Below are 57671 nucleotides of genomic sequence, written 5' to 3'. Positions count from 1 at the left end.
GATCTCTCCATCAATGCAAGGGCAGTCGCTTGTGACTCTAACAATTACATCAACTAAGTTTTCTTTTGCTGCAAAATAGTATCTTGATAATACATCTTCTTCCGAGCCTCTAAAGAACTTAACCTTCTCCTTTTGAGCTATTTTTACTATTTCGTCATCCTCCACCTTATTAGTTGTTGCAATTATAATCTCATTTAAGTATTTTGACTCTTTCATTCTTCTTATATCTTGCTCAAGCACAGTGATATTAGATTTATATGGTAAATGCATTAATACTTTACTTGGCAGTCTAGTAGAACTTGTTCTAGCCTGAGTTATCATTGCTATTTTCATAGATATTCCTCCGACCTTTTATATAAATTCTTTTAATATATTCTCCAATTTCGTACCATTGACCCTTCTAGATAAATAATTTATAAACAATTCTTTTTCTTTATCATTAGTTATAGAAGTATAATATTGTCTTAGCTTTTCTATCTCACTACACTCAATACATAGCTCTATCTGAACATAGTTATCTATAACGCCAATATCAAATAAAAGTTCCTCATAGGCTTGTTCGTTACTTATAGGTTTTGTCTTATTTAAAGAAAATTTCAATATTTCTTCCACTGCTGATTTTATTTTAGGTTCTATAACTACATTTTTCACCAATGCTTTTACATTCTTAGCTTGATCCTCAATTATTTCCAACAGATTATCCTCTTCAGTTGCGACTATAGCTAATTTTTTATCAAACACCATCTTAAATTTTGTTCTATAATACTCATCTCCATAAAGAATAATAGAAGGTACTCCAAATGACATAGCCTCATAGGTTGTAGATGATCCTAAATTTATATTCATGTCCATGAAGTTAAGCAGTCCTAAAAGAGGTAATTCTGTTGAATACTTATATTCAAGGTTCGAATTCTTTAGAGACCCTAATAATCTAATATCTCTATTTTTGTCACTGTTAGGCGTCATTGGGTGAAATCTTATAAACCAGTTCCAATTACTTGGAGACCTTTCGATAGTATCTAATATCCTGTTTGGAATTACTCCTGGAGAGGTATGGGCAAATAAAATATTTACACAATTAGGCTTATTTAAAATACATCCAAGCTTTTCTTCAACGTATTTATTTATATTTTCCAATAACCTTTTATCATCTTTCAAACACATCTCAATCCAAGGATCTCCCCCATCAACTGCACCATATATTTCAGGCTTATTTTGAGTCCACTTTTTAATTGCTGATGCTTCCACATTATCAAAGCTCCAAAAGTAATTAGGCAAAAGTTCGTATCCCCACTTAGGAAGCTTGTTCCATTCTAAATAAATAGAATTCTCCCCTCCTGGTCCATGTGATATATCAACTGAAGTTACTCCACATTCCTTGCATGCTAAACAAAATGCATATCCAATATAGTTTTGAAATACTGAAACAAACCCTAACTTTGGTTTAACTCTATAAAATATTGCCTTAAAATAATCAGCCATTCTTCTAATTCTTATATAATCAATAGCTATAGATTTTATTGAAAAATCAAATATATTTAATTTGGTTTTCTCCCTAAGTCTATTTAGCTTATACAAAAATGCATTAAATCCTTCTAATCTATATTCAAGATTAATATCTTGATCTTCCTTAGCTACTACATAGTTAAGATGTTGTTGAATATGCACAGCAGGTCTATATTCAGGATATCTATATATATTGTCAAGCATTAGATAGTCTAATGACAATGTCTTTAATCCCATATTTTCAAGTTCATCTGCAATAGGATCACAAAATCTACTGTACCAAACACCATCTACTTCACTTCTGAAGCCAGCTCTACTTAAAAACACTGCATCAACTTTTTTCTCTAACCATGATGAATCCTTTTTAACTTTTATTTGATGAATATAATCTTCTTTTTTATCAGTTGAATCAGTATTACGTTTATTGGCATTATCTACTGCTATTCCATATAAAGTATTTCTAATTAAAGACCATATATGAACATCCCCCATTACCCATTCTTCTACTGGATAGTGAGCCTCTATATCTTTAATTATTTTCATAAGCTCTTTGTTCAAGTATTCTTCATTAGTTACCTTTCTTTTAATTTCTTCTTCCTCTTCACATTTTTTGATTATTGATGCTTCATGCTCATCCAATAATTTCTCTATTCTTTTTACTAATTTATCATTAACTTCTTTATCGCTATTTAAAATACTAGCCTTTTTATAAAATTCAATTGCTTCTCCGTATTCATTTAGTTGCTCATAGGTATAGGCTGTATTGTATAACAAATCAAACTGATTTGAATCTATCCCTAATCCAATATGAAGTATATCCAATGCTTCATAGTATCTTTTTTCATATATAAGGAGTGTAGATCTTATTGAATAGCTCTCAATATGATTCTGTGGTATCTTCTTATATTTCTCAAAAAGTTCTTTTTCTAATTCTTCCATGCCTTTTCCTAAAAGAATACCTTTCGCATCATTTATATTCATTTGACATCTCCTTATTAATTGCTTATTTCTCGATCAATTATCTTCTTTATCCCATCTAAAAAAGAATACTTAGGATACCAATTTAACTCTCTATTAGCTTTTGTTATATCAGCTACAACATCATTCATTTCATTTTTTCTTTGACTATCCTCACTAATCACTTTCTTCTCAATATTTAATATTCCTAGGACAACTTCAATTACTTGCTGTACACTAATTGAATAACCGCTCCCAATATTATATACGGAATAATTTTTGTTATTATTTATAGTTAAAAGTATTGCATCAACTACATCTTCTAAATAGATATAATCTCTTTTAGGAGATAAATCTTTAATTTTTATTTCATTGCTATATAGAGCTTGATCGATTATATGAGGAATTAGAAATTTTTTATTTTGCCCTATTCCATATATATTAAAAGGACGTATAATACTTACATTTACATTAAACTCTCTTGAATAAAACTCACACATTTGCTCTGCTATATACTTAGAATGCGCATAAGGATTATTCGGACATATATCCGAAGATTCTGAAATAGGCATGGTTTTAGGTTGTCCATAGATATATGAACTAATAAATGTTAAATCAATATTGTATTCCTTACATATCTCCAATATATTCAAAGTTCCAAAGGTGTTAACTTTATAGAACTCTTCTGGTTGCATCCAACTCTCTGGAACAAACGTTTTTGCTGCCAAATGAAAAATATGACCTATCTTTTCAAGATTAAACGTTCTTAAAGTTTCTATACTTGTAACGTCTCCATTTGAAGAATTCAATTCCAAAACCTCATATTTTAACTCTATCAATTTTTCTTTTAACCTTCTTCCAATAAACCCATTTGATCCAGTTAGCAATACTTGTTTCAAATTACTCACCTCTTTTCTATGCTTATTGAATAGAATCTTTACCTATTTTCATAAACATCTCAATTGCCTTCTCATAATCATCTGGTCTTCCAATATCTAACCAATATCCATCAAATTCAAAGCTATATATTCTATCACGATTTTGAATCATATCTAATACCAAAGAATCGAGCCCATATGGAATTCCTTTTTTTACATACTCTAATACTTCAGGTTCAAACACGTAAATCCCCATACTTACGTCATAGTTATATTCTGGCTTTTCTATAAAACTTGTAATAAGTCTATCGCCATTAAAGTTTAGAACTCCAAAATCAATCTTAGAGAATCTTTTATTTGTTGCTATCGTAGCTTTTGCTCTTTTTTTCTTGTGAAATTCTATTAATTTATTAAAATCTATATCCGTAAGTATGTCTCCATTCATTACAATAAAGGTTTCGTTTAAATCTTCTATAAATGCTAATGGTCCAATTGTACTTAATGGTTTTTCTTCATAAATAAAATCTATAGGTATTCCAAACCTCGAGCCATTACCGACATAAGCCTCAATAAGATTCCCAAGATACCCTAATGTTATAGTTACTCTATCGAAACCTGCCTTCTTTAATTTCAAAATTACAAATTCTAATATTGCTATATCTCCAATTGGCATAAGTGGTTTGGGAATTACAGTTGTATATGGTTTAAGTCTTTCGCCTCTTCCCCCTGCCATTATTATTGCTCTCATGAGTTCACCTCTTTATATATAATAAATATTCGTTTTATAGTACTTCATATTCTCTACACGCTTCTAAACTATTTGTAGAGCCTTATTCCTTATAAATGTTTCCCCATGTATCTATTGCTTTTTCCCAAGAAGTCATATTCCAAATTTTATCCCTGTTTTCTCCACAATTAACTATTAACTTTTCTAAATTCTCAATGGCATATATTACTTTCTCTCCCACATCTTCAACCCTATCTACTTCTAATAAATAAATATCTTTATTTTTAAATATTCCATAAGGTAACCAGCTACCTGCTATTACTACATTCCTTGCATAAAGATACTCTTGCATGGAACCACTTAACTGATCAGTTGTTTGTACATGGATCATAATATCCGAGATTATTCTAAGCTTTGCTATATCTTCATCACTTAGAAATTCATCTATAATCATATACTTTAATCCTGATTCACTAAGTTTCTCACTTACCTCGTTAACTACAGCCCCATCCCCATATGTCATAGGAAATAGAAAATAACACCTATCTGGTATTTTGTCTTTTATTCTTATTAATGACTCAATTAACAAAATATGATTTTGCGCAGGTGAGGCATTATGCCCGCAAGTTACTATTATAGAGTTTTGTGGACATTGTAGTTCATTCTTAATCTTGTCCTTACCTTCTTTCATAAATCGTTTAATGTAATCTAATTGTATAAGTCCAAATCTACATACAGAAAGTTTTTGACTATATCTGTTATTATAAAAGTTATCAAATTCTTTTAATGTATCTCCATTTCCAAAATTAATATTGTCTGCTACTTCTATTATCTTTTCTTGATACTTTTTGTCCTCGTTTATTGTTCTATAAAAATCACTTCCCCAAACTGTTGCAACTAATTTAGTACATTTTTGCCTAATTTCATTAAATACTTGTCCATAAAATGGTGCTAAAAAATGGATATGAATAATATCATACACTTCAATGTTTCTAAGTATAGCTATCATTTCATCTAGACTTTTATAGATAAAAACTTGATTTAAACTTTCACTTATCCTATCATTCCTATAATTCTCGTCCATAGTTAATAAATCAAATTCAATATCAAAACCAGCCTTTAAATTTATTAAAAAATTTTTAGTATACACAGAAAAAAAATGACAAATTACTAAACATTTTTTTTTATTGTTCTCATGTATTATACTTTTAGAGTTTTCCATTATTTCTTCTCCTATAGTCTCAGAGCATTATGATTTAATATATTATATTTATCTAGAAATGAATTGTGCTTATTTTACTTATCTTTAAAATAAGAGAACCCTACTCAAAAGTATTTTTTAAGCAGGATTCTTTTAAATTTAAAGTATTATTTTTAATGTTCCGTAGCAGCTACATTAGTCTCGGAATAGTGTTTATAACCTGAATTCCATTTTGCATACCTTATATCACTCCGATGATCTACTAAGCTATAATTTTCTTTTAAGAATTCCCCAAAATTCATTGTTACTTTATTAGCACCCCAAACGTTTAGATGTCCTGCATTATTCATATCTGTTTTAAAGTTAAAACCTATTTGATCAAACTTATCACAGTAATTTATAAATGTTATATTATTATCTTTTGCTATCTCAGACACTTTATTAAACATTTTAGCTGGCTCCCTATTCCAATTGTCACTCCCTGATGTACTTGCATAATCATAAGGAGCATTAGTAAATATAAGTTTGAAGCCTTCTTTTTTAGATAAATCTATAATTTTATATAAATACCTTTCTGCCTTTGGTGGAATAGTCCCTATTTCTTTAGTAGTTATATCCCCTTTTCTATCTTCACCATACATTTCATTACCTGCTGAAAATCCTTTTTGATAATACGAACTTCCAATGTCAAAGCTAAAATCTTGTTCCGTTAATTCCTTCCATCTATTGTGGTACTTAATCATCGGGAAAAGAAAGCTAGCCCACTGATCTTTAGGCGTGGTATTAATGATTGCTTCAACTTTATTTTTTGACAATCTCATATTATCTAGGACATATCTAACATATCCTTCACTTCCAAATTCATCAGTCAATCCTAAATAATACAAATCAACTACAATAATAGGATTTTTATGTTTCTTTAATACTTCTTTTAATAAATAATATGTAACATCTATTGGCTGACCTCCAGTTCCATAATTGAAGCTGCTTATTCCATATTTACTCCACAATATATTAGGATCAATTCCCCCGTTCATGTGGCTTGAACCTAATAAAACAACATCATATTGATCATCTATATTTTCATACAATCCTTGAATCAACTTGCTCCTATGATTTATCTTAATAACAAATATGGAATTTAGAATAGAAATAACAATTGTTAATAATATACAAAAAATTGAACCCTTTAGAATTGCTTTTCTAATCATTAATATCCCTCCTAAAACTGGGAATAGATAAATTGTTGTGGATTATATCCTTCTCCATATACTCCAAAAACTAATATAAAAATAATACAGCTAAAGTATACAGACCATCTAAATACTGTATTTTGTTCTGCCAGTTTACTTCTCAAGCTCCCTTTTGCTTGCATTACATTTATAGTTAATACAATTGCTATACCAAGTATTGATATCAAGAAATCCTTTGAGTCCATACCCAACTTACTGACAGAGTCAACTGATAGAGGCAATGGATTAAAAAAAGTCATATTTCTAATCATAATTTTTGCTGTATTGAATGAGTCTGCTCTGAAAAATATCCATGCAAAATTCACTAACACAAATGTTACTAATACTTGAAGTAGTTTGTAGCTAAATACCTCTGTTCGTACCTTGAATATGCTAGTAAGCTTCATTTTCATTGGCTTAAATATATCTCCTAATACTTGATAAGTTCCGTGCAGTATACCCCAAATTATAAAATTTATTGCAGCACCATGCCACAATCCACTTAATAAAAAAACTATCATTACATTTGTATAGGTTCTTAACTTACCACACCTATTTCCCCCTAATGGTATATATAAATAATCCTTAAACCATGCACTTAATGAGATATGCCATCTCCTCCAAAAATCTTTTATAGATCTCGAAAAATATGGTTGTTTGAAGTTATATTTTAATCTAAAACCCATAACTTCTGCTGCTCCAATAGCTATATCTGAGTAAGATGAAAAGTCACAGTATATCTGAAATGTGAAAAATACCGTAGCTATAATTGTTTGGAAGCCTTTATAATTCCCAGGATCATTGTATACAGTATTTACCAGAACAGCTAACCTGTCTGCTACAAATAACTTTTGAAAGAATCCCCATAGCATTAAAAGTAATCCATTTTTTACTCTATCATAATCAAAATAATGTTTTTCATTAAACTGATGTAATAAATTTTTAGACTTCTCTATTGGTCCTGCAACTAATTGAGGAAAAAAAGATACAAATAAGGCGTATTTACCTAAATTTTTTTCAACTTTTACGTCCCCTCTGTAAACATCCATGGTATAACTTAGTGCCTTAAAAGTATAAAAGGATATGCCTACTGGCAATAAAAAATCAAAAGTTGGTGTTGCTATTGTTATATTAAACAGAGAAAATACTCTTTTTATATTGAAGTTAAAAAAGTTATAGTATTTAAATAAAAATAACACTCCTAAATTAATCATAAAGCTCATGAAAACCCATATCTTCTTTATCATTATGGACTTTTTTTCATCACTTATCTTATCTGCATTTTCTATTAATACTCCACTTAAATACGTAACTATAGTTGAAAACCCTAATACTAATGCATATTTAGGACTCCAACACATATAGAAATAATAACTAGTTCCTAATAACCATACCCATCTAATCTTAAAAGGTATTAGGAAATAAATAATGGTTACAACAGGAAAAAATATTAAAAAACTAATTGAATTAAATATCAAAGTGATATTCCTCCTTAAGTATACAATTACTTTTCATATGTAATATTCCTAATTTGGTAATTTTTATACTAATATATACCTCACAAATCTTAAATATTTTACATATTATATGGGAAGAAGGTTTTCCAAAATCTTATATTTTAATGGGGGATGTGATTGAAGTGGAAGACTGTAAAAATTATAAAAACTCAATTATTTTGCCTAATCCAATAACACAGGTTGCTAGTATGGCTAACCCTTTATTTTTGTCACTTCAAGGCAAATACTTTGTAGGATATGCTGATAATATGGAATTTGAAAGTGGAAACATTGCCTGGGCTGGATTAATTAATCCACCTAACTCTGGAGTAAATCTTTTTGCTTTTGTTTGGACAGTTACAAATATTGGAGAAGCTCCACTAATTGCTAGGGTATGGGTTAATGCTACCCCTCCTAGTACCCCAACAAAATCTGAATTCGTTACTCCTGCTAATACCGCTATTCATCCATTGCCTGTACCAAAAGTATTACTACTCCAAGGAAATAATGCATTGAGTGAACCTGAAGATGGAACTAATGTATATGTACGAGAGGTTAATCCTGAGGTTACAATTGCTAGCGATGAAAATGGTAGATTGATATTTCCTCCTGGAGGCTCATTAATTGTTACTATATCTTATCCCAAAGGAACAATAGGAACTGGGATGGGACGTGTTGCCTTTGGATGGAGTGAAGAAAAAACTAATGAAAATAGGAGGTGCCTATAGAATGGACTTCTGTAATAAATTCCAAAGCTCTATAAACTTGCCCAATCCAATAACTCAAGTAGCCAGTATGTCCTATGATTTATATCAGTCTATTCAAGGGAATTTTTTCTTAGGATCTACAGATGAATTAATCTTTGGAAATGGAACAAGAGCATGGGCTGGTTTATTTAATCCGTTTAACTCAAATGTTAATTTCTTCGTTTATTCTTGGGAAGTAGCAAACACTGGAGATTCTCCAATAAGGGCCCAAATATGGTTTAATAGTTATCCAACAGGCCAACCAATGCGCGTATTGACTGTTGCTCCTGGCAACACAGCTCTATGTCCTCTACCAAAACCAAAGGTAAAATTTCTTCAAGCCACTAATGTAACTAGCGAGCCTGAGGATGGCGTCAAAGCTTTTGTTAGAAGAGCTCAAGCCAACACTACAGTTGGAGATGTAGAGTTTGGGAAATTCATATTTGCTCCCGGCGGCTCTTTTTTAATTGATTTATCCAATCCAGAAGCACCTAATGAACCTGCCAAAGCAATTGTTTCCTACACCTGGTTTGAAGAAAAAATTAACTGTTGATTTAAATGAAAATGGAAGGATGCTCACTCATTGTTATAAATGAGAAGCACCCTTTTTTTACTATATTTTCTTTTAGCAGTGATGTTCCCTACTTTGACATCTTTTATCCCAAAATAGTAAAATTATTTAATAACACTTTCTCTGTGGTTTTCTATATATAAAAGCGTATAATCTTGATATTTCCAAATATCAGTATTTTCTTATCCTAATTAATATTTAATTATTTTCTAATAATATTTTAATCTTTATGTTGGATAATAATTGAGAAGAACTGATTTATCTATATTTAAAGTGCATAATTAAGGATGTGATACTTTGCACACTGTATTAGAGTTAATTAATCAATATGGATATATGATTCTATTTTTTGCATTAATTTTAGAATTAATTGCCTTCCCTCTACCTGGAGAACTTATAATGACCTATTGTGGGTTTCTTGTATATGACTCTAAAATGAGTTGGCTTTTAAGCATATTGGTAGCATCTTCAGGTGCAGCCTTAGGAATAACAATTTCTTATTTTGCAGGAACTAAACTGGGATTAAACTTTTTTAAAAGACACGGTTCATATATTCACCTTGGACAAGAAAGACTAGAAAAAACCTCATCATGGTTCAATTCCTATGGAAATAGATTGTTGATTTTTGCTTACTTTATCCCTGGCGTTAGACATATAACTGGTTACTTTTCAGGAATAACACAAATATCTTATAAAAAGTTTTCTACTAATGCATATCTTGGAGCACTAATATGGGCATCTACTTTTATTTCCTTAGGTAAATTTCTAGGTCCCAATTGGGAAAAGTTCCATGGTTATATATCAAAATATCTACTTATAGGAAGCTTAGTTATTCTAATTATTTTGGTTATTATTTATTCTTATAAGAATCATAAAGATGAAATAATAAAATTTGCCTATAAGTATATGGCGAAAGCTCTCACTACATTTCATTCCATGGGGAGGATAAAGGTTACTATTGCTTTTATTTCTGTTGCTTTTTTAGGTTTTTTCGCTCTTGTAATTGGATTAATTCAAGACTACTTAGCCAATGAACTTCAACAATTTGATAAGATTACTACTTACTTAGTAAGCGTGGTTTTTGATGAAAATTGGGATTTTTTAATAAGCTTTCTAAGTTATTTGACTTCTATTAAAATACTAATTCCATTAATAATTCTTATGATTATATATATTTCTAGAAAAGGCATTGATAAGCTTCTTGAAATGCGATTTTTGCTTATTACAATTGTTGGTGGAGAGGTCTATCTATCAATCCTAAGATACATTTTTAAACGTATAAGTCCATCATCAAATATATTAGAAAATATTCAATATAGCTTTCCTAGCAAGGAATCGTTAATAGCGATAATTACGTACTCTTTTATTACCTTTATACTAATACGCCACACTAAGAAAACTTGGGTTAATACTGCACTAGTTTTAATAACCATATTAGTTTGTATTTTATCTGGTCTTAATCCACTATATTTTCAAACTGAATATCCAAGTGATGTATATGCAGGATATATTTTCGGTGGTGTATGGGTCACCTTAAATATTATTCTACTTGAAATATATAGAATAATACCTAAAGTACAATCTTAAAAAGGTAATATAAAAGCAATCTAGAATTACTCATTCTAGATTGCTTTTATACTTTAATAAAGTATTATTTCTTTTTCTCATTCAAAATCTTTCTTAGTTCATCCTTTGTAATCTTCTCATCATAATAATCTAACTTTAAGTCTACTAAATTAAGAAGTTCATTATACTTCTTTAACTGTTCCTCTATTACATTTTTTTGATCAAGTATTATCTTACGTCTTTCTGATATAGTATCTTCACCCATAGCACAAAGATCAACATATTTTTTTATATATGCAATAGACATTCCTGTTGCTCTCATGCAATCAATAATCTGAATCCATCCTAAATCATCCTCTGTATATAATCTTCTACCACTCTCATTACGCTTAATTGATGGAATTAACCCTTCCTTTTCGTAGTACCTTAAGGTATAAGATGATATATTAAACTTTTGGGCCACTTCTTTTATTGAGTAACTCATACACTCACCCCTTTAAGAATAATCTTGTTTTAACTAAAATATAGTACTCATTATAAATGTTGTAATAATTAAAAATCAACTTCTATAAAATCCCCATTGACTTAGAGTGCACTCTAAGAAATATACTTATATCATCATGAAAAATTTGATTTATAGAAAGGATGAATACTATGGATAAAACCATTCAAACACCAATAAACTCAGAATATAACTTTTATACAACTGCAAAAGAAGTTATTAAAGGAATAACCTTACAAGGTAAAGTTGCAATTGTTACAGGAGGGTACTCCGGAATTGGGTTAGAAACAGCTAAGATATTGGCAGAAGCTGGGGCTAAAGTGATAGTTCCTGCAAGAAGCATTGAAAAAGCTAAAGAAGCAGTGAAAGGAATTGAAAAAATTGAATTAGAAACCCTAGATCTTATGGATCCTAATTCTATTGATGCCTTTGCTGAAAGATTTTTAGCCTCTGGAGAACAACTAGATATTTTAATAAATAGTGCAGGAATAATGGCACCTCCTCTAATGAGAGATAAAAGAGGGTATGAGTCTCAATTTGCTACCAATCATCTTGGACACTTTCATTTAACTGCTAAGCTTTGGCCAGCCTTGAAGAAACCAGGAGAGGCAAGAGTTATTGCTGTGTCTTCTAGAGCCCAACGTTTAGGAGGTGTTAATTTCGAAGATCCAAACTTTCAAAATACCGAATATGATAAATGGAAAGCTTATGCTCAGTCTAAATCAGCAAATGTGCTTTTTGCCGTAGAGCTTGATAGACTGGGTAAAGAGTATGGAGTAAGAGCATTTGCAGTGCATCCTGGATTAATTCCAACAACTGATTTAGGAAGATTTTCTGAAGACGGGAAAGTCGCTCCAAAGCAAATAGAAAGTAACAACAAAAAGCTTAATGAAAATAAAAATGCTGATGCGTTTAAAAATATTGAGCAAGGAGCAGCTACAAGCGTTTGGTGTGCAACCAATCCTAAGCTTGAAGGAATGGGGGGAGTTTACTGTGAAGACTGTAATATAGCTGAAGCTGTTCCATCAGATAGCTTGAAAGGAAATGGGGTACGTCCATGGGCTATAGATTCTGAACTCGCTAAAAGGTTATGGCAGCTTAGTGAAAATCTTACTGGTGTTAAATTTAACATATAACCTAATATAGATTTAAAGAAAAAGAAGAATCTAAAATAAACAGATTCTTCTTTTTACCTCATATAAACATTAATAAATCCTGAAAGCTATCAATAACATAATCATATTCTTCAACGTCCCCAAAACCATATCTTGCATAAACAAAAGGTATTCCTGCAACTTTTGTTGCTTTTAAGTCTCCTTCGGTATCTCCTACATACACAGAAGCCTTTAAATTATTTCTTTCTATTATTAATTTAATGTTTTCCCCTTTATTTAACCCAGTATTACCTGAACTCTCATGATCTTTAAAGTACTTCTCAAGTCCATGATACTTATAAAACGCTTCTATATATCCACACTGACAGTTACTTACAATGAATAAATTGTACTTCTTTGATAACTTTTCCAATGTTTCTTCAACTTTATCATATAAGATTGCTCCACTCTGTTCCAAGTGTTCACATTCTCTCTTGCAACAATCTTCCATTATTTCAGCCTTCTTAGCATCATCAAGGTATGGAAATAGCTTTTTCCCAACCTCTTCTTGTGTTAATCCCATTATACCTTTCATATCATCAATGGTTAATTTATTATTTACCTCATCATATTTATCTAAAGTTTTATTCCAGCAATCTATAATGCTGCTTGTTGAATCCCATATGGTTCCATCCAAATCGAAAATAATACTATCTAATTTCATATTTCCTCCTATCTATCAAGACCCTATAAATTTATTACTCTATAATATTTTCAATTATAGCATAACTCATTCGAATATATTCATACGCGTAATTAGTCCACTTAATTATGATTATCATTATTGGGAGACATACCAATTATAGATAATACTCCTTTGATTGAACGAAATTCTTTTAAAGGATATTCAGTGTAATTTAATTCAGGATATTCTAATTTAACTTGTAAATATTCTTTAAGATCCATTTGGTTTGTTGAATTCTTTAGTCTCAAGTATATCTCCTGCGCTTCAATATCCAATGGATTATTTATTCTAGAAACCCTTTCACTTAAAGCTAGGTTTAAATCACTTGGTAACTCCAAATCATCCATCTTTTTCTCACCATTATATGACATTATTGCATTACAATATATATGTTCCATAGATTTTATTACTTAATATTTTAAGAATGAAATCTTAATGCTTTTCTGATAAATTTAGATATAGCACTTCGATATTTTTAATCAGTTACTTTTATACAATTAAAGTGTAATGGATAAATCTCTGCAATATAACCTGAAATATATAATTTTGGCTATACCACTAATAAAATTTACATAGATAAATTATGTTAAATATTTCTATAAAGTTTTATTAGAGCACAGTCTAAATAAACAAATTTTAAATTTAATAAATTGTTTTTATAAGTATCAATTTTAAATAAACAAAATGGTATAATAAGGTGAATTTATAAGTAAAGTAAGTATAAATTATGAAAGTTGGATATATAAGAATCTCAACCATTGAACAAAATACAGCAAGACAATATGAAATGATGAAAGAAAAAGGAATAGAAAAATATTTTGAAAATAAATGTAGTGGTAAAAATATAAATAGAAAAGCATTAAATGAATTAATGGAGTTTATAAGAGAAGGAGATGTTGTATATATTGAAAGCTTCAGTAGACTTGCAAGAAGTACAAAAGATTTACTAGATCTTGTAGAATATTTCACTGATAAAAAAGTAAATTTAATAAGTTTAAAAGAAAATTTAGATAGTACAACAGCTACTGGAAAACTTATGCTTACTATGATTGGATCTATAGCAACATTTGAAAGAGATTGTATGTTAGAAAGACAATCTGAAGGAATTGCAATTGCCAAACAAAATGAAAAGTATAAAGGAAGAAAGAAAATTAAATTTCCTACAAACTGGGTAGAAATTTATAAACGATATAAGCATAGAGAAATAACTGGAACTAAGGCAATGGAAATATTAAATTTAAGAAGAAATACATTTTATAGTTTGATAAAAGAATATGAGAATACAAATAAATTCCTAGTATGTAATTTTTAATAATTTAAATTTAATTATCTATAAAATTTTAGGATATGTTTTATGCTTTTTCCACTGCTACACAAACCAAATAACATCAAAACTATCTAAGGCACTCCTATTTACCTGATTCATTAAAGCAATTACTTCCCGCCCAGCTTGAATCACTAATACTTATCACACCAATATGAAGCTAATCACATTGAACTTCATATTTAGTTCTACTATAAACTGTAATTCCATTATTAAGGATGGTTTAGTTTTGAACAGGACATCATCTTATACACATAGTTATTTGGGAATTAAAGAATTTAAATTAAAATATAGAATACCTATGCAGGCAGCATCGGTGGCTAAAAATGTAAGAGCTATAATAATATAAATCTAAAGAGTATAATAACTACACATGTACTATGTATTATATTTTTTTATAGCTATTTAGATATTAATACATTTCGGTTTAGAAAATACGAAGGAGGACGAAGGTTAACATCTTCATTAGATCAATGAGAAATAAAATTGTAAAAATGCCTAACGATAGGATCAAACCATCAAATTATCATAATGTACTAAAACTCAATGGATTAACTGTAATGGAAACTTGTAGTTTGACTCAAAGTAGTCGTCAAGGAAGAATTTATCTTGAGGATCATCTGTTATTATTTGTTTTAAGTGGTATATATACCATAAATCTAGGCAAACAACAAATAACTGTGAAGAAAAATCAAATGGTACTTATAAAAAAAGGTGTGGTTATAGAATATAATAAGATAGGTGATTTAGATTATAATAATACTTTAGATTACTGGATGTTTTTTCTGAAGGATGATTTATTGAAACATTTTGCAAAGATGATAAATATTAAACCAGGAGAGTACAAGCAACTAGTTACAATTAATGTTCAACCCATGAATGAGCGTTTGTTAAAATATTTAGAATCTATAAAGTCCTATTTCAATGAAAATGAATCTATTGACAACAATTTAATAAAACTAAAACTTTTAGAACTTTTATATGATCTAGCTGCCATCGATAATAATTTCATACAACAATTACTTCAATTTAAACCTCCGTCGAGCACAAATATCACTAAAGTCCTGGAAGAAAATATAATGAACCCAGTTTCACTCAAGGATTTGGCATATTTATCTGGAAGAAGCTTATCAAGCTTTAAAAGAGATTTTTATGCAATTTATCAAGTTCCGCCAGCCCAGTGGATCCGAGAACGCAAAATCACTAAAGCCAAAGAACTATTGGCTAGTACATCGCTCTCTATTACAGATATTTGCTTCATGACAGGTTTTGAAAATCTGGCGCATTTTTCCCGTATATTTAAAAAAATTACTGGTTCTTCTCCCACTTTCTATAGAAAAAAAACAAATTATGAACTCTAGTATTTGAACCAAATAATCAAATACTTTGAATCATTTAGAAAAGAACATTATCCTCTTAAATGTTATACTAACATCAAGATCTGGGAAAAATAAGATCAGTAATAAAAATTATACTTTCTCTTAATGTAAATTATGTTGCAAAAGAAATAGTTGCTGGATAGTACACATTTAAGAGATAGATACGGAGGGATGGATATGAATAAAACTGTTTTAATAACAGGCGCTTCATCTGGTTTAGGCAAAGCAACAGCTAAGATGTTCGCAAAACAAGGATGGAATGTCATAGCTACTATGCGATCACCAGAAAAAGAAAAGGAGTTAACATCATTTCAAAATGTTCTTGTAACACGTTTGAATGTTTTGGATAATCAGAGTATTTTGAATGCAGTTGAAGAAGGTATCAAATGCTTTGGAAAAATTGATGTATTGGTGAATAATGCTGGCTATGGTCAGTACGGTCTTTTCGAGGCAGTATCTCAGGAAGATATCCGTAAGCAGTTTGAAACCAATGTTTTTGGGTTAATGGAAGTTACTCGTATATTAATTCCACATTTTAAAGGAAAAAATGGAGGCATAATAATTAACATAAGTTCTTGCGGAGGATTAATTGGATTACCTGCAATATCTATCTACAATAGTAGCAAGTTTGCTGTTGAAGGATTTTCGGAATCTTTGTCCTATGAATTAGCTTCTCAAGGTATTGTTGTAAAAGTTGTAGAACCTGGCGGATTCTCCAGCAATTTTCATACGATAGCTGCTGAAAAAAGACCAGAATTAGCCGAATTAAGTTCTTACGCCAAATATTTGAAAGATGCAGATGATTTCTATTCAATGCTTGTGGGACACCGTGATAGTGCAGAAGATATAGCGAATGTAGTGTATAAAGCTGCCACTGATGAAAGAAATCAATTTCGATACATTATTGCAAGTAATGTGCAGAATTTGGTGGATGCTAGAATTGATATGGACTATCAAGAATTTACTGATTTTATGCGAACTAAACTGAATCAAAAATAGTAAGCGATTCAGTTCTTACTTTTTTAATATTATTTGCCAATTATAATGAAATAAGAATAGATTACATTGTGGAGATTAATTGTGTAATGTAGCTATTTCCATGTATGTCGGCTGCATTTGAAAGGGGTTCTAGGCCCTTAAAACCCTGTGTCTTTTGAAAATGGTAGATATTTAAAGCACTAAATTTACAATTAGGGCAGAATGAGCAAATTCACGTATTATGGCCGTATCATTATAACATCTTTACAAATATTAACTTTTACTTTACACAAATAGCAGCTTCGCTGGAACTACCCCACATATACATGGGTCTGGATTAAAACCTTTTAATATTGGATTTACAATTTTCATATAAACCTCTATAAATGATTTATTTCATATGTATTAAAAATATATATAAATTAAACAGACTAAATATGCTGCTTAATTATTAGTCTGCTTAATATCATAATCATTTATTTTTTAATAGCAGCTACTGCTCCACCAGTTATGCCTAAGAAAGTTAAACCAATATTATATATATTGGTTTAACTTTTTTACGAAGAAGTGCAAAAGTTACTAATACTGCACTAAGGGGTATCGTCAACAATTTTCTAAATAACACCAACTACTTTCCTAGTATATGGAATTTAAAAATAAACACTAGAATGGGTTCTAAGCCATAGCTGTCAACCTAAGAAGCGTAATTAGTCCGCTTAATTATGATTAATTTGAGCCTATACGATTAGAAAATTAATTGGTATAATGTACCAAAGGTTGTAGTTAGGAGATTTTTTATGATTAATACTGTTTTAGGAAAGATAAAGCCCTCTCAATTAGGCATTACCTTAATGCATGAACATATAATATGGGATTGGAGTGGCGCAGAAAATACTAGAGAAAATCTATATTCTCTTGAGGAAGTTGTTACTACCATGGAACCTTATCTACTTGAATTAAAGAAACTAGGGTGTCAAACATTAGTAGAGGCTACTGCGTGTGGATCTGGAAGAGACGTTGAGGTTTTAAAGGCTTGTGCTGAAAAAACAGGCCTAAATATAATAACAAATTGCGGAGCATGGGATGGTGGAAAACATAGAGGTAAATTTATACCTGATGAGATTAGAAATAGCACTATAGATGAAATTTCAGCAGCTTGGATTAATGAATTTGTAAACGGAATAGACGGTACAAGTATTTATCCTGGCTTTATTAAACTGGCTTTAGGTGATGAAGGTTTTATATCAGAACTACAGGAAAAGCTCTTGAGATCTGCAGCTAGGACAAGTCTTGCTACAGGTTTACCAATTGAATGTCATATAGGTTCTTCCAAAAGTGCAATTAAGGCAGTAGAAATTATCGAAGAAGAGAACCTTCCTTATGATAAGTTTATATGGTTACATGTAGATTGGTCCAATGACTATACAACAGTATATAAACTAGTTAAGAAAGGTATATGGGTAGAAATTGATGCCATTAGCGCCTTCCCTGAACCTTATGAAATACAAATAAATCTTTTAGAAAAACTTATTTGTGATAACTTAATTGATCGGTTATTAATATCACAAGATGCAGGCTGTTATGAAATTGGAGTCGTTAAGGATAGTAAACTAAGATCCTATAACAATATATTTACTAAATTCATTCCTATCTGTAAATCAAAGGGGATTTCAGAAACAGTTTTTAATAAAATTCTTATAAAAAACCCTGCTAAAATATTAAACATTGAGTAAACAATCTATTAAATATATTTTAGAAGGCTTAGTTATATAAACTCTAATTCATACTACTAAGCCTTTTATTTCAGTTATTGATATAATTCCCTAGGAAATTATATCAATACTAATTATTTGCATTTATTATTTCTTTTAAAGTAACATTTTGATTAATAAATCTTGCTGTACCCTTTTCCTTTTTAAGTCTTATGGCTCTTTGCGGACAATTATGTGCACAAGCTAAGCACTGCTGACAATTATTATTGTATACAGGCTTTGCTTCTACTTTTATGTTATTCACTGGACATACCTTTTCACAGGTTTTACACCCATTACAACTATCTTCAACTATAAAATTCTTTTGAAATTCATTGTCGTAAGTTAATTTTTTATTTAATCTTCTAATACCTTCAGCAATAATAGTATGTTTCTTTATATATTTTTTCTCTTCACTAATTTCTTTGATTATTCTATTTATATTTTCTTCAATATTCTTCTTAGGTTCACTTTTCTTTTGTTTTTCCATATCAAATCCTGGAAGATAATTGTCAACCATTAGCAGTTCATCTATATATGAAAATTCTATTCCATTTCTTTTACCAATCTCAAATAAATGTCTTGATGCTGATGCTGCAAACATTCCATAAGTAGCTACTCCAAATATATAATTACTTTTTAATTTAGCTTTACTTAAAAACTTTTCTACTATTTCAGGTACTCCACCATTATAAACGGGAAATACTATTCCTATTTTTTCGTCTTCAAAGTCATATTTTCCTTCCTTTATTAGTTTTGGAATTGAATAATACTCATCCCCTATTCTCTTAGCAACATATAAATTGTTTCCTGACGCTGTAAAATATAATATTTTCATAATATCCTCCTAATTTACTGTTACATTTGTAACACTACTTTTTGTATAGTATAATGTAGCTATAAAAACATTTCAATAGTACAAGTACGAAACGTTACAAAAGAGAGGATATTGTTATGGCTAATAAAAAAAGTAACATGCAAAATAAGTTAACTAAGGAAAGTATTTTTACTGCTCTTATGATTCTAATGGAAAACAAGCCTTTTAATGAGATTTCTATTACTGAAATAACAAAAAAGGCTGGTGTGTCAAGAATGGCCTTTTATAGAAATTATACTGTTAAAGAAGACATTATTAATACTTATATAGAAGAACTATTTCAAGAGTACTTTAGCGAGATAAAACCACATGAAGATAAATTTAACTATGAAAATGTTCGATTATATTTTTCCTACTTTAGAAAACATGATAAGTTGATTTCCAACTTGATTAAATCAAATTTATCCAATATGCTCCTTGAAAAATGTATAGAGGCTTTTTATGTTTTATCTCAAGATATTTCATGTAATAGATCCTATCCTCCTGAAAAACAGAAGCTATGGATTGCACTTTTAGTAGGTGGACTATATAATGTTTTAATTGAATGGGCAAAAGATGGAATGAAACAAAGTGATGAGTATATGGCTCAAACAGTATGTGAATTTATGAACGAGTAATTAAAAAAAGCAATCAGTATAATGTTGAATTATGCTGATTGCTTTCTATATTAACGTATGAAATTAGTGCCTTGTCTTGGTTCTCTTTCTGGTAACTTAACTCCATTTTCTTTTCCTGCTTGTATGCACTTTAAAAGCCATGCCATATTTCTACCTAATGTTCTCATTGTCTGCATACCTTCTAAATCTTGAACCACTTCCTCTGGTGTATTTCCATGAACCATATTCCAATATTGAGAAGATACCACTGGCATATTAGATATAGTAAAATATTTATTTAATTGATCAAAAGCTGCAGTTGATCCTCCACGACGGCAACTTACAATCGCAGCTCCTGGCTTGTTTTCAAAGCAGTTTCCTGCATAAAATACTCTGTCTAAGAAAGATGTAATTAATCCTGACGGAGCTGCATAATGAACAGGTGATCCAAATATAAGTCCATCAGCTTCCTTAATCTTCTCTATCGCAATATTTACAGTGTCATCATTAAACACACATTTTCCATCACCATTTCTACCACATCCGCCACATGCCATACAGCCACGTATAGGTTGACTTCCTACATGGAAAATTTCTGTTTCTATATTTTCTTTTTCTAGTTCCTTTGCCACTTCACTTAACGCAGTATAAGTACAGCCTTTAGCTTTTGGACTTCCATTAATAAGTAATACCTTCATTTTATTCACCTCATATAATATAAATATAATCTATCCTTATTATAAATATGATTACTAGCTTAAAGAAAGTATGCACTTTTCTGTAACATAGTAACTAAATAGAAAGTAATAGAATATTCTTATACCTCTTTGACATCTTTAGGTATTATAGCTGTTAAAACTAATGATAATACACTTATTGCTATAAATATAACAAATAAAACATGTAGTGAACTACTTAAAGAAAGCTTTACTTGCTCCATAGTTACTGCACCATTAGTAGAAACTAATTTATATAAGTTGCTTGGATCCACTCCACTGATTCCACGATTAGTAAAGTACTTGACTATGTACAAGTTAAATATGCTTCCAAATACACTTACACCTATTGTTTGTCCTATTGTTCTAAGCAATGAATTTGCAGCAGTCGCCGCACCTCTTTTATTATATTCCACTGATTCTTGTATAACTATAGTAAGTATAGTAAACGCTCCACCGAAGCCGAAACCCATTATAGTTGCATATATTATTACCAATAATAATGATGAATTAATGCCTAGAGTAGGTAATAATATAGTACTAATTAATAATATTACATTAGATATAAATATTACTGCTTTTGCCCCATATTTTATTATTAATTTTCCTAGTACTACTGAAGCTATGAGCCAAGATACTGACATTGGTGCTAGTGCCAAACCTGATATTTTAGCATCAAATCCTAATATATTTTGAATATATATAGGCATATAAACATTTGCTCCTATAAGTACTGCTGAGGCTAGAAAACTAACTAAATTCACTAATGTAGTTGTCTTTGTAAATATATCAAAAGGAATGATTGGTTCCTTTGCTTTTCTCTCAACCTTATAAAATATCACTAAGAATACAGCTGTTAAAATTATAGATATACTAATAAATATATTGTAATTAATTCTTACCTTTTCACCTGATAAGAAGATATTTAAAAATATAACCATTGCTAATGATAATGTAATAATTCCTGCAAAATCTATATTATGTTTTTTCTTTTCAAAGTTTTCTTTTAAATTCCTTTGAAGAAGTATTATTGATAATATACCAAACGGCAAGTTTATAAAGAATATCCAATGCCAAGATAGAGTGTCTATTAATACCCCTCCTAGAAATGGACCCAAAAGACTTGCAATCCCCCATACTGTTCCTATACTTCCTTGAACCTTAGGTCTTTCTTCTAATGTAAACACATCACCAACAATTGTATATGTAACTGTAAATATAGCTCCAGCTCCTAAACCTTGAATTGCACGAAATGCTATTAGCATATACATACTCTGAGATAACCCACATAATGAACTTCCAACTAAAAATATTATTATTCCAATTGTAAGCATATTTTTTCTTCCATATAAATCTGATAACTTACCGTATATCGGTGTAGAAATTGCAGATGTTAGTAAATATACTGAAAAAACCAAACTAATAATTTCAAATCCTTGTAAGTCTTTTACTATAGTTGGAATAGCTGTGGTGACAACTGTTCCTTCTACTGCACCTAAAAACATTGCTACCATTAATGCTATTATTATACTTCTCTTTTTCGAATTCATTTCTTAAATTCCTTCCTTATTATAATCCTTAGCTTTAAGTATAAATTATACCCTATAATTTACTACATAACAATTAACTCAGCTTTCACCTAAATAAATTAAAATGAGAAAACTGAGTTTCTTATTAATTGAACTTAAAACCCTTATTATTAAAATATTATAATATTACTTTACCAGTTTTATTTGGTCCTAATATAACATTTGCCTCATTAAATTTAATTTCATAAAAATCTAGAATATGTCCTGAATTTGAGATTAGTGCTTCTTGCTCAGGGAATCTTTTTATAATTATCGACTTTATTTTATCAATATCCCCCTCACACTTACTTACTATAGCGTCTGCAACCCTTATTACCTCGCTTGTCCCATCTGGAATTGTAGTAAATGAAACTTTATTGTTTTCTTCTAACTCAAAGGTCTTTTGAGTCCCTTTAAATGTTAAAAAGTAAACAACTCCTTTATCCTGAGCATCATAACTATACGATAAAATTCTAACATTAGGTAAATTGTCTTTTGAAGTTGCTAGTGCAATATTTTTACTTTCTTCCATTAGTCTATTAAATTCTTTTAAAAAATCCATATTCATTCTCCTTTTGTATATAAATTTTCTACTCACTTATACTAACACATGAAACCCTGACAACTATATGTCATGGTTATGTGCTATAATTAAAAAAAATTTATTTTAGGGTGATGTAATTGAAAATAGACAGATTAATATCCATTGTTATGATTCTACTTGAACGCAAAAAAATTAGCGCCACAAAGCTAGCCGAAATGTTCGAAGTTACTCCAAGAACAATATATAGAGATATTGAAACGATAAATATGGCAGGTATCCCAATTGTCACTTATCCTGGAGTTAATGGTGGTATAGGAATTATGGAGCAGTATAAAATAGAAAAAAAGCTCTTTACCCTTTCTGATATCCAAACCTTATTGTTAGGGCTTGGAATTATAAATTCTACAATTAAAAGTGAAGAAATTCTAAATGCAATTGCCAAAGTCAAAGGTTTAATTCCTGAGGAACAAATAAGAGATATTGAATTAAGATCAAATCAAATTAGTATTGACCATACACCTTGGTTTGGAAACAAAAAAGTTTCCTTAAATGTAGAAGAAATAAAAACAGCACTTAGTGAGAATAAGTATGTATCTTTTGATTACTCAGATCAAGAAGGGAATAAGAGTCAAAGGAAAGTTGAACCTTATAGGCTGATTTTAAAAAATTCAAACTGGTACTTACAATGTTACTGCATCACTAGAGAAGATTTTCGTATATTTAGACTATCTCGTGTTTCATCACTACAAGTTCTTAATGAAACCTTTATACCAAGGGAATTTGATTATAAACCTTTAGAGGTATCAAAAGATGTAGAAAAAATGTACATAACTATAAAGCTTCTTATTGATAAATCACTACGACACCTAATGATAGACTTTGCTGGTGAAGAAAACATCAAACCCTATAAGGATAATAAGTTCATAGTTTACTTGAAATTTATCGAAGACGATTATTGGTATAACATGCTGCTTAGAATGGGGGATAAATGCGAATGTTTAGAGCCAGATCACGTACGTTTAGAGGTTATTAGAAGAATAAAAAATATGCTGAGGATTTATAAAACAAGTTGATACATGGATTTCTTAAGCACATAAAAACCTTGGGGCATATGTAGTACTCCAAGGTTTTTAATTATATATTTATAATAATTTGTACAATAATATTTTATTTAATTTTCATTGGATTTCTTCCTTCGCAAGGAACTCCAGTTTGACACAAGCCACATCCAGATCCAAACTTTGGATTTCCACCATAAGATTCTGCTAGCTTACTTGATTCTTTTCCATATACATGCATGTAGCATTTTATCTTATCATGCCCATCTTTAGTAATTGCACCAACAGGACATCTTTTAATACATGCTCCACATATACCTTTACTACATAAGAGGCAATTCTCAGTATGGCTCTTAGCCACTCTATCGTCCGGAGTTAGTTTTAATTCTGTCACCACCGAAATTAACTTCACAGCTATTCCTTTTTCTGTGATAAATGCATCATTTATAGAAAATGTTCCCAACCCAGCAGCGTATGCAATATGCCTTTCAGACCAATTTGAGGTTGGTCCTGAACTATCCTTCTGGATTTTAAACCACTCTGACTTGTGAGGTGATATAGTTCTATATCCCATTTCACTCAAATAATTTTCTAAATACTTAGCAAACCCATTAATAAAAACTTCATCTCCAAATGTACGCGTTAATGCCCACTCCTTTGAACCAAATTCTTTTTGTGCTCTATTACTTTTCCTAGTTTTCTCATTTATCGGAAGTACAATACTTATAACAGTTCCCCCTTTATAACTACCTTCTCCAAATGCTAATTCGAAAGCTTCCTTTGGTGTAAAATGATGCTCTCCTATTATTTTTTTGTACTCAGTAAATAAAGGGTCATCGCCATTGGCGAATTTTATAATTGGTTCCTCATAATAAGTATCATTAATTACTTCAAACCAATTTTCTTTGCTTTCTCTAATGTATCTTTTAATTTCATTTTTAATTAGATTCTCCATATTAACCCCTCCATTATTTAATTGCTTTTAAATATTCAATAACTACCTAATAGCTAATACCTGTCATTTTAGTGTATGTACACTATATGTATTAAAAAAATTAAGGCACTAATGCCTCAATTTTAGAAAGCAGTGTTGTAAAAATATCTAAGTTATCTTTTCCTAAATATTCTTCTAAGAAATTCTGCGCTTTTTTCCAATGCTCTTCAGCACTTTTATAAGTCTCAATTCCTTTTGAGGTTAGCTTAAGCTGCCTATTTCTAGACCCTTTTTTAGATATATCTTCAATAAGTCCACTTTGTTCTAAAGGTTTTAAATTTCTAACAAGCGTAGTCCGATCTAACCTAATTAATAATGCTAAATCACTAACACTTATTGGTCCTGATTGATTTATATGTTTAAGTAATGAATATTGCCCTATTTTTAAATTACTTGGAGCAAGGAATTCATCATAAACTTCAGTAACTGCTTGGGAAGCTCTCCTAATATTTAAGCAATTACAAGATGCTGAGGTTTTTTCATAAATATTTCTATCCATATTATCACCTTTTCTTTTCGTGTATTTACACTATTAAATGGTACATCCATTCTGTCCTTTTGTCAATATATAAAAACAGGCTAGTAAATAACCTGTTTTTATATTAAATGAATTATTTTACTTATAATGTCTTAAAATGAAATATCCGATTGCTATAAGGAAAGCCATTCCCAAAAGAAGCTTTATCAAGCTTGTAGGCGCATCTCCTTGTACTTCTCCAGTCTGTCCATTTATAATATACCTATACACCTTATTTTTATATGTATAGGAAGAAATCCAAACTGGAACTAGAATATGCTTAAACTTTATATCATTATAGCTTGTTGATATATTAATATCTCCTATCTTTTCGCCTTTATTATTCTCTTTTATGTATGACATTATATCTTCATCAACACCTCTTTTTGCATTTTCCCATCCTTCTTTTAGTCCAATACTATACTTCTCAGCTGCAAAACCTGAAAGAAATTTAGGGTCATATGCAACAAGCTCCTTTAAGTGGAAAGGTTCTAGTTCCTTCATGAGCTTCTCATCTATTTGTTTAGATGCGTTTATTAGGATATCATCATAATACTTAGAATATTTGCCATTGTTAGTTTTCCATATCATCTTTTTTACTGTTCTTTTTTTAGTATTGCCATCAACCACATAATTCTCAGTAATATGATGATTATTGCCTACTTCAATGGAGTAATCTGAAATAGTATCAACGTCATATGTCCAAAAAGGAATATATATTCCCGTCATCTTATCATTCTTATAGCTGGTTCTTAAGGCTTCAGGAGCGTATGGTCTTTTCTTTATCCAATCAGAAAACATTTCATTAGCCTTTTTTTCTGAAATCTTAAAAGGAATTAGTGACTCAGGAGCTATTCCTATAGTTGCTTCATTTTTAACCGTATATGCTGAACCACAAAAAGAACATTTAGTTGCAACCTCTAGACTATTAAACACAACTTCACTGCCGCAGCTTGTACATTGAACTACTTTGGTTTCACTTCCCCAATCTTTTGATGCCATATCTTCTGCTGTTTTGAAATCATATTCTTTAATATGCTTATCTTGGGATAATACCTCTTGACTATTATTACAATATTCACACTTTAATGTTTGAGATTCTGGATCAAATTTCATGTTTGCTCCGCATCCCTGACAAACATAATTTTGAACTTCACTAATATTTTGACGTGAGTTATTTTCCATATCATTTCCTCCTAATTAATCTTCTCTCCACATTCGGAACAAAATTTAACTCCTAAAGGCATTTTTTTGCCGCACTTACCACATATTGTTTCTCTCATCTGTGGAGTACCACATATTGGACAGAACTTCATACTTTCTTCTATTTCTGCATTACATTTCAAACATTTAACTTTTGGAGGCATTATAGAACTTCCACATTCCGGACAGAATTTTGAATCTGTTGAAATCTTATGACCACAAGTAGGACATTGCATTCCATTAACATTTAATTGTGTAGTATTTATTGCTTCTGGTTCTTTTTTTAATGATTCAGTCATAATTGCACCAAAGGCTGCCCCAGCACCTAATCCCATTCCCATGTTTATGCCTCCTTGGCCTGGATTCTGAGCAGCATCTTTAATTGCCTCAGCTGTCTGAAATTTAGTATATTTATTTAAGTCACCATAAATTCCCATGGTTGACTTCTTATCGATTGCCTTTTCCACCTCTTCTGGAACTGATATATTTTCAACATAAAAAGAGCTCAGCTGAAGCCCCATAGCATTGAATGTAGTCTGCAATTTTTCAAGCGTTATTTTTCCTAACTCGTCATAGTTAGATGAAATGTCTAAGATTGATATTTTAGCTTCCCCTAAAATATCTGAAAAACCGGAAACAATAGAACGCCTCAATTGTCCTATTATACTATCCGTTTCAAAAACTCCATTTGTCCCGAATATTTCCTTAAGAAAGGTCAATGCATCATTAACTCTAAATGTAAATGCCCCAAACGCTCTTATTCTAACAACTCCGAATTCAGAATCTCTAACAATTACAGGATTCGTTGTCCCCCACTTTTGATCAATAAATTGCTTTGTATTAATAAAATAAACTTCTGCCTTAAAAGGTGAATCAAATCCATATTTCCAAGATTTTAATAAAGTAAGCACAGGCAAATTTTGAGTCGTAAGTGTGTACCTTCCTGGTGCAAATACATCTGCTACTTTACCTTCATTTACAAAAATAGCTACTTGAGATTCTCTTACCGTAAGCTGTGCCCCCATCTTTATTTCATTGTTGGCAACTGGAAAACGATAAACCATCATATCACTACTATCATCAGTCCACTCAATGACTTCAATAAATTGATTCGTAAAAAGATCAAGTAATCCCATAAAACATTCTCCTTTAGTAGTATTTATATAATCCTATTGGTAATCTTATTTTATTTTACCAAAAATTTCTCATGAAATATATGGTTTTAGTTATATACTATTGTAATTATCTAAATTCTATTTTGAGAACAAATTATATTTGATTCTAAGTGATATATTGATCAAAAAAACCCTTGATATTCAATCAAGGGTTTTTACTAAATATTAAAGATAATCTCTATCAAACAAATTTATTAAATCTTCTCTAGATAATGTTTCAATCAAACTACTATTTTTAAGCTCTCCTGTAAGAATACTATTAATAAGTTCTTTTTTATCTTCCTGAAGATGAATTATTTTTTCTTCTATAGTCCCTCTTGCAACCAGTTTAATTACCTCTACTGTATGAGTTTGACCTATTCTATGAGCTCTATCTGTAGCTTGATCTTGAACAGCTGGATTCCACCATGGGTCAAGGTGAATAACTAAGTTTGCAGCAGTCAAATTCAAACCAGTTCCTCCAGCCTTCAATGAGATTAAAAATACATTTTCATCCTCATTTTTGTTAAAATCTTGCACCATTATTATTCTATCCTTTGGCTTTGTTTTCCCATCTAGGCGAAGATATTCTATTTTTTCTTTGCTTAGCTTCTCTTGAATTTTATCTAATGCAGAGGTAAACTGTGAAAACAGAAGAACTTTCCCACCTAACGCACTATGCTCTTTAATTAGTTTCATTGCAATATCTAACTTCCCACTTCCCCCACAGTAATCCTCTGATACAAGAGATGGATCTAAGCATATTTGTCTTAGTTTAGTTAAGTATGAAAGTATATGAAACCTATCATCACTACCATTTTTTATTTTTGATTTTATTGTTTTTATATAATTTCCATATATAGATTTTTGAGGAGCTGTCATTTCAACTAAAAACTTCTTCTCTATCTTATCTGGTAGCTCACTAACCACCTCTTTTTTAGTCCTTCTTAAGATAAATGGTTTAATTAACAACTTAAGCCACTCTATATTTTCATCTCCACTTTGAACAAATTTTTTTTCAAACGTTTCTTTAGCATATAGATACCCTGGCAATATAAAATCAAATATAGACCAAAGCTCAGTTAAATTATTTTCAATAGGTGTTCCTGTTAATGCAAACTTTGTTTTAGCATTTATTTTTTTTATAGCCACAGTATTTTGAGTTAAAGCATTCTTTATGTTTTGTCCTTCATCTATGACGCAATAATCAAAAGTAATATCTTTATAATAACCTATATCTCTTTTTAAAACTCCATAAGTTGTTAATATTACATCATATTCATTTATGCCTTCTATTCTTTCAAGTCTTTCTGCTCCATGTAATATTAGCACCTTTAAACTTGGAGCAAACTTATCAAGCTCATCTTTCCAATTATAAAGTAATGATGTTGGGCATATAATTAAGGTACTTTTTCCTCTTTCAGATAACATGAACGCTATAGTTTGAACTGTTTTACCAAGTCCCATTTCATCTGCAAGTATTCCCCCAAACCCTATCTCGCTCAACATTTTAAGCCATTTAAAACCCTTAACTTGATATTCTCTAAGGGTTCCAATAAAACTATCAGGCACCTTTATATCTAACTTATTAAAATTAGTTAACTTATTTCCTATTTCATTTAACTCTATCGATTCTCTAATGTTTCCTAATCCATTGTTTTTTATATTTTCATATAAATATAATGCTTTGCTTTTCTCTATCTTTACATTTCCTTCTCCAATATTCTCACTTATATCTAATATTTCAAAAAGATTAAAAAAGTGCTTTATTCCCTCATCTTCAAAATCTAAAAACTCATTGCTCTTTGTTTTATAAAATTTAAGGTTTCCTTTATATGCTTCAAATACATCGTATAATTCATCTTTTCCAATATCCCCTATGCTATAGGAAAAATCATAATACCCATCAGTTTCATATAAATCTGAAATAATAGAAGTTGAATTATATAGTTTCATCTTCTTAAGCCCATCTCCTAAAATTACCTTTCCTAAAGAATGTAGGCTATTTTCTTTTCTTCTTAATATATTAAATAGTTCTTCATCTCCTCCAATAAACATAAATCTATTGGAATGTTTTATAAAACTATTTTTCTCGATCTTCATTAAGAGTTTATCTTCTTTGTTATAATCTCTTATAAACGCATCCTCATTCTTGCTTTCATTTAGAATATTTATTTTTTTGTTACCATAAATTAAAAACACATCGCAATATATTTTATTGTTTTCCAGATAAACATTAAATTCTGGACTAGCTACATTCGTTGCGAAATTTCTTAAACCTTCTGATATATTCATTTCTTTTGAAATTCTACTTAGTATGAAAATTAGCTTATTATAGTTATCTATATCTTTCTTATAAGTAACCTTTCCATATAGCTTAAGTTTTTCATGAATAATTGAATAACTCTCGATTTGATTTTTAGAAGGCAAGTAAAGCTCATTTTTAAAATAATAGACATCATTTTTTGAGTTTAGAGAAATAGGAAGTTGTTTGTGCGTTGTTAGTATAATATGATTATTATCCTCTTTTAAGTTGAAGGTTATAGGTAAATCTTTATGGAAAATTGGAACTAAAAATTCTATATAATCATACTTAAATTTAATTTTTTTATTTTCTATCCCCTCTAAGAATGCTCTTAGTTCATTGGGCTTAAGTCTAATTCTCTCACTGCTTGATGATTTTTGTCCTTGATAATATATGGAATCTTTTTCTACTATTCTAGTGAGTCTTGCCGTGCTTACTTTTTCTGACTTTTTAACTTTCTTTGCTTCTATCTCTTTATTATTTTGACTTTCTACCTTCTTATCCTTTAATATCAGGTTTAAAAATTTATAACTTGTGGCGGTTAAATGACTACACATAAATGTATATCCACTTGAAGCAAATTCTTTGAACTCATCACAAGAGCATACAACTCCATCTAATCTTTTCTTCTGTAGATTGATTTTAATATGAGTATCATATTCTTTTGGTTTATTTTCATCTCTAACTTTGCCATAGATATGATACATATTATCTATATTCTTGCTTTTGAAATAAGTAATCATTCCCTTTCTTAAAGCATTTTCCCCTTCTATTTTCATAGCATTAGAAGCAGACTTAAATAATATAGACTTCAATTCAACTAACTTCAAGTAATCACTCCCTTCCACTCATAGATTGTATTATAGCATAGGAATTTCTATATAACTAAAGTAATTGCACTATATACTAAAAGTAATGCCATTATAGTATTAATAATTCCATTATATCTTTCAAAAAACTTCTGGAATACAGCCCCAAACATAGCCCAGGTAAAAACCCCCGTGCATCCAAAAATTGTAATTAAAATAGTAAATACTCCTATTGAAAGAAATGAATTATAATAAGGTGTAACAAAAGTAGAAATTGCTGTTATTCCATATAATATAATTTTTACATTCACAAATTGGAGAATAAAGCCTGTGATAAAATTATCTACTTTTTCTTTACCTTCAACCTTTTCTTGAGGTTTACTTTTTATGACGTGCCATGCAAGCCATAAAATATAAGCTACTCCTATATATGTCATTATAGGTTTTATTTTCGGAATAATATTAACAAGTACGACGCTAAAAAAGCTACATAATATCATGACTGAAAAGAATCCTGCAAATATCCCTCGAATCAAGCCCTGACTTTTTTTCAAACCATGCTTACCAGCATTAGACATAGCTAAAATATTATTAGGCCCCGGTGTAAATGCTGTTAAAAGTGTAAATGATAAAAATGCTATATAGTTCATAATAATCCCCCTAAATATACTTAAATAGAAAGTGTCTATAGTGACTTACTCATTCACTATACTTTCCGTAAATCAATACTATCAAAGGGCTATATATTTGTAAAATTGATATTTCCGAATTGACAATTCATTTTTACAAATATATTATAAATATATCTTAAGGGGGAGTTAAATGGATATTAGACATTTTAAAACATTTAAAAGCATTGTTGAAGAAGGTAGTTTCTCAAAGGCTGCAGAAAAAGTAGGATACACTCAGTCTACTGTTACTTCACAAATTCAGCAACTTGAACAAGCACTTTCAATTAAAATCTTTGAAAAAATCGGGCGTAATATGGTATTGACTCCTCTAGGAAGAGAGTTGATTCCCTACACAAATGAGTTACTTGATACCATAAAGAAAATTGAAAGCATTGGAAAGCATAATGATATTAAAGGCGAATTACGAATAGGAATTGCTGAATCATTAATATCATATAAATTACAAAATGTACTTAAATTATTTAAAGAGCACGCTCCAAGCGTAAATCTGTTTATTATTTCTGAAAACTGTTTTGTTATAAATGATATGCTATTAAAAGGCGAGATCGATATTGGCTTATTATATAATGTTGGAAACCCACAAGATAGCTTGACTTCAGTAGACTTAGCTGATTATACTTTAGCTTTAGTTTGTTCTCCTTTATTTGAAAAGGACGCGGTTGATTTTTGCAAATCGAATCAAAAAATAAGTACAAGCCTTGTTATAAATGAAACTAATTGTATTTACAGAAGAATGCTCGAGAGGTATTTTCGTGAGAATAATATATTCCTAGATAATACTATAGAATTATGGAGCATTGAAACAATAAAAAAATCTGTTGCTAGCAATTTAGGAATATCTTATTTGCCTCGTTTCGTAGTTGAAGAAGAACTTGAGAATAATAAATTAAATGAGCTTAAAATAGGATGCTCTGATGCCAAGATAACTGCTATATATTCCTATCATAAAAACAAATGGATTAGTCCTGCTATGTCTTTATTTATGCAGCTAGTGCGAGAGGATTTTAAAATATAATAAATATAAATGGTCAGGAAAATGTTAAATTCTCCTGACCATTTATATTCTTATATCATTTTTTATTTTCTTGCCATATATAACTCTATAGTATCATGAATATGAAAAATATCTCCATAGCCAATAATAGCTTGTTCAATCTCACTTTCAAATAATTGTTTTGTATGTTCTGGCATAGCCCTATGATCTGAATAGGTATTTAGTAAAGAAATATACTCACTGGCAGAAAATTTTCGATTCCCCTGATATAATTTCATTTCTAAATCGTTAAATCCATAAGATTTTATAGTTTCTGATATCCTTTTATAACGATCACTAGCTGGTTCTACTATTCTCATATTTGATGGTCTGTATTTCTGATATATACCTTGAATCTTTTGGTGCAGCAAATCATCCTCTTTAGCTGGAAAGGGTTTATTCCAGAAAAGAGCTATTACTCCATTATCCTTTAATAATCTATGAACCTTTGGATAACCTATATCCTCTGGAATCCAATGAAATGCTGTGGCGGAATAAATTATATCAATGCTATTATCTTCACATTCAAAATCCTCAAAAGAAACATTACATACTTTAAAATTTTTATATTCCTTAAACTTTTCACTAGAATATTCTGCTAGGTTTTCTCCTAACTCAACTGCAGTTACAATGCATCCAGTTTTAAGAAAAGGAGTTGTTGCTTGTCCTGTTCCTATTCCAACCTCTATTGCCTTTTTATCTTTTTTAAGCTCAGAATATTCAATAATATCATTGAATAGCTCTCTACAGTATGTTGGTCTCATCTTATCATAGTTCTCTGCATCTTCATTAAATGCAAAACGCAAATCCATATTATACCTTCTCCCTCTACTCTTCATAACAAATAACAGGCGTTCCCTCTTCTATATTCTCAAAAATTGTTTTGGCTAAATATAATGGAGCATTTACACATCCATGAGTTCCATTATTCTTATATATCTCTCCTCCAAAAGAATACCTCCAACTTGCATCATGTATTCCTATATTTCCGTTAAAAGGCATCCAATAGGTCACATCTGCTTCATAATTTTCACCTCTTAACGTTGATCCTTTTTGTTTATAATTAAGCATATATGTCCCAAGCTTAGTAGAATTTCCTCTATTGGGGTTTCCTGTTACTACATCCCCTTGGGTTATAAGCTTTCCATCTTTATAAAACCATAAATGTTGTCTTGTTATATCAATTTCTACATAAGTTCTTCCTATATCATCCTCATCCCTATATAAAGCCCTTTGAGTATATATAGGCTCCTTTTCTGATACTTCACCAATCTTTATATTTTCCAATAATGCCTTGGCTTCTTCTGTACTATTAAGCTTCCATCCATAAAAACCACCTTTAACTTCTACTATTTTACCTATAGATGATTTAAACTTTCTCGTTATACCCACTGTATCATATTTACTTCCTAACCCTTGCAAATATTCTTTAACTGCCTTTTCGCTTATTACTACTTCCAAATTCTCATCGATACTTAACCACTTACTTATTGTCTCTCCATCTAATACTTCACTTTTACTCCCAAACTTATAGGTAACTTTTGTTGTTACATATTTATCGAGTAAATTTTTAGTTTCAGTAGTCTTGGCAGATTTTAAAGTGTACTTTGGATTTTCATAGCATTGATTGTTGTTTAAGTCTAATTTAGTTTCTCCTTGTAGTATACTATTTTCTATGGCTTTATTTAAATTTTCTTTAAGCACCTTATTACCATATACCTCTTCAATCACTTCATATGAACCCTTGGAATATTTAAAACTTACATTTTTAGGTTCAATAATATCTTTCTTTAAGCAACCTAATTCATTTATCTTATTCCCCAAATTATCTTTATTGTAGGAATATAGACCATCTACATAATACTTTTGCTTTTTTAATATTGCTATTATCCATTTAACCGACTTTTGCTTTTCATAAACTTCAGAAATGCTTTTCTGTTCATTATATTTCATATCTATATCTTGTCCTATTATTTCTTCTGTTACTCCATTTCTTTCATTTAACTGTAACTTATAACCCTTAACATGACTTTCAAATATACCATATACATCTTTATGTGACTTTAAGGAAACATCTACTCCATTTATTACTGTATTAAAAAAGAAATGCTTTGTAAAATATAATGAAATACTCAAATATATTAGTACAATTGAAGCTACTACGATAATAATATTTCCTATAGTTTTATTCCATAAAACCTCTTTAATATTGCTGTTTTTCATATAGATCAATAACCCTTCATAAAAAATACTGACATATTATTCTTCCTAATAATATGTCAGTATTTTTATTTTTAGTATATAAATCTATTGCTTATCTTTATTTAAGTTTCAAGGAAATTTTTACTTTGATTAAATCGCCATTTTCTATAGTTATTTCACCTTCATGCTCTTTAATTATTTCATTACATAAATATAATCCTAATCCTCTACTATCTACAGTAGTCTCAGTAGTAGATTTTACAAAAGGTTCAAATATATTATTAAATATTTCATATGGAATAGGCTTGCTGCTATTTATAACTTCAATAAAATATCTATCTTCCATAATATATGAATTAACGTATATTTCATCTCCACCATATGAGTACTTTATAGCATTATCAATTATATTAATTATTACTTGCCTAATTTTATCCTCTTGTGCTTTAACAATTCCGCATCCTATATCTTGAATTATCCTTAAGGAGTATTTTTCCGCTTTTATGCTCATATCATTACAGCTTTGAGTAATAAGCTTTCCCATATCTACTTCCTTAAAATCTTCTTTTATAACATATAATCCTTTAGATACTTCTATAAGCTCTAAAACTAATTTATGAAGCCTTTCACTTTCTGAATAGATCCTCTCAATAGCTCTTTTGTCAAATTCTTTATCCTCAACCATGCCTGTTAGTAATAATTCGGCATATCCTGATACGGCTGTTAGTGGTGTCTTTAACTCATGTGTCACACTATTAAAAAAATCTCTTCTACCCCTTTCAAGTCTATAAACTTTTTCTTCTTCTGATTTAATAGTTTCTATTTGCTCTCTTATTCTATCTCTCATCTTTATAAATTCTCTTGCGAGTATTGCAACTTCATCTTTTCCATGTTCATCAATTGAAATACTGTATTCCCCATCACCTAACTTTATTATTGCATCTGTTAATTTACTAATTGGTTTAGTTATCTTATTAGTCATAAGAAATAAAAACATAAAAATACATATAAATATTCCAACTTCTATAATATTTATAATATTTATTGTATTTCTATAGGTTGCATATTCTGCATCATAATCCTTTACTATACTTATAAAACCTAAATAATTATTCTCAATATATACAGGATACGTTAAAACCGCAGTTACTCCATTATTTCTATATTTAAGATTTACTACTGCTTTACCTTGCAAAACCATATCACTACTTTTTTTCACTATATCTCTAAATTCTTCTTCTATATCTCCTTCAACTATCTTATTGTTTACATCAGTTATATCGCACTGACATTGATAATTAAGAGAAATATATTTTACTATATAATTTCCTTCTTCAACTAACGCTTCTTTTTTATCTTTCGAATTATTGGCTACAAGCTTATATTTAATGTATTCACTTGTACTATTCATTACTTGCTTTAGAGAATTGTTTATCCCCTTCTCCATATTAGAATTTAAAACATTTGTTATGGCAACATTCATCACAATTAATGAAATTATTAGTATAAATACTAATCCAGCTATAAATTTATATCTTATTTTCATATAAGTTACCTCATTACGTACCCTACGCCGAAAACTGTGTCTATTATAGATGTTGCCCCATTTTCATTATCTAACTTACTTCTAAGTCTTCTTACATGAACATCAACTGTTCTAAGCTCTCCGTCATAGTCAAAACCCCATACCTTATCTAAGATGTCTTCTCTTGAAAAAACCTTTTTTCTATTCTTAATGAAAAACTCAAGCAATTCATATTCCTTAGGTTTAAGCTTAACTTCCTCATTGTTTTTATATACAATCCTACCCTCTAGATTCACTTTAACATTTTTATTTAATTCAATATAAGTTTCAGCGGTCTTCTCCTTATATTTACTTACTCTTCTCATTGCAACCTTTACTCTAGTTAATACCTCTTTTATATGAAATGGTTTAGTAATATAATCATCTGCACCTAATTCTAGCCCTAAAACCCTGTCCACAATATCATTTCGTGCAGTTAACATAATTATAGGAATAGAGTATTTACTATTTATCTGCCTGCATAATTCAAAACCACTTTCATCAGGTAAGTTTATATCTAGTAGTACCAAGTCTGGCTTGAAAAAACTCAAGGTGTCTTTTGCATCTTTTGATAAGTATACTCCTTTAACTATATAACCATCTGCCCTCAATGCAGACACTAAAATATCATTTATAGATACTTCATCTTCAACTACTAATACCTTAAATTCCATTAAAAGGCCTCCTTACTATTCATATTTAAAATATTATTGAAATCTCATTAGGCCATTACTAGTTCTCCCTCTTCTAGTAATAGCCTAAGAATAATCATTAGTAAGTGTGTTTCATTTTGATTATTAATAACGTTATGGAAGATATTGTTCTTCTATCTTTACTACTACATTATTTTCTAGATCTACGTAGCATAAAGTTCCGGGAATTACAACTGCTACTGAATCATGTTCTACGATAGATTTTAATTTTTCATAACTTGCTTTGTACTGTTTCATAGAATTGTTATTATCACCAACTCTGTGTCCACAAACAGTTATCTCTACATTTGGGGATATTTCATAAGTCTTTATACTCTTATTTTTATTTCTAATATAAACGCCATCAAGAAGCCTTCCATCTGGAGGAAGCTCAACCCCATCTTCCTTTGCAGCATTTTCTGCTGTATAATCTTTACCATCCTTATCTAAGAAAAGCTGTACTTCATCATAATCTAAATATCTTTTACCATTTTTCTCATATACCTTACTAATCCAACCAACCATTTTTATTTTTTGAATCTTCATTACATTTAATGTTAACTCAATAGTTCTGTCGTATTGCTCTACTTTTCCAATATACTTTTGGCTACCTATCTTACTTGTATCAACATTATTACTAATCCAATCAACGTCCACTTCTTTTTCTTCATTATTTATTTTTACTTTAACTTTACTTGGCAAGGTATATTTATTATTTTCATAAACACTTGCAGATAATTTTGCAACTTCAAATTTTGATTTTATATCATTTAATATTTGAGTCATATTTTCAATATCCACATCATTATTTATAGCAAGCTTTACAATATAATAAGCATCATCTAATCTTTGTTTATCCATATACTTATTTTTTATTTCTATATAGGCTCCTTTATTTGCCTTATCCATTGAAAGTGCTTTTTCAAAACTAGTTTTAGCATCATCGTATTTTCCAGCATTTAAAAAATCTGTTCCATCAGAAATACATTTCTTTATTTCTTCTTCTTGCATAACCTCTTCTTGCTTAACATCATTTGAAAGTATATTTGTTTTTTCTTTATTTCCGCAACCTGAAATAGTAAATAGTAGTACTAGTGATAATAAAAATAATACTCCTCTTTTTCTCATGATTTCTCACTCCTATATTTATTATATCTAAATACTAACACCCCACTTTTACCAAAATTAACAGACTTGTTTCCAGGTTGTTTCCACACAAAAAATTTTTTAATTTTATTCTCAATCTTTAAATGTTTGTCTTGTAACTATAACTATATTTCAATCAAACATTAACCCAAATATATACTATTATGTATTTAACTATAAATATAGTATGTTTTTTTCCATAAAATTATTTACATTAATTGCATATACAACTATAATAAGGTTATAAATAGTTGTATATACAATTAATTCCCAAGGAGAATATTATGATAACGAAAAAGCAAGGTGGTTTTTTAATCTCTAAAATACATCAATTATCTGGGCGTATTTTTACGAAGAAACTTAAGGGCTATGATTTTTATGATATAAACTCAGCTCAAGGAAGAATTATATTTGTGCTATGGCAAAATGATGGGATATCAATTCAAGAATTAGCCAAAAAAACTGCACTAGAAAAATCGACTCTTACAAGAATGCTCGAAAGGCTTGAGGGTTCAGGATATATTAATCGTATTCCTTCAAAAGATGACCGTCGCAAGATTATAGTGACGCTTACCAATAAAAATGAAAAGCTTAAAGATGATTATGAACAAGTTTCTAATGAAATGTTGGACCTATTTTATAAAGGCTTCACAGAGCAAGACATAGATATCTTTGAAGCTTATCTTACTAAAATCTATTCCAATCTTTTAAACTTTGAAGAAAGTTTAAACAAAATAAAAAAATAAATATATAAGGGGGAACTCAAATTGAGTAATGAAGAGATTATAAAAAAATCAATTGAACTAATGGATAGCTGTAATATAGCTATGGTTGGATCAAATGGTGATGATGGATTCCCAAATATTAAAGCCATGATAAAAATAGAAACTGAAGGACTCAGCAAAATCTGGTTTAGTACAAACACCTCTAATAAAAGAGTTGCACAATTTAGAAAAGATCCAAAAGCATGCGTTTATTTTACCGATCTTGAAAAATGGACAGGCTTAATGCTAGTAGGAAACATTGAAGTACTTGAAGACCCCAAGACAAAGGAAAGATTCTGGTCTGATGGCTGTGAAGTATATTACCCTCTTGGAGTAACAGATCCCGATTATTGCATTTTATGTTTTACTGCTAAATGGGGAAACTACTATAAATCTTTAATCAACACGACATTCGAATTATAACTTACTAAAAGCTTGCTAAGGATATAGCAAGCTTTTTACTTTTGTTTATTTTAGAAACACTTTGTTCATATGCACCGAATTGAATTTATTTTTTATGTATGATATACTAACTGGACAGTTAGTATTAATGATGAGAGGCCGTGTTAATTTGGATAAAAACAAAGTTCAGGATACAAAACAAAAGCTAATAGATTCAGCTATTGAAGTTTTTTCTGAAAAAGGTTTTGACGGCGCTAGAGTAGACGAAATTGCGGCTAGAGCTAATATAAATAAGGCTATGCTTTATTATTATTTTAATAGCAAAGAAAAACTTTTTGAAGAACTAATTAAGCAATATAAAGAGGATGTTAAAAATTTAAAAAATAGCTTACTTAAAGATATTGACCTAGATAATGACAAAGATATAGATAAGCTATTTGCGGGAATGTATGATTTTATGTATGAAAAGAAGGATATCCTAAGAATTATTATGATAGAATCTCTTAAATCTACTTCTCAAGATGTTACAATATTTAGTTCTCTTCTCCCTTCCGTAGATCTTAAGTTGTCAAACTTAAAAGACAAAGGAGTAGAGGTTGAAGATACCACAAGTGTTATGATTAATTCTTTTTTCTATATGCTTTTACCTGCAGCTGGATTTATTATTTTAGGCGATAGATGGATGGATTTTTATGGCTTTGATAAAAAGGAAGCTAAAAAGAAATTCTTAGAAAGCTATAAGGAAATAAGAAAAAACTTTATTCACAAAAAAGTTAATAAGGAAAAATAGCAGATATATTTTTATATTTGCTATAATTTTTAATTTTTTGTTAACTAAATAGTTAGTTAAGACATTTTATATTTTTTAGAAAGGAAGTGTAATATGGATAAACATGATGAACGCTACATGTGGCTATGTCTTTCAGTTATAGTTGTAGGAACCTTTATGGCAATTCTTGATTCAAGTATAGTAAATGTTGCTATTCCAAAGATGATGACTATTTTTGGTGCAGCTGAAAATCAAATTGAATGGGTACTAACAGGCTATATGTTAACTATGAGTATAGTAATACCTCTTACGGGTTATTTAACTGATAGATTTGGTGGAAAGAATATTTATATTTTTGCGTTAATTGTCTTTACAATAGGTTCTGCCCTTTGTGGTTTGGCTACTAGTACAAATACTATGGTAGCTTCTAGGGTTGTGCAAGCAATTGGGGGTGGCATGATTATGCCTGTAGGTATGACTATGCTACTTCAAACTGTACCTCTTGAAAAGCGTGGATTAGCCTTAGGGGTCTGGGGAATTGCTGCTATGGCTGCTCCAGCAATTGGACCTACACTAAGTGGATACATAGTTCAATATATGAATTGGAGATTGATATTTACAATTAACATCCCTGTAGGAATTGTCGGTGTCACTTTAGCAGTTTTTCTTCTAAGGAACTCTCCAAAAAATTATGATAAAAGATTTGATTTTGGTGGAGCTATTACATCCGCGACCTGTTTATATACATTGCTACTAGCTCTAGCAAAAGTTTCTGATAAAGGTTGGACATCTGCTTATACAATTGTGTTATTTACCATATCTTTCGTGTCCTTAATCGCTTTTATTTTTATAGAATTAAATCATTCTGAACCGTTATTAGACCTTAGGGTAACTAAAAATTTCCCATTCACCCTAAGTTTAATAATAAGTACTGTAACTACTATAGCTATGTTTGGGGCAATATTCTTAATGCCTATTTATATGCAGAACTTAAGAGGGTATTCTGCAATGCAAAGTGGAATGATGATGCTTCCTCAAGCCATAGTTACGGGAATAATGATGCCAATAAGCGGAAAACTCTTTGACCGTTATGGGGCAAAGTGGCTTACTATTATTGGACTTATCATAGTATCAGGTTGTACCTATATGCTAAGCAAATTAACCTTAGATACTCCCTATAGTACTGTTACATTAATAATGGCTGTAAGAGGCTTTGGTAACGGGCTTGCTATGATGCCAATGCAGACTGAAGGCATGAACTCAGTTCCTCAGGAACTAACTGCAAGAGCTACTGCATTGAATACAACGATTAGACAAGTTGCTGGATCTCTTGGTATAGCTATATTAACCACAATTCTTCAAAGCAGACAAGCTTTCCATACGGTAATATTTGGGCAATCAATAAATACTAATTCTCCTACACTTGCAAAAGCCCAAGCCTTACTACAAGGAGCTGCTACTGTAAAGGGAATGAATCCCTCAGAGGGAAAAAGCTTATTATTTTTACAAGTATACGGGCAGGTAGCAAAGTCTGCAACAGTAGTAGCAATGAATGATACCTTTATTGTTGCGACCGGAATATGCGTCGCAGGTGTAATAATATCATTTTTTATAAAGAAAAAATCATCGAATCAAAATAATAATGAAATTGAATCAGTAAATATGGAATCATAATTACAATATTAAGGAGGATATATATGGATAAATCATTAAAGACAACTACTTCAAAAAAAAGTAAAGGGAAATTAATAATTGCAATAGTTGCAGTATTAGTAATTGCTTTAGGTGGTTTTGGTATTAAGTATTATATAGAGCAAAAAAGTTATGTAAGTACAGATGATGCTAAAATAACTGGAGATATTTTAAATGCCAGCTCAAAAATACCTGGCAAAGTTGTAAAAATTAATGTTCATGAAGGTGACACCGTAAAAAAAGGTCAAGTATTATTCACTCTAGAAACTGAACAACTTCAATATCAATTAAACCAAGCTCAAGCAGCTTTAGATGTAGCTAAAGCTCAACTATCAAAAGTTGAAGGTGGTGCTAGAGCTGAAGAAGTTGCTGGTGCTCAAGCCCTTGTGGATCAAGCTAGTGCTTCCCTAGGAGGAGCTGATACAACAAAGTCAAACCTTCAAAACACCTTAAATGACGTTCAATCTCAATACAACAGTTTAATTGCCCAAATGAGTAGTTTCAAGAACCCTGATACAGGAGATTTTGATGCTAATTATGCTATAAAACAATTAGATACTGCAAGAGCAAAAGGCTTGCTTACAGAAGCAGAGTATACTGTAAAAGCCCAAGCTGTTGAACAATTATTCCAAGGTAAACTACAATATGAAAATCAAATAAATCAATTAAAAGGACAAATTAAAACTGTTGATTCTCAAATTGACACAGCAAAAGCTGGCTTAGATGGGGCAAAAAGTAAGTTAAACTTAACAAATGCCGGAGCTTCTGATAAAGATGTTGCCATAGTTGAAGCTCAAGTTAGTGCTGCACAAGCTTCTTATGATCTTGCTAAATTAAACTTCAGCAATTCAGAAATAAAAGCTCCTGCTGATGGAACTGTTGTTCAATTAAATATACATGAAGGTGATATGATAGCTGCTGGTCAAGCTGCTGTTTCTGTAGTAGATTTAAGTAAACTTCAAGTAACAGCTAATATCTTAGAAGGTGACTTAGAACACATAAGCCCAAGCGAAAAGGTTACTATGACTATTGATTCTTTCCCTGGTGCTACTTTTACTGGTACAGTTAAGGAAAGTGCTTTAGCAACTTCTTCAGTTTTCAGCTTATTTAGCACAGAAAATGCATCTGGTAACTTTACTAAGGTAAGTCAAAGAGTGCCTGTTAAAATAACTTTAGACTCAACTGACAAGACATTAATTCCTGGAATGTCTGTAGAAGTTAAAGTAAAGATTAAATAGTAATAAACAATGCCTGATTAAATGGAGTTTCCCACTTAGTCAGGCATTATTTGTTTTAATTTATTTTATACTGTTCTATTCAGCTGCTTGTGCATCTGCTTTAGTCTGATGAACTGTACCACGTGGATGTTGAGGTGGTGCATAGATAGAATATACCTTTAATGGCCTATTTCCAGTATTAATAACATTATGCCATGTACCTGCGGGTATCATAATTGCAAATTCATCATAAACTTTCGCTTGAAAATCCAATCTATCCTTATCTTTTCCCATTTTAACGAGTCCTTCACCATCTTCAAGACGAATAAACTGATCAACCTCTGGATGAATTTCTAAACCTATATCATCTCCAACGTCTATACTCATTAAGGTAACTTGTAGATGCTCTCCTGTCCATAATGCTGTACGAAAAGTATTGTTTTGTTTTGTAACATCATTAATGTTAACAACAAAGGGTTGTGGACCATAATCCTTAAGTTGAATTGGATTACTTTCCATTACTGGTTCTGGGAAGAAGAATCTTGAATCATACTCTGCTGCATCGACATAAAGATCTTTTGGATAATTCATATCATATGCTGGTGGATTAAAAAAATAAGGATTTGGATAGTTGCTATAGTATGGGTTATACATTGGTGGAGCTATGAAATAAGGGTTTGGATATCCCCTATAAGTACTATACATCTTATTTCTCCCTTATAAAGTCTTGCTGAATTATAATATGTTCTATAATTAGGAATTGTGATTATATATCATATCAATGATATTTCCTAAGATATTTTGATTTTATTATATTAAACCTTATAATTTAATACCTTCAAATGCATAACCTATAAGCCTTTTTATAAAGGTCTCATCAATTTCTGCTCCTGTTATTAATAATCTATAAAATATTGGACCCCAAATTAAGTCTATACTTGACTCTAAGTCTAAGTCTTTTTTTATTTCTCCCCTCAAAATACCACGTTCTAAAATCTGTTTTGAAATATTTCGTCTTGGAATAAAATATGCTTCTCGATAAATATCAGCTAATTTAGAATCGTATTGTCCTTCTGCTATTATTTCCGTAATTACATTTCCTTTTCTAGTAGTTAAAAATTTTACAAAATTATCTACTTGAATGAGCATATCCTCAAGGGTTGACCCCGTATCAGGTATTGGAAGTTCAACATTGGTAGCATTTAAAAAACCATCCATAACAACTGCTGCCTTATTGGGCCACCATTTATAAATAGTAGCTTTGCTAACTTTGGCTCTTTCTGCGATTTTTTCCACAGTTACTGTTCCAAATCCAGTCTCAATTAACAAATCATATGCTGCATTAAGAATGTCCGATTTTGTTTTTTCACTTCTTGGGCGGCCTAACTTTTTCTCCATATAAATACCTCCATAATAATCCCTAAAGAAAATATATACATAATAAACTATACGTATATTATAATATATATTTTTTCAATTTCAATAAAAACGTCTCTTTACAATACTGAACGTATAGTATATTATATATTTATAAACTGTACGTTCAGTATTATTAATTTAAAGGAGTCGATTTAAATGGAAAATCTGAATTTTGAATTTTCAAAAACTAAACCTATATTAACTAATTTATTAATTATGGTTATGGCTATAGCCTGTGGGCTTACTGTTGCAAACTTATATTATATACAACCCTTACTAGCTGATATAGCTAAGACCTTCAATGTAAGCGAAGTTAGTGTAGGCTCTGCAGCAATGTTAACTCAAATAGGCTACGCAGTTGGAATGATACTTATATTACCCCTTGGAGATATAAAAGAAAGACGTGGATTAATTACATTAATGCTTTTATTTTCGATCCTATCTCTTACCTGTATGTTTTTCTCTCAAAATATATCAATGCTAATGATCTCATCTTTTGCAGTTGGATTTACTTCTATTATTCCTCAACTTATTATTCCCTTGGCAGCTCAATTATCTAATCCAGAAGAAAGAGGGAAAATAATAGGAACAGTCATGAGCGGTTTATTAATTGGAATTTTAGTATCACGTACCTTTAGTGGTATTTTAGGCGGTTATTATGGATGGAGAATAGTATACATTATTGCAGCAGGTATGATGATTATTTTAATGGTTGCTTTAAATAAACTAATACCTATATGTAATCCTGTTTCTAATGTTAAATATACTGAATTAATAAAATCTATGGTTAGATTAATTAAAACTGAATCTACTTTAAGAGAAGCATCTATTAATGGAGCTATGATGTTTGCAGCTTTTAGCGCATTTTGGACATCTCTTACATTTCTACTTGAAAGCTCCCATTATAATATGGGGCCTCAGGCAGCTGGTTTATTTGGTTTAGTTGGAATCAGTGGTGCTTTAGCTGCTCCTTTAGTGGGAAGATTGGCTGATAAGAAAGGTCCCAGATTTGTTATAGGTATTTGTATTTCCATAGTTATACTATCTTACTTGCTATTTCTTTTACTTGGATTTAAAGTATTTGGATTGATCTTAGGTGTTATTTTGCTTGACTTAGGAGTTCAATCTTGTAATGTTTCCAATCAAACAAGAGTGCATTCTTTAAATGAAGAAATGCGTAATAGAATTAACACAGTATATATGGTGAGTTTCTTTCTAGGTGGAGCATTTGGTTCTTTCCTAGGCTCTTATAGCTATGCTCACTTTGGTTGGTATGGGGTTTGTGCCTTTGGAATTATAACTCAACTGGTAGCAATAGTTGTCCATAAAACTGCCAAGTAATTTTACAAGTATAGTTTTATTCTAAATAATCAGGAGGTGATAAAATGAATTAAACTGCATCTATAAGTCATGACCACCCGTAAAACGGGTGGCATGCTCTAGCCCTATAAGGGCATATTCCTGGCTGTGTCTCAAGACACGCTGAAAAATCCACCAACCGCAAAGTTTTTACAGACGGCCTCTAAAGAGGCTGTTTTTTATTTGTCTTTGCTTTCTGGCTCACCCGTAAACGGGTCTATAAATTCTTTCATACTTATTTGGTCACTTGCTACGTCTTCTTGTAGTTGATTTCTTATGTATTCTTCAATTGCTTTTTTATTTCTTCCTACTGTATCAACATAATATCCTCTGCACCAAAATTGCCTATTCCCATATTTGTACTTAAGATTTGCATGTCTATCAAATATCATCAACGAACTTTTCCCTTTCAGATATCCCATAAACTGAGATACACTCAATTTGGGTGGTATGCTCACTAACATGTGAATATGATCAGGACATGCTTCTGCTTCAATTATTTCAACACCTTTGTGTTCACATAGTTTTCTCAATATCTGTCCAATATCTTTTTTAATCTTTCCATAAATGATTTGTCTTCGATATTTTGGTGCAAATACAATATGGTATTTGCAATTCCACTTACTATGTGCTAAACTTTCACTATTCATAAGATTCCTCCTTTGATATTAATGCGGTTGGCGAACCTGCAATAATTTTATCAAATGAGGTTTCTTTTTTTCTACTCATAGCTATAAGCTTTTTTGAACCACAGGTATAACCTGTGGTATTCGTTACACAAAAATAAGGACTTACTTTTTAGTAAGTCCTAAATTCCTCCATTAATATTGAGTATACTTTCGCATCTCTTGGTTGTCCTTTAATAATCACTTCTTTTCTTAATGTTCCTTCATAAGTCATTCCTAACTTTTTTAATACTTTCTCAGATGCTATATTATTAGCCTCACATTTTCCTTCAATACGGATAAATTCCATTCTATCAAAGCCAAACTTAATTACCTCATTTAATGCCTCTGATGCAATTCCCTTTCCCCAATATTGGCTGCTTATAACTGCCCCAATAGAAGCAGCTTTATCTAGCTTAAAGTAGCAACTAACTGTTCCAATTATCCTATTATCAACCTTATCAATAACTGACCAGACTAAGGATTTCCACTCATTCATTCCTTTAATCAAATTTTTCAAATGATTATAAGTTACATTTTTGTCTTCATGTTTTTCTCTTGGTACGTAGTAAGTAGTTTCTTCATCCGAAAAGACCTCAAACAATTCATCTACGTCTGTTATAGACAACTTTCTAAGAAGTAGTCTTGTCGTTTCTAGACTTGGACAGTCACCAAACTGAACACTCAATTATTTCCCCTCCATCTTTAAATTTATACCAACATCAACGTCTTTATCTTTTTTAGATAATCTATAAAAAGTTAATATTGCTCCAACAAGACTTATTACTCCTGCTGTTATATATACAATCCTCATTCCATATATAAATGCATCATTTCTTCCTGCTACATAATCAGTAACACGATATCCAATTTTAGAACTCATCATACTATATAAAAGTGTTGTTGCTAAGGCTATTCCACATACCATGCCTAGATTTCTTACAAGTGCATTTACACTTCCTGCTATTCCAAGTTTATTTTTTGGTACGGTTGACATTATCAAAGAATTATTAGGTGATTGAAATAATCCCATACCAATAGACATTGCCCCAATAAACATTACCATAATTAGCAAAGTTGATTTTTGATTTAATGATGACATTAGTAATAATCCAACACTTATTAATACCAATCCTATAAAAGTTAATTTTTCTGATCCAATCTTATCTGATAGATGCCCACTAACTGGTGCTGCAACTGCTAAAATTAAAGGATAAACCATAAGTATTAATCCGGTATGTTCTGGCGTATAATTCATTACATCTTGAAGGTAAAATGGTAAAATAATATTATTGCAGAATATCGCTACAAAGGTTATAAATCCACAAAATATACTTAAGGAAAATAATTTATTACTAAATATACTTAACTGTAAAAGCGGATTCTCTTTTCTCTTCTCAACAAATATAAATGCTATAAATGAAACAATTGCTACTGCGAAGCTCACTAAAATTATTGGGTTTGTAAAACCACGGCTTAATCCTTCTTCTAATGCTCCAAAAAGCGGCACTATAGTAAGCATAAATAATATAGCTCCTATATTATCAATCTTTCCTTGTGCAGTTTTGTGAGTCTTTGGTAATAGCTTGAAAGCATAAAATAATGCAATTATTCCTATTGGTACATTTATTAAGAATATAAATTCCCAACTTGCTGTACCCACTATAATTCCACCTAATCCTGGACCTATTAATGATCCTAATGCTACAGAAGTTCCTAAAAAACCAAGTGCTTTTCCTCTTTCATTCCCAGGAAATACTTCTGTGATAATACCTTGATTATTTGCCATAGTCCCTGCTGCTCCTATAGCTTGCACAATTCTTGCTATAATTAATACTGGAAAAGACTTTGTTATTCCACATAGCAGGGATCCCAAGGTAAATAACCCCATACCAAATTTGAACATTTTTGCCTTTCCAAACATATCTCCTAATCTTCCAAAAATCAAGACTGTCCCTGCTATTGCTATTAAATAACTTGTTGCTACTAATTGAATACTGGATGTTGTTACATTCAATTCTCTAGCCATTTTAGGCAACGCAACATTTACAATACTTCCATCTAATGCTGACATTAATGTGGACATTAATACTACAATTAGTATCGACCATCTACTTCTATCGTTATTTGCTTTTTCCACTTAATTTCCTCCTTATACATTAGCTCTAGCTTAAATAAACGCCTATAGTAATAGTCTTTACCTACAAAGGCATTACTCCTCTTCCTTTAATCTTTTACTTCTATCTAAATCTTCTTTAAATAACATCTTAATAAAATCATTAACTGGATGATCTCTCCTCAGATCTTTACGTTTGATAAAATATATTGCAACCTTATTAAACTCATTAGCTAATTCATGGATTTTTATCTTATCATTTCCCTTTATTAAGTTTTTAGGCAATAGAGATATCCCCATATCATCTTCAACAAACTTTATAATTGCTTCAAGGGAATCAACTTCAATAATCCTTTGAATTCCTTTATTAATATAAACCCATTTTTCTAAAATAGAACGATAAGGACAATCGTTATTGCTATTAATAATAATAGGCTTTTCTAATAACTCTTCTGTTGCTTTAATTTCAACTGAAGATATAATTGCGATATCCTCTACAAAAGTAAATGCTTCACTCATACTTTCATGTTTGGGCTTAACGTTAGTAAATGCACCATCAAGTTCTCCTCTAATAATTTGCTCTACTAAATTTATTTGGTTATCAGTTTTTAGAGATAAAATCACATCAGGATAGCCTTCAGAATATTTTTTTAACCACTTAGGAGCTATCGAAGCTGCCATTACTTGTGTCGCCCCTATTTTTAAATAATTATTACTACAAATTCCTTTAAATTCGGATTTAGCTTCATCAATTAGTCGTATAATTTGTTCAGCATACTCAAGTAGCCTTTTCCCATCATCAGTTAATGAAATACCTTTATTATGTCTTATTAGCAAATCAGTCTCTAATTCTTTTTCAAGTGCTTTTATACGCAAAGTTACATTTGATTGAACATATCCCATCTTTAAGGCAGCCTTAGAAATAGACTTCTCATAAGCTACAATTTTAAATATTTTCAAATCGTTAATTTCCATCTTTCATTACCCTCTTTACTTAACAATAAGTATATTATTCTTGGTATTACTTAAAATGATATTTGTCATGATTTATAACTATTATACACAAAGTTTAAATACAAATATAATAAAACTAAAGGTACCTTCATGAAATATAAAAGGAGAGGATAAAATGATAGCAACACAATATAAAATCACTCTACCAAGCGATTATGATATGAATATAATTAAAGAACGAGTGAGAACTAACGGCTTTAAAACTGATGGTTTTGATGGTTTGAGATTTAAATTATATCTAATTACAGAGAAAGATGAAAATAATAACCTTCAAAATAGTTATTCACCTTTATATCTTTGGAAGGATAGTAATGGGTTAAATAATTTTTTATTTAATGGATTTTATGATAATATACTAGCTTCATTTGGATGGCAGCAAGTAAATATAGGAATTCCCTTAATTGATAAACTCTCAAGTAAAATTTCAGATATTAAATATCTATTTGAAATCACAGGAAATATTGAACCACAAGTTAGTTTAAATAACTATAAAGAAAAAGTTGAAAAGGAACTCCCATCGATTGAAGATACAGAATATATTGTTGTATATAATCCAGATAAATGGAAATATAGTGCTTTTTACTTTATTGATGATTTAAATAAAATAGAAACAGAAAAAGGCACTATTTATAATATACTTCATATATCGCAATAAAAGTTCAAAATGATAGCTGTTTAATAAGGATATTATTTATATCCAGAATATGCATAACATAAAATAGGACTTACTTTATAAAAATAAGTCCTGTTTTATTTAATCATTTAATACCAATTCTGTTTTAAATATCACTACTGCACTTCCAGCAACTTTAACTTCTATTGGCTCATTATCTTCTATCTTTACTTCAACTTCAATTATACCAGGTCTTTTTATCGCTTCTCCTTGCTTTGCGTTAAACTTAAAAGAAGAGTTATTATGCTTAACTAACTTATGATGAATAAGATAAGCACCTAGAGGCCCATTTGCATTACCTGTTACAGGGTCTTCATTAATCCCTATTGCAGGCGCAAACATTCTGCCATGTACTAACATATCAGTATTTTGAGAATCAATGGTAAAAACATAATATCCATTACACTCAATTATTTCGCTAAGCTTAACCAGTGCACTATAATTTGGCTTCAAAGCATTTAATATTTCAATACTTTTTATCCCAATCATCACCTTAGAGTGCCCTGTTGATACAATCTGAATTTCGTAGTTTTCTAAAAGCTCCCTTTTCTTTATATTAAGTGCTGCTAATAGTTTTTCTTTATTTATACCATCTATAATTTTTCCAAATTCAACTTTTCCCTGTGTCATAACAATTTTATATTCATCATTTTCTCTTATTATATCTACAGGCAGAATTCCTGCTCCTGTCTTATGATATATTCTTGAAGTATTGAGTTCATTTTCAATAGCTCTCACATAATGCGCCGCAATAGTTGCATGCCCACAGATAGGCACCTCATTCATTGGAGTAAAAAAACGTACTTGTACATCATACTCATCGCAGTTTGAAGACAGAATAAATGCAGTCTCTGAATTATTAAGTTCCCTAGCTATTTTTTGCATTTCATAATCAGTTAATCCATCTGCATTTGTTATTACCCCTGCAGGATTTCCAGTAAATTTTTCCTTTGTGAATGAATCAATTTGATATAAATTATATTTTCTTATCATGATTTACCGCCCCAATTTAATTTTGCTATATTATAAGGAAACTCGTTAAAGAGTTCCCTTATAATATCTGTCTCAACTCTACACACCAAGTCTATAATTGTCAATATCCCTATACTCTCCAAACTTCATTCCCACTTCTTTAATCGTCCCACAAAACTCAAATCCAAATTTTTCATGTAACTTTTGGCTAGCTTCATTTCCTGATGTAATAACAGAAACTACCGTATGTGTCCTTTCATCTTTCTTAGCTTCCTCCAAAATAAACTCCATGAGAGCAGCTGCAATTCCTTTTTTTCTATAATCCGCCCCGATATATATTGATAGCTCTACAGTTGACTTAAATGCTTCCTTTTCACGATATGACGACAATGAAGCATATCCTGCAACACAATTGTCCACTTCTGCAACATATAAAGGATGATTTCCTACATTATGCGTATAAAACCATTCTTTCCATTCTTCCAAGGTTTTCATCTCTAAATCCAAAGTAGCTACTCCATTTTTTACTTCATAATTGTATATCTCTAAAAGTTCATCCAAATCCTTAATTTCAGCTTTTCTTATTATCATTTATAGTAACTCCTTTTCTTTTAAAACTTGTGATTTTATGCTTATTAAGTTCCTATTTATAGAATAAGTATTACATTCTACCCTTAAGAACCACTATAAACTATCTTAGAACATAAAATATCATAAAAATTATACCATATAATTAATTTACTTTATTCTATATTTATGTCAGTTTACCCTATACTTTTTTATTCCCTTCCTCTTCATACTACTAGTAGTCATATTCTTAAGTAAAGGTATTGTGGAAGAAGAAATAAATTTCATCTATTGATAAATAGTGGAAAAAATATTAAAATTAAGAAAATCAATTGGTACGCTCTTCAAAAATATGTAGTTATTTTATACATATGTTGAGCCACTCTTAAAAAAGTATTTTTAATTAAAATTTAATTTTATTGGGGGAATTTTAATGGAAGTTGTAAAGTTTAAAGAATTTAGAGACAAGGTTTATCAAAATGTCTCAAAAGTTATTATCGGTAAAGAAGACATAATAGACAAAGTACTTTGTGCCTTTATTTGTAATGGCCATGTACTAATGGAGGATGTTCCTGGCCTAGGTAAAACAAAATTAAGCAAATCTCTTGCTAAAACCTTAGACTGTACTTTTAAAAGAATTCAGTTTACTCCTGATCTTTTACCTTCGGATTTAACTGGAATTTATTTTTTTAATCAAAAATTAGGAGACTTTGAATTTAGAAAAGGTCCTCTTCTAAGTGAATTTGTCCTTGCTGACGAAATAAACAGAGCAACTCCAAGAACTCAAGCTGCCTTACTAGAATGTATGGAAGAAAAACAGCTTACTGTGGAAGGAAATACTATAAAATTAGAACCTCCTTTCTTTGTAATGGCAACTCAAAATCCAGTAGAACAATTTGGAACTTTTCCATTACCAGAGGCTCAATTGGACAGGTTTTTTATGAGACTTTCAATGGGATACCCTGAATTTTCTGAAGAAGAAAGTATGATGGATAGATTTATGTTTAACGATCCCTTGGATGAACTTTCAGCAGTAGTAACAAAGAGCGAGATTAAATATGTTCAAGAGCATTATAAAGAGGTTCACATAAGCAAAGAGGTAAAAGACTATATATTAACTATTGTTCGTGAAACTAGAAATAATAATAATGTTTCTTTGGGTTGCTCCCCTAGAGCTTCTTTAAACTTAATGAAGGGTTGCCAAGCATATGCAAGTATTAATCTAAGAGATTATGTACTTCCTGAAGATGTGAAAAAGCTAGCTATACCTATTCTTAGCCATAGACTAGTTCTTAAAAACCAAATAGGTTCCCAATCTGAAAAATCTGAAGAAGTTATTAAAGAAATTCTAAATTCTGTTGATACTCCACTTGAAAAAATATAGGGGTGCATTATGTTAGGTTATTTTGCATTCTCCTTTCTAATAATAGCTCTATTAGCTTTGGGAGAATTTACACGGAGAAATGGTTTTAGAAATCTTAAAGTCAAGAGAACCATAAAAAATAATAAAGTTCAAATAGGTGAAGAAATTTTTGTAACTACAACTATAGAAAATAACAAATGGCTCCCAATTTCATTTCTTAATCTTAAGCAAGATATACCAGGTGGGCTTAACTCAGAACTTCATAAAAATGAAGTAAGCTTATTTTTATCTATAAAGTGGTATGAGAGAATTAAAAGTACCTTTAAGCTTAAAGGAGAAAAAAGAGGAGTTTATCTTTTGAAAACTATGAAATTATCTTTAGGCGACTTGTTTGGCTTTAGTTCTGAAGCAATTCAAATAGATGATTATAATGAAATTATTGTATATCCACGAATTAAAAACATAGATTCTTTTAACTTAGTTAGCAATAATATTCAAGGCGACAATATAATAAGAAGATGGATTTATAAAGATCCTATCTTTACTCGTGGCATTAGAGAATATAATGTTGAGGATAGAATGAAGGATATTCACTGGCCTTCTAGTTTAAAAGCCAATAAGCTAATGGTTAAGGAATATGATTATTCATCTGATAGAGAACTTATTATAATTCTAAACACCCAGTGCGGTGCACCCTACTTTAGTGTAATTAACTCAAATGTTATTGAGTATGGTATTGAGTTTTCAGTCTCATTAATTAATAGTTCAATTAATATGGGTATCCCAACTGGTTTCTGGACAAATGCACATATTTTAGGTTTTAGAAAAGACTTGAAAAATATAATAGAACCTTTTTTAAATTCCTTTAATGAAATCTTAGAACTTTGTGGAAGGATGTCCTCTGCCTCCCCTAGAGAAGACTTTGCTTCATTTCTTTCTAGCAACTTAATGAACTTTAGAAAGAATGCTGTTTATACTGTAATCTCATGTTTCTTGGATGATGAGAGCATTTATATGCTTAACAAACTTAAAAATGCTGGAATGTGTATTAAAATAATCGATATAACTCCCGATGCTTCCTTACCTGAAGTAAATGGTATTGAAAAAGTTATATTAACTGGAGGTAATGCTAATGAGTTCAATTAGAAAAATACAAATATTATATACTCTTAGCCTTTCACTCTTTGTAGATATAGTTTGGAGCTGTATTACAAGAATAATATTTGGACAAGGATATAACTTAAAACTTTTTATAATACTACTGGTTTCTGCCTTTAGTATCGAATTCATTAAAGAAAGATTTAGCAACAAATATTTAATCATAGCTATCCCTACAGTTATTTCTTCATTTTTAAGTTCTGGCTCTTTGTATAATATTATAGTTGTAGCATTCTTATCCTATATAATTTATGAAACCAAAGAAATAACATATGATTTCTTTAATATAGAGAGCAAAGTTAAATACAGTATCGGTCTTTTATTTGTTCTAGGTTTACTTGATTCAGGCAGAAATATTAGGTTATATATTATTTTTATCATAGTTTCTATATTGCTACAAAGGGAAAGTCGTGCATTTTCTTATAACATGAAAAGTTCATCCTATGGTAATTTAATTATAGCTATAACTTCAGTGATCCTTACTATAGATAAAGTGTTTTTGCTGGTTTTAGGTGTTTTAAAAACAATAATGAATTTGTTATGGCTACCCATAAGCTATATTCTACTGGCTTTCGCCTATGTTTTATCCCATGTATTTTCTTTTGCTATTAAAGCAATAGAAAACATGACTTCTAATAAAGTTCATGAGCAAGTAAAGGTTGATACCAATTCTTCTGATAGTACTTTAGTACAAATAGACCAAATAGCCCACTTCCCGCCTATAATAAAAATAGTAGTTGAAATTGCTGTAATTATCATCATCTTATTTATGGTTTATAAACTATATAATACAAAAAAGGTATCTAAAAGAGATATGGATAATTTTATTGAAATTGAAACTGAAAAGATATCTGGAGCTAAAATTAGAAAAAGAGTGAAATATAATTATGGTAAAGATCTTAAGGGGAAGATGCTCTATTTGTTTTTTAAATTTGAAGTTTTAACTAAAAGCAAAGGAATATATAAAAGCTTCATGACAGCGAAAGAACTTGGTAATAGTACTAAGCGTTCAATAGACAAAACTAGAGAGATCGATATATTAATCAATAACTACAATGAAGTGAAATTTTCAAATCATATTCCCACTAATAGACAATATGAGGATATAAAAGAAAGTTATAAAACAATAAAAAAAGAATTGTAAATTTAAAGGCCCATACTAATTGCAATGTATGGGCCTATTATTTTTTTATTAACTCTTATATATATTATCTACTATTTAAATGCATTATAAGAAATAAGTACAATATGTACTTATCAGTCTAATTGACACTAATCTCTTATATGTTATGATTTAGTATATAAGTAATATTATGTAAAATATGATAAGTTTTATCTAGAAGGGAGGTTTGTATAAAATAAATTAAGCACTAATTTCTTATCTTATTTATAATTCTTAAATCTACTATAATTCTTTTTATAAAATTACGATTTTAATCTATAAGTGTTAATCAAGTCTTTATAACAGTAACTGTCCTTATATAAAAATATTCTGCAAAAATTCTTTATGGCTTAAATTTCAAAAATAAAACTCGCAATGTGATACAAAATACCTCATATTTATAAAAAATATATAAGGATGTGTTAAAAATGAGTAAAAAACTATCTTTAACAAAAGCTTTGGTATTTGCATCAATGCTAGCGACATCAATTATTGTAGCCCACCCATTAAAAACATCAGCAGCTGTTGTTTCTGGACAAACTTATAAACTTATTAATGTTGGAAGTGGAAAAGCTCTCGATGTTTATGCTGCCGGAACTGCAAACTATACTAATGTTGATATTTATACTGATAACGGTACTGGCGCTCAACAATGGAGAATTGCACAAAACAGTGATGGCACTTACAAACTAATTAACGTAAATAGTAATAAGGCCCTCGATGTTTACGCTGCTGGAAATGCTGATTATACTAATGTTGATATTTATGACGATAATAATACTAGTGCCCAAAAGTGGAACATCATCCAAAATAGTGATGGTTCTTACAAACTTATCAACACTAATAGCTGGAAAGCTCTAGACGTGTATTCTGCTGGAAATGCTGATTACACTAATGTTGATATTTATACTGACAACGGAACTGCTGCTCAAAAGTGGAATATAGTCCCTGTTAATGGCGGATCTAATCCTTCAGTAAATAAGCCTTCTGAAGTTCCAAGTGATATATGGACATATGCTATTAATGCTGATAAAAAGTATACTAATGATGGAGATTTTGCTCTATTATTATGTGCTGTAATAAAGAAGGAAAGCTATTTTGGAGCAGGCTTAGGCGGAAGTCCATCTTCTGGTGATGGATTAATGCAAGTAGAGCCAAATACCCGAAATGCTTATGCAGCTAAGTTCCAAGCAAAATATGGGTATGCTTATAATCACGGCAGCTACCAAGATCAAGTATACTTGGGTGCTCTTATACTAAATGAAAACATTGTACAATTTGGCAGTGTATATAACGGTCTATTACATTATAATGGAGGACCTAACTGGTATCCAGGTGCTACAGATTCATACGGACGTGTAATAGAAGCTGATAAATATGCAAATGAAGTTTATGGAACCTATAGATCCTATGGTGGAAAACGATAACTCTTTAGCATATAGGATTGTCTTCTATAAAAATTGCTCTTTATGAATAAGAATTTATAAAGTTTTTTGCGGACAGTTACTATTATAAATATAAAAAAAAGCCGATTTCAGTCTATCACTGAGTCGGCTTTTTAAAAAAATAATCTTAATGTGAAAACTAACCTCCCTTGGACATACATAGCAACTTTCCCATTGTTTTTATAGCGTAAAAAATCATAAACTACATATAACTATAATTGCAAACAATTATTAAGTAATAACTTATGAAGGAGGAATTTACTATGGCAAGTAGAGGTAACAGAGTTTTAGTACCACAAGCAAAGGAAGGTTTATCTAGATTCAAAATGGAATCTGCTAGTGAAGTAGGAGTTACTCTAAATCAAGGTTACAATGGAGATTTAACTTCTAGAGAAGCTGGTTCAGTAGGCGGACAAATGGTTAAAAAAATGGTTGAAGCTTACGAAAAAAATCTATAATTAATAAATAGGAGCGTTTTTGAAGTGCACCCCAAATGTTAGACAAAAATAATATTTGGAGGTGTATTTTTTATGGCAAAACATTCATTAGAAGTTAAAATCAAAGCAGTGAATGATGTGCTAGAGTTAGGTA

General features: G+C 30.3%; 56 protein-coding genes (1 of these 56 running past the window's edge). 23 read left to right on the top strand and 33 right to left on the bottom strand.

Annotated features, from left to right (window positions below; all coding sequences use genetic code 11):
• The 7 genes from JK634_RS17310 to JK634_RS17280 form a co-directional block, all read right to left on the bottom strand.
• Window positions 1-333, bottom strand: partial view of a cytidylyltransferase domain-containing protein gene (locus JK634_RS17310; protein WP_202768986.1) — the 5' portion only. The gene continues 516 nt to the left of window position 1, outside the view; the window shows 333 of its 849 coding nt (coding positions 1-333); its start codon is at window positions 331-333; its stop codon lies off the left edge, out of view.
• Between the two features lie 18 nt (window positions 334-351).
• Window positions 352-2487 (bottom strand): tetratricopeptide repeat protein, encoded by a 2136-nt coding sequence (locus JK634_RS17305; protein WP_202768985.1) that lies wholly within the window; start codon window positions 2485-2487, stop codon window positions 352-354.
• A 14-nt stretch (window positions 2488-2501) separates the two neighbouring features.
• Window positions 2502-3362: an NAD-dependent epimerase/dehydratase family protein gene (locus tag JK634_RS17300; protein ID WP_202768984.1), complete on the bottom strand. Its 861-nt coding sequence runs from the start codon at window positions 3360-3362 to the stop codon at window positions 2502-2504.
• 22 nt (window positions 3363-3384) lie between these two features.
• Window positions 3385-4089, bottom strand: coding sequence for a sugar phosphate nucleotidyltransferase (locus JK634_RS17295; protein WP_202768983.1), 705 nt, complete (start codon window positions 4087-4089; stop codon window positions 3385-3387).
• An 82-nt stretch (window positions 4090-4171) separates the two neighbouring features.
• Window positions 4172-5290, bottom strand: coding sequence for a glycosyltransferase (locus JK634_RS17290; protein ID WP_202768982.1), 1119 nt, complete (start codon window positions 5288-5290; stop codon window positions 4172-4174).
• A 152-nt stretch (window positions 5291-5442) separates the two neighbouring features.
• Window positions 5443-6480 carry a hypothetical protein gene (locus JK634_RS17285; RefSeq protein ID WP_202768981.1) on the bottom strand — a complete coding sequence of 346 codons (1038 nt, stop codon included), beginning with the start codon at window positions 6478-6480 and terminating at the stop codon, window positions 5443-5445.
• An 11-nt stretch (window positions 6481-6491) separates the two neighbouring features.
• Window positions 6492-7979 carry an MBOAT family O-acyltransferase gene (locus tag JK634_RS17280; RefSeq protein WP_202768980.1) on the bottom strand — a complete coding sequence of 496 codons (1488 nt, stop codon included), beginning with the start codon at window positions 7977-7979 and terminating at the stop codon, window positions 6492-6494.
• A 161-nt stretch (window positions 7980-8140) separates the two neighbouring features.
• Between JK634_RS17280 and JK634_RS17275 the strand changes: the two genes are divergently transcribed.
• The 3 genes from JK634_RS17275 to JK634_RS17265 all read left to right on the top strand — a co-directional run bounded on the left by JK634_RS17275 (window position 8141) and on the right by JK634_RS17265 (window position 10901).
• The gene (locus JK634_RS17275; protein WP_338031244.1) at window positions 8141-8725 is read left to right on the top strand and encodes a DUF6143 family protein; all 585 of its coding nucleotides are present in this window, start codon (window positions 8141-8143) and stop codon (window positions 8723-8725) included.
• A 1-nt stretch (window position 8726) separates the two neighbouring features.
• Window positions 8727-9296, top strand: a complete 570-nt coding sequence (locus tag JK634_RS17270; RefSeq protein WP_202768979.1) for a DUF6143 family protein — start codon at window positions 8727-8729, stop codon at window positions 9294-9296.
• A gap of 315 nt (window positions 9297-9611) precedes the next feature.
• Complete coding sequence (locus JK634_RS17265; RefSeq protein ID WP_202768978.1) at window positions 9612-10901, top strand: VTT domain-containing protein; 1290 nt, start codon at window positions 9612-9614, stop codon at window positions 10899-10901.
• A gap of 64 nt (window positions 10902-10965) precedes the next feature.
• Here JK634_RS17265 and JK634_RS17260 read toward each other — a convergent pair whose 3' ends face one another.
• Window positions 10966-11364 (bottom strand): MerR family transcriptional regulator, encoded by a 399-nt coding sequence (locus tag JK634_RS17260; RefSeq protein ID WP_202768977.1) that lies wholly within the window; start codon window positions 11362-11364, stop codon window positions 10966-10968.
• Window positions 11365-11534: 170 nt separating this feature from the next.
• Here JK634_RS17260 and JK634_RS17255 point away from each other — a divergent pair, with 170 nt between their 5' ends.
• Window positions 11535-12518, top strand: a complete 984-nt coding sequence (locus JK634_RS17255) for an oxidoreductase (RefSeq protein ID WP_202768976.1) — start codon at window positions 11535-11537, stop codon at window positions 12516-12518.
• A gap of 58 nt (window positions 12519-12576) precedes the next feature.
• On the opposite strand, the gene JK634_RS17250 is transcribed toward JK634_RS17255, so the two are convergent.
• Window positions 12577-13200, bottom strand: coding sequence for an HAD family hydrolase (locus JK634_RS17250; RefSeq protein ID WP_202768975.1), 624 nt, complete (start codon window positions 13198-13200; stop codon window positions 12577-12579).
• 101 nt (window positions 13201-13301) lie between these two features.
• A complete protein-coding gene (locus JK634_RS17245) occupies window positions 13302-13592 on the bottom strand; it encodes a hypothetical protein (RefSeq protein WP_202768974.1) in 291 nt (96 codons plus the stop codon).
• Between the two features lie 356 nt (window positions 13593-13948).
• Here JK634_RS17245 and JK634_RS17240 point away from each other — a divergent pair, with 356 nt between their 5' ends.
• From JK634_RS17240 to JK634_RS17225, 4 genes are all read left to right on the top strand, one after another.
• Window positions 13949-14533 carry a recombinase family protein gene (locus JK634_RS17240; protein WP_202768973.1) on the top strand — a complete coding sequence of 195 codons (585 nt, stop codon included), beginning with the start codon at window positions 13949-13951 and terminating at the stop codon, window positions 14531-14533.
• 485 nt (window positions 14534-15018) lie between these two features.
• The gene (locus tag JK634_RS17235; protein ID WP_202768972.1) at window positions 15019-15906 is read left to right on the top strand and encodes an AraC family transcriptional regulator; all 888 of its coding nucleotides are present in this window, start codon (window positions 15019-15021) and stop codon (window positions 15904-15906) included.
• 195 nt (window positions 15907-16101) lie between these two features.
• Window positions 16102-16923, top strand: a complete 822-nt coding sequence (locus JK634_RS17230; protein WP_202768971.1) for an SDR family oxidoreductase — start codon at window positions 16102-16104, stop codon at window positions 16921-16923.
• A gap of 776 nt (window positions 16924-17699) precedes the next feature.
• On the top strand, window positions 17700-18635 hold the full coding sequence (locus JK634_RS17225) for a phosphotriesterase family protein (RefSeq protein ID WP_202768970.1): 936 nt from the start codon (window positions 17700-17702) through the stop codon (window positions 18633-18635).
• A gap of 109 nt (window positions 18636-18744) precedes the next feature.
• Here JK634_RS17225 and JK634_RS17220 read toward each other — a convergent pair whose 3' ends face one another.
• Window positions 18745-19491 carry an EFR1 family ferrodoxin gene (locus tag JK634_RS17220; RefSeq protein WP_202768969.1) on the bottom strand — a complete coding sequence of 249 codons (747 nt, stop codon included), beginning with the start codon at window positions 19489-19491 and terminating at the stop codon, window positions 18745-18747.
• 116 nt (window positions 19492-19607) lie between these two features.
• On the opposite strand from JK634_RS17220, the gene JK634_RS17215 reads away from it, so the two are divergent.
• Complete coding sequence (locus JK634_RS17215; RefSeq protein WP_202768968.1) at window positions 19608-20147, top strand: TetR/AcrR family transcriptional regulator; 540 nt, start codon at window positions 19608-19610, stop codon at window positions 20145-20147.
• A 50-nt stretch (window positions 20148-20197) separates the two neighbouring features.
• On the opposite strand, the gene JK634_RS17210 is transcribed toward JK634_RS17215, so the two are convergent.
• From JK634_RS17210 to JK634_RS17200, 3 genes are all read right to left on the bottom strand, one after another.
• Window positions 20198-20824, bottom strand: a complete 627-nt coding sequence (locus JK634_RS17210) for a flavodoxin family protein (protein WP_202768967.1) — start codon at window positions 20822-20824, stop codon at window positions 20198-20200.
• 119 nt (window positions 20825-20943) lie between these two features.
• Window positions 20944-22392: an MDR family MFS transporter gene (locus JK634_RS17205; protein WP_202768966.1), complete on the bottom strand. Its 1449-nt coding sequence runs from the start codon at window positions 22390-22392 to the stop codon at window positions 20944-20946.
• A gap of 157 nt (window positions 22393-22549) precedes the next feature.
• Window positions 22550-22972, bottom strand: a complete 423-nt coding sequence (locus tag JK634_RS17200; protein WP_202768965.1) for a pyridoxamine 5'-phosphate oxidase family protein — start codon at window positions 22970-22972, stop codon at window positions 22550-22552.
• Window positions 22973-23091: 119 nt separating this feature from the next.
• Here JK634_RS17200 and JK634_RS17195 point away from each other — a divergent pair, with 119 nt between their 5' ends.
• The gene (locus tag JK634_RS17195) at window positions 23092-24027 is read left to right on the top strand and encodes a helix-turn-helix transcriptional regulator (RefSeq protein ID WP_202768964.1); all 936 of its coding nucleotides are present in this window, start codon (window positions 23092-23094) and stop codon (window positions 24025-24027) included.
• A 94-nt stretch (window positions 24028-24121) separates the two neighbouring features.
• On the opposite strand, the gene JK634_RS17190 is transcribed toward JK634_RS17195, so the two are convergent.
• The 6 genes from JK634_RS17190 to JK634_RS17165 form a co-directional block, all read right to left on the bottom strand.
• Window positions 24122-24967, bottom strand: coding sequence for a (Fe-S)-binding protein (locus JK634_RS17190; protein ID WP_202768963.1), 846 nt, complete (start codon window positions 24965-24967; stop codon window positions 24122-24124).
• Window positions 24968-25067: 100 nt separating this feature from the next.
• Window positions 25068-25505: a MarR family winged helix-turn-helix transcriptional regulator gene (locus tag JK634_RS17185; protein WP_202768962.1), complete on the bottom strand. Its 438-nt coding sequence runs from the start codon at window positions 25503-25505 to the stop codon at window positions 25068-25070.
• 117 nt (window positions 25506-25622) lie between these two features.
• Window positions 25623-26708 (bottom strand): TFIIB-type zinc ribbon-containing protein, encoded by a 1086-nt coding sequence (locus tag JK634_RS17180; RefSeq protein ID WP_202768961.1) that lies wholly within the window; start codon window positions 26706-26708, stop codon window positions 25623-25625.
• Between the two features lie 11 nt (window positions 26709-26719).
• Complete coding sequence (locus JK634_RS17175; RefSeq protein WP_202768960.1) at window positions 26720-27862, bottom strand: SPFH domain-containing protein; 1143 nt, start codon at window positions 27860-27862, stop codon at window positions 26720-26722.
• A 204-nt stretch (window positions 27863-28066) separates the two neighbouring features.
• Entirely contained in the window at window positions 28067-31015 is a 2949-nt protein-coding gene (locus tag JK634_RS17170) for a DEAD/DEAH box helicase (RefSeq protein ID WP_202768959.1), read from the bottom strand.
• Between the two features lie 47 nt (window positions 31016-31062).
• On the bottom strand, window positions 31063-31644 hold the full coding sequence (locus JK634_RS17165) for a LysE family transporter (protein ID WP_202768958.1): 582 nt from the start codon (window positions 31642-31644) through the stop codon (window positions 31063-31065).
• Between the two features lie 172 nt (window positions 31645-31816).
• On the opposite strand from JK634_RS17165, the gene JK634_RS17160 reads away from it, so the two are divergent.
• The gene (locus JK634_RS17160; protein ID WP_202768957.1) at window positions 31817-32701 is read left to right on the top strand and encodes a LysR family transcriptional regulator; all 885 of its coding nucleotides are present in this window, start codon (window positions 31817-31819) and stop codon (window positions 32699-32701) included.
• 62 nt (window positions 32702-32763) lie between these two features.
• Here JK634_RS17160 and JK634_RS17155 read toward each other — a convergent pair whose 3' ends face one another.
• The 5 genes from JK634_RS17155 to JK634_RS17135 form a co-directional block, all read right to left on the bottom strand.
• Window positions 32764-33531: a class I SAM-dependent methyltransferase gene (locus JK634_RS17155; RefSeq protein WP_202768956.1), complete on the bottom strand. Its 768-nt coding sequence runs from the start codon at window positions 33529-33531 to the stop codon at window positions 32764-32766.
• Between the two features lie 16 nt (window positions 33532-33547).
• Complete coding sequence (locus tag JK634_RS17150) at window positions 33548-34942, bottom strand: L,D-transpeptidase family protein (protein ID WP_202768955.1); 1395 nt, start codon at window positions 34940-34942, stop codon at window positions 33548-33550.
• A gap of 97 nt (window positions 34943-35039) precedes the next feature.
• Window positions 35040-36467: a HAMP domain-containing sensor histidine kinase gene (locus JK634_RS17145; RefSeq protein WP_202768954.1), complete on the bottom strand. Its 1428-nt coding sequence runs from the start codon at window positions 36465-36467 to the stop codon at window positions 35040-35042.
• 5 nt (window positions 36468-36472) lie between these two features.
• Complete coding sequence (locus tag JK634_RS17140; RefSeq protein WP_202768953.1) at window positions 36473-37159, bottom strand: response regulator transcription factor; 687 nt, start codon at window positions 37157-37159, stop codon at window positions 36473-36475.
• A 132-nt stretch (window positions 37160-37291) separates the two neighbouring features.
• On the bottom strand, window positions 37292-38305 hold the full coding sequence (locus JK634_RS17135; protein WP_202768952.1) for a tetratricopeptide repeat protein: 1014 nt from the start codon (window positions 38303-38305) through the stop codon (window positions 37292-37294).
• A 302-nt stretch (window positions 38306-38607) separates the two neighbouring features.
• On the opposite strand from JK634_RS17135, the gene JK634_RS17130 reads away from it, so the two are divergent.
• The 5 genes from JK634_RS17130 (at window position 38608) to JK634_RS17110 (ending at window position 43188) form a co-directional block, all read left to right on the top strand.
• Window positions 38608-39069 (top strand): MarR family winged helix-turn-helix transcriptional regulator, encoded by a 462-nt coding sequence (locus JK634_RS17130; RefSeq protein ID WP_202768951.1) that lies wholly within the window; start codon window positions 38608-38610, stop codon window positions 39067-39069.
• A 21-nt stretch (window positions 39070-39090) separates the two neighbouring features.
• A complete protein-coding gene (locus tag JK634_RS17125) occupies window positions 39091-39510 on the top strand; it encodes a pyridoxamine 5'-phosphate oxidase family protein (RefSeq protein ID WP_202768950.1) in 420 nt (139 codons plus the stop codon).
• Window positions 39511-39589: 79 nt separating this feature from the next.
• Entirely contained in the window at window positions 39590-40279 is a 690-nt protein-coding gene (locus tag JK634_RS17120) for a TetR/AcrR family transcriptional regulator (protein ID WP_202768949.1), read from the top strand.
• 93 nt (window positions 40280-40372) lie between these two features.
• The gene (locus JK634_RS17115; RefSeq protein WP_202768948.1) at window positions 40373-41932 is read left to right on the top strand and encodes a DHA2 family efflux MFS transporter permease subunit; all 1560 of its coding nucleotides are present in this window, start codon (window positions 40373-40375) and stop codon (window positions 41930-41932) included.
• Between the two features lie 23 nt (window positions 41933-41955).
• Window positions 41956-43188 carry an HlyD family secretion protein gene (locus JK634_RS17110; protein ID WP_202768947.1) on the top strand — a complete coding sequence of 411 codons (1233 nt, stop codon included), beginning with the start codon at window positions 41956-41958 and terminating at the stop codon, window positions 43186-43188.
• Window positions 43189-43263: 75 nt separating this feature from the next.
• Here JK634_RS17110 and JK634_RS17105 read toward each other — a convergent pair whose 3' ends face one another.
• Together JK634_RS17105 and JK634_RS17100 are read right to left on the bottom strand one after the other, a co-directional pair.
• Entirely contained in the window at window positions 43264-43872 is a 609-nt protein-coding gene (locus tag JK634_RS17105) for a cupin domain-containing protein (protein ID WP_202768946.1), read from the bottom strand.
• A gap of 117 nt (window positions 43873-43989) precedes the next feature.
• Window positions 43990-44565 (bottom strand): TetR/AcrR family transcriptional regulator, encoded by a 576-nt coding sequence (locus JK634_RS17100; protein ID WP_202768945.1) that lies wholly within the window; start codon window positions 44563-44565, stop codon window positions 43990-43992.
• A 177-nt stretch (window positions 44566-44742) separates the two neighbouring features.
• Here JK634_RS17100 and JK634_RS17095 point away from each other — a divergent pair, with 177 nt between their 5' ends.
• Window positions 44743-45927, top strand: a complete 1185-nt coding sequence (locus tag JK634_RS17095) for an MFS transporter (protein WP_202768944.1) — start codon at window positions 44743-44745, stop codon at window positions 45925-45927.
• 197 nt (window positions 45928-46124) lie between these two features.
• Here JK634_RS17095 and tnpA read toward each other — a convergent pair whose 3' ends face one another.
• The 4 genes from tnpA to JK634_RS17075 form a co-directional block, all read right to left on the bottom strand.
• Complete coding sequence (gene tnpA / locus JK634_RS17090; RefSeq protein WP_202768943.1) at window positions 46125-46595, bottom strand: IS200/IS605 family transposase; 471 nt, start codon at window positions 46593-46595, stop codon at window positions 46125-46127.
• Between the two features lie 148 nt (window positions 46596-46743).
• A complete protein-coding gene (locus JK634_RS17085) occupies window positions 46744-47298 on the bottom strand; it encodes a GNAT family N-acetyltransferase (protein WP_202768942.1) in 555 nt (184 codons plus the stop codon).
• Entirely contained in the window at window positions 47299-48750 is a 1452-nt protein-coding gene (locus JK634_RS17080) for a DHA2 family efflux MFS transporter permease subunit (RefSeq protein WP_202768941.1), read from the bottom strand.
• A gap of 72 nt (window positions 48751-48822) precedes the next feature.
• Entirely contained in the window at window positions 48823-49701 is an 879-nt protein-coding gene (locus JK634_RS17075; protein ID WP_202768940.1) for a LysR family transcriptional regulator, read from the bottom strand.
• A 154-nt stretch (window positions 49702-49855) separates the two neighbouring features.
• Here JK634_RS17075 and JK634_RS17070 point away from each other — a divergent pair, with 154 nt between their 5' ends.
• The gene (locus tag JK634_RS17070; protein WP_202768939.1) at window positions 49856-50395 is read left to right on the top strand and encodes a DUF4865 family protein; all 540 of its coding nucleotides are present in this window, start codon (window positions 49856-49858) and stop codon (window positions 50393-50395) included.
• Between the two features lie 99 nt (window positions 50396-50494).
• Here the strand turns inward: JK634_RS17070 and JK634_RS17065 are convergent, their stop codons facing one another.
• Together JK634_RS17065 and JK634_RS17060 are read right to left on the bottom strand one after the other, a co-directional pair.
• On the bottom strand, window positions 50495-51406 hold the full coding sequence (locus JK634_RS17065; protein ID WP_202768938.1) for a PhzF family isomerase: 912 nt from the start codon (window positions 51404-51406) through the stop codon (window positions 50495-50497).
• A gap of 78 nt (window positions 51407-51484) precedes the next feature.
• A complete protein-coding gene (locus JK634_RS17060) occupies window positions 51485-51976 on the bottom strand; it encodes a GNAT family N-acetyltransferase (protein WP_202768937.1) in 492 nt (163 codons plus the stop codon).
• Between the two features lie 409 nt (window positions 51977-52385).
• On the opposite strand from JK634_RS17060, the gene JK634_RS17055 reads away from it, so the two are divergent.
• The 5 genes from JK634_RS17055 (at window position 52386) to JK634_RS17035 (ending at window position 57538) form a co-directional block, all read left to right on the top strand.
• Window positions 52386-53336 (top strand): AAA family ATPase, encoded by a 951-nt coding sequence (locus JK634_RS17055; RefSeq protein ID WP_202768936.1) that lies wholly within the window; start codon window positions 52386-52388, stop codon window positions 53334-53336.
• Window positions 53337-53345: 9 nt separating this feature from the next.
• On the top strand, window positions 53346-54461 hold the full coding sequence (locus JK634_RS17050) for a DUF58 domain-containing protein (protein ID WP_202768935.1): 1116 nt from the start codon (window positions 53346-53348) through the stop codon (window positions 54459-54461).
• Window positions 54448-55617, top strand: a complete 1170-nt coding sequence (locus JK634_RS17045; protein WP_202768934.1) for a hypothetical protein — start codon at window positions 54448-54450, stop codon at window positions 55615-55617. The genes JK634_RS17050 and JK634_RS17045 overlap by 14 nt, the downstream gene beginning before the upstream one ends.
• 446 nt (window positions 55618-56063) lie before the next feature.
• Window positions 56064-57062, top strand: coding sequence for an RICIN domain-containing protein (locus JK634_RS17040; protein ID WP_243425642.1), 999 nt, complete (start codon window positions 56064-56066; stop codon window positions 57060-57062).
• 281 nt (window positions 57063-57343) lie between these two features.
• The gene (locus JK634_RS17035) at window positions 57344-57538 is read left to right on the top strand and encodes an alpha/beta-type small acid-soluble spore protein (protein WP_202768933.1); all 195 of its coding nucleotides are present in this window, start codon (window positions 57344-57346) and stop codon (window positions 57536-57538) included.
• Window positions 57539-57671: the final 133 nt, after the last annotated feature.

The sequence above is a fragment of the Clostridium paridis genome (assembly GCF_016765615.1).
Classification (GTDB): Bacteria; Bacillota; Clostridia; order Clostridiales; family Clostridiaceae; genus Clostridium_T; species Clostridium_T paridis.
Note: the sequence above shows the minus strand (reverse complement) of the source record. Positions and strands in the feature narration are given on the sequence as shown.

What these genes read in the sequence shown, in the direction of transcription:
- JK634_RS17305 (WP_202768985.1), bottom strand. Translation starts at nt 2,487, where the DNA reads ATGAATATAAATGATGCGAAAGGTATTCTTTTAGGAAAAGGCATGGAA.
- JK634_RS17295 (WP_202768983.1), bottom strand. Translation starts at nt 4,089, where the DNA reads ATGAGAGCAATAATAATGGCAGGGGGAAGAGGCGAAAGACTTAAACCA.
- JK634_RS17290 (WP_202768982.1), bottom strand. Translation starts at nt 5,290, where the DNA reads ATGGAAAACTCTAAAAGTATAATACATGAGAACAATAAAAAAAAATGT.
- JK634_RS17285 (WP_202768981.1), bottom strand. Translation starts at nt 6,480, where the DNA reads ATGATTAGAAAAGCAATTCTAAAGGGTTCAATTTTTTGTATATTATTA.
- JK634_RS17270 (WP_202768979.1), top strand. Translation starts at nt 8,727, where the DNA reads ATGGACTTCTGTAATAAATTCCAAAGCTCTATAAACTTGCCCAATCCA.
- JK634_RS17260 (WP_202768977.1), bottom strand. Translation starts at nt 11,364, where the DNA reads ATGAGTTACTCAATAAAAGAAGTGGCCCAAAAGTTTAATATATCATCT.
- JK634_RS17255 (WP_202768976.1), top strand. Translation starts at nt 11,535, where the DNA reads ATGGATAAAACCATTCAAACACCAATAAACTCAGAATATAACTTTTAT.
- JK634_RS17250 (WP_202768975.1), bottom strand. Translation starts at nt 13,200, where the DNA reads ATGAAATTAGATAGTATTATTTTCGATTTGGATGGAACCATATGGGAT.
- JK634_RS17245 (WP_202768974.1), bottom strand. Translation starts at nt 13,592, where the DNA reads ATGTCATATAATGGTGAGAAAAAGATGGATGATTTGGAGTTACCAAGT.
- JK634_RS17240 (WP_202768973.1), top strand. Translation starts at nt 13,949, where the DNA reads ATGAAAGTTGGATATATAAGAATCTCAACCATTGAACAAAATACAGCA.
- JK634_RS17235 (WP_202768972.1), top strand. Translation starts at nt 15,019, where the DNA reads ATGAGAAATAAAATTGTAAAAATGCCTAACGATAGGATCAAACCATCA.
- JK634_RS17230 (WP_202768971.1), top strand. Translation starts at nt 16,102, where the DNA reads ATGAATAAAACTGTTTTAATAACAGGCGCTTCATCTGGTTTAGGCAAA.
- JK634_RS17225 (WP_202768970.1), top strand. Translation starts at nt 17,700, where the DNA reads ATGATTAATACTGTTTTAGGAAAGATAAAGCCCTCTCAATTAGGCATT.
- JK634_RS17220 (WP_202768969.1), bottom strand. Translation starts at nt 19,491, where the DNA reads ATGAAAATATTATATTTTACAGCGTCAGGAAACAATTTATATGTTGCT.
- JK634_RS17215 (WP_202768968.1), top strand. Translation starts at nt 19,608, where the DNA reads ATGGCTAATAAAAAAAGTAACATGCAAAATAAGTTAACTAAGGAAAGT.
- JK634_RS17210 (WP_202768967.1), bottom strand. Translation starts at nt 20,824, where the DNA reads ATGAAGGTATTACTTATTAATGGAAGTCCAAAAGCTAAAGGCTGTACT.
- JK634_RS17205 (WP_202768966.1), bottom strand. Translation starts at nt 22,392, where the DNA reads ATGAATTCGAAAAAGAGAAGTATAATAATAGCATTAATGGTAGCAATG.
- JK634_RS17200 (WP_202768965.1), bottom strand. Translation starts at nt 22,972, where the DNA reads ATGGATTTTTTAAAAGAATTTAATAGACTAATGGAAGAAAGTAAAAAT.
- JK634_RS17190 (WP_202768963.1), bottom strand. Translation starts at nt 24,967, where the DNA reads ATGGAGAATCTAATTAAAAATGAAATTAAAAGATACATTAGAGAAAGC.
- JK634_RS17185 (WP_202768962.1), bottom strand. Translation starts at nt 25,505, where the DNA reads ATGGATAGAAATATTTATGAAAAAACCTCAGCATCTTGTAATTGCTTA.
- JK634_RS17180 (WP_202768961.1), bottom strand. Translation starts at nt 26,708, where the DNA reads ATGGAAAATAACTCACGTCAAAATATTAGTGAAGTTCAAAATTATGTT.
- JK634_RS17175 (WP_202768960.1), bottom strand. Translation starts at nt 27,862, where the DNA reads ATGGGATTACTTGATCTTTTTACGAATCAATTTATTGAAGTCATTGAG.
- JK634_RS17165 (WP_202768958.1), bottom strand. Translation starts at nt 31,644, where the DNA reads ATGAACTATATAGCATTTTTATCATTTACACTTTTAACAGCATTTACA.
- JK634_RS17160 (WP_202768957.1), top strand. Translation starts at nt 31,817, where the DNA reads ATGGATATTAGACATTTTAAAACATTTAAAAGCATTGTTGAAGAAGGT.
- JK634_RS17155 (WP_202768956.1), bottom strand. Translation starts at nt 33,531, where the DNA reads ATGGATTTGCGTTTTGCATTTAATGAAGATGCAGAGAACTATGATAAG.
- JK634_RS17150 (WP_202768955.1), bottom strand. Translation starts at nt 34,942, where the DNA reads ATGAAAAACAGCAATATTAAAGAGGTTTTATGGAATAAAACTATAGGA.
- JK634_RS17145 (WP_202768954.1), bottom strand. Translation starts at nt 36,467, where the DNA reads ATGAAAATAAGATATAAATTTATAGCTGGATTAGTATTTATACTAATA.
- JK634_RS17140 (WP_202768953.1), bottom strand. Translation starts at nt 37,159, where the DNA reads ATGGAATTTAAGGTATTAGTAGTTGAAGATGAAGTATCTATAAATGAT.
- JK634_RS17135 (WP_202768952.1), bottom strand. Translation starts at nt 38,305, where the DNA reads ATGAGAAAAAGAGGAGTATTATTTTTATTATCACTAGTACTACTATTT.
- JK634_RS17130 (WP_202768951.1), top strand. Translation starts at nt 38,608, where the DNA reads ATGATAACGAAAAAGCAAGGTGGTTTTTTAATCTCTAAAATACATCAA.
- JK634_RS17115 (WP_202768948.1), top strand. Translation starts at nt 40,373, where the DNA reads ATGGATAAACATGATGAACGCTACATGTGGCTATGTCTTTCAGTTATA.
- JK634_RS17110 (WP_202768947.1), top strand. Translation starts at nt 41,956, where the DNA reads ATGGATAAATCATTAAAGACAACTACTTCAAAAAAAAGTAAAGGGAAA.
- JK634_RS17105 (WP_202768946.1), bottom strand. Translation starts at nt 43,872, where the DNA reads ATGTATAGTACTTATAGGGGATATCCAAACCCTTATTTCATAGCTCCA.
- JK634_RS17100 (WP_202768945.1), bottom strand. Translation starts at nt 44,565, where the DNA reads ATGGAGAAAAAGTTAGGCCGCCCAAGAAGTGAAAAAACAAAATCGGAC.
- JK634_RS17095 (WP_202768944.1), top strand. Translation starts at nt 44,743, where the DNA reads ATGGAAAATCTGAATTTTGAATTTTCAAAAACTAAACCTATATTAACT.
- tnpA (WP_202768943.1), bottom strand. Translation starts at nt 46,595, where the DNA reads ATGAATAGTGAAAGTTTAGCACATAGTAAGTGGAATTGCAAATACCAT.
- JK634_RS17075 (WP_202768940.1), bottom strand. Translation starts at nt 49,701, where the DNA reads ATGGAAATTAACGATTTGAAAATATTTAAAATTGTAGCTTATGAGAAG.
- JK634_RS17070 (WP_202768939.1), top strand. Translation starts at nt 49,856, where the DNA reads ATGATAGCAACACAATATAAAATCACTCTACCAAGCGATTATGATATG.
- JK634_RS17065 (WP_202768938.1), bottom strand. Translation starts at nt 51,406, where the DNA reads ATGATAAGAAAATATAATTTATATCAAATTGATTCATTCACAAAGGAA.
- JK634_RS17060 (WP_202768937.1), bottom strand. Translation starts at nt 51,976, where the DNA reads ATGATAATAAGAAAAGCTGAAATTAAGGATTTGGATGAACTTTTAGAG.
- JK634_RS17055 (WP_202768936.1), top strand. Translation starts at nt 52,386, where the DNA reads ATGGAAGTTGTAAAGTTTAAAGAATTTAGAGACAAGGTTTATCAAAAT.
- JK634_RS17050 (WP_202768935.1), top strand. Translation starts at nt 53,346, where the DNA reads ATGTTAGGTTATTTTGCATTCTCCTTTCTAATAATAGCTCTATTAGCT.
- JK634_RS17045 (WP_202768934.1), top strand. Translation starts at nt 54,448, where the DNA reads ATGAGTTCAATTAGAAAAATACAAATATTATATACTCTTAGCCTTTCA.
- JK634_RS17040 (WP_243425642.1), top strand. Translation starts at nt 56,064, where the DNA reads ATGAGTAAAAAACTATCTTTAACAAAAGCTTTGGTATTTGCATCAATG.
- JK634_RS17035 (WP_202768933.1), top strand. Translation starts at nt 57,344, where the DNA reads ATGGCAAGTAGAGGTAACAGAGTTTTAGTACCACAAGCAAAGGAAGGT.